This window comes from Nonlabens agnitus, from assembly GCF_002994045.1.
In the GTDB taxonomy this organism is placed as follows: domain Bacteria; phylum Bacteroidota; class Bacteroidia; order Flavobacteriales; family Flavobacteriaceae; genus Nonlabens; species Nonlabens agnitus.
In genome coordinates this window covers 2,087,302-2,144,972 of the sequence record NZ_MQUC01000003.1, presented here as the reverse complement: position 1 = coordinate 2,144,972, position 57,671 = coordinate 2,087,302, and the positions used below count along the sequence as shown (strand labels likewise).

Genomic DNA, 57,671 nt, shown 5'->3' with positions numbered 1-57,671 from the left:
TGAAAACAAAGCGCGATGAGGTTGTAAATCTGCTTATGTGGGAAATAGGTAAGAACCTTCCTGATTCTGAAAAGGAATTTGATCGTACCGTAGATTACATATATGATACCATTGAAGACTACAAACAAATGGATCGAGACAGTGCCAAGTTTCAAAAGCACGACGGTGTCAATGCCCACATAAGACGTGGACCACTAGGTGTTGTCTTGTGTTTGGGACCTTATAATTACCCATTAAATGAAACCTTCGCATTATTGATTCCTGCATTGATTATGGGAAACACGGCCATTTTTAAGCCTGCCAAGCATGGTGTGTTACTTATATCACCTTTGCTGGAAGCATTTAGATCCAGCTTTCCAGCGGGCGTGGTCAACATCATTTACGGGCGTGGTAGAGTAGTGGCATCGCCCATCATGCAATCAGGAAAAGTGGATGTGCTGGCATTGATTGGTAACAGCAAAAGCGCCAATGCACTACAAAACCAACATCCTAAGAGTAACCGACTTAGACTCGTATTAGGGTTGGAAGCCAAAAATCCCGCTATCGTTTTAAAGGATGCCAACTTAGATCTTGCTATTGAGGAATGTATCGCAGGTGCTACATCCTTTAATGGTCAACGTTGTACCGCACTCAAGATTCTTTATGTTCATGAAGATATTGTTGAGGAGTTTAACAAAAGGTTTGCGGCTAAAGTAGATGCCTTGAAGTTTGGGAATCCATGGGAAAGTGGCGTCAAATTAACTCCTTTGCCAGAACCAGACAAGCCAGCTTACATACAAGAATTGATCGATGATGCGACAAACAAAGGAGCCAAAATCATTAATAAAAAAGGTGGACAAACCACCGAGAACTACATTTTCCCTGCCGTGCTATATCCAGTAACTAAGGACATGCGCGTTTTTCAAGAAGAGCAATTTGGGCCAGTGATTCCAGTAGTTTCATTCAAGGACATTGATGAGCCGTTGGATGATATGGCAGCTTCCAATTACGGGCAACAGGTCAGTTTATTTGGTCAGGACATTAAGACGCTAGCGCCATTGATTGATACATTGGTGAACCTAGTTTGCCGTGTGAATCTAAATAGTTCCTGCCAGCGTGGTCCAGATGTGTATCCATTTACTGGTAGAAAGGACAGTGCTGTGGCTACCTTGAGTGTTCACGATGCATTACGCTCGTTCTCGATTCGAACTTTTGTAGCTTCAAAGGATAATGAGGCCAACAATGCGATTCTACAGGAACTGCTGCAATCCAGAAGTTCTAATTTTGTGAGTACGGATTATATACTTTAAATATAACTAAACGATTAGTTTAACTAATTTTTTAGTTATATTTGAATTCATTACTATAAACGCATGAACTTAAATATCTCAATAAAACTGGCTTACATTTTTTTCTTTTCAATATTAATCATTGGATGTGGGGAAAAAAAGGCAAAGAATACTATTGAAAATGCAAAGGCAAATAAGATATCTGTATACAATTTTGATGACGAGCAACAATTAAACCAATATAGAAAGTTGAAATTAGATGAGACGCATCCAAATCTTCTAAATCCTGAAATTTCTAACTCTGATTATGATGATGTAAAAGCCGCCTGGGTTGATCTACATCAAAATATTGGTGATTTTATGGATGAAAATGACTTTCAATGGCAAACCACAGATAGTACTATTACAGTGGTACATAAATTCTACTTTGATTCAGAGGGTAATATTGAAAACTATTTTTTTAACGTTATCAACGAAAGCATAAGCTTTGAAAATAAAGAACAGTTTTCAAATTTGATTTCAAATTTTGCGATAATTAATAGTATCTCTTACCAAAGTGATGGAAAGTTTGCACAATGCGGTAAAACTAGGTATTTAAATTATTGAGAATTTGATAATAGTTCGCTTTCGCGAAAGCGAACTTTCCCCAAACAAAAAAAAGCGCCCCAAAAGGCGCTTTTCTCAATCATAGATCTAGGGACCTTAAATTATAGTGGATTGACCCAAGTGAATGTTGTTGAAGTTTGCATTGGTATCGTAGGGATGTGCAATAAAATCTGCTATGAAGTCACCTACTTTACTGGTGGTAATGTTGTTGTAGTTATCATTTAAATCTGGTGTTGTTATACCAAGTTCTAAAGATCGATCAACAGCCATTTTAATCAATTCAGCTTCGTTATGAAGATCAAAGTGTTCCAGCAACATCGCAGCGCTCAATATGGAAGCAATAGGGTTCGCGATGTTTTTTCCAGCACCTTCTGGATAGGAACCGTGAATAGGTTCAAACATGGCATACTTATCACCAACGGATGCGCTGGCCAAAAGGCCAATGGAACCGCCTATGACGCTCGCCTCGTCGCTAATGACATCACCAAAAAGGTTTTCAGTCAAAATCACATCAAACTGCGATGGATTCAAGATCATTTGCATCGCAGCATTGTCCACAAAAAGGAAATCCAGTTGTACGTCAGGATATTGGGTGGCTAGTTCTGTAACGACACGTCTCCATAGTCTTGATGTTTCCAGTACATTGGCTTTGTCTACTAACGTCACTTTATTGCGTCTGGATTGGGCCGCTTTAAAAGCTTGATGGGCAATACGTTCAATTTCTTCGCGAGAATAAGCGCACAAATCAGAGGCGTGATTACCGTCCTCGCTCAAATGCTTTTCGCCAAAATAAATGCCACCCGTCAACTCGCGGTAGATAGAGATGTCCGTGCCCGCGATAATGTCGCGTTTCAACGGTGATTTTTCTAGCAAAGCTTCATAAGCCTTTACAGGTCGCACGTTGGCATATAGGCCTAGTTCCTTGCGCAATTTGAGTAGGCCTTGTTCAGGTCGTACTTTGGCAGTAGGGTCGTAATCATACTTGGGATGACCTATGGCTCCAAATAGAATGGCGTCTGTAGATTTACAAAGATCCAAAGTTTTTTCAGGCAACGGATCGTTAAATTGATCGATGGCTGTAGCGCCTACAGCCGCGTTCTTGAACACAAACCGGTGGTCAAACTCGACCGCTATCGCTTTCAACACTTTTACAGCTTGAGCTGTAACCTCGGGTCCTATGCCGTCTCCCGATAAAACTGCAATATTTAATTTCATATAATCTTGTTGATAATGTATAATAAGCGTTTGATGCTCGCTAGGGCAATGACTTCAAAAATTCATTCAATAGTTATTAATGACCAATGACTCTTTAAAATGGTCTCTCTTTTTCAAATTGTTCGATCACCTCTTTTTTACTCAGTAAATAATCAATATCGTCATACCCATTAATCATACAGGTTTTTTTATAGGGATCGATATCAAAAAATTCTTGAAAGGAAGTTCCTTCTACACTTATGGTTTGCTTCTCTAGGTTTACTTGTAATAATGTTTCTGGATTTGCGGTGATGGTATCTAGCAGGACTTTTAAGAATTCTGGTGTTACCTGAATAGGCAACAAACCGTTATTAAGGGCATTACCTTTAAAAATATCTGCAAAATAGCTGGATACGATCACCTTGAAACCATAGTCAGTCAATGCCCATGCGGCATGTTCCCTACTAGAGCCACAACCGAAGTTATCTCCAGCTACTAAGATTTTTCCTTCGTACCTGTCATCGTTCAAGGCAAAATTCTCATTAATAGATCCGTCCTTTTTGAAACGCCAGTCTCTAAAAGCATTCTCACCAAATCCTTCACGATGGGTCGCTTTCAAAAAACGAGCAGGAATGATCTGGTCAGTATCAATATTTTCAATCTTAAGGGGTATCGCTCGAGAGGTAAGTGTTGCAAATTTCTCCATTAGTTCATCATCTTTGTAAAGTCCACAATCTTTCCTTCTACAGCCGTAGCAGCAGCTAACAATGGGCTAGCTAGAATCGTTCTACTACCTTGGCCTTGTCTTCCCTCAAAATTTCTATTGGAAGTACTTACACAATATTCACCTTGAGGTATTTTGTCATCATTCATGGCAAGGCAAGCGCTACAACCTGGCTGGCGCAGTTCAAAGCCTGCAGCATCAAAAATATCTTTCAAGCCTTCTTCAATGATCTGGGATTCGACCTGTTTGCTTCCAGGAACCAACCAAGCTGTTACATTGCTGGCTTTTTGTTTTCCCTTGATAAAACTTGCAGCTACCCTAAAGTCTTCTATTCTTGAATTGGTACAGCTACCTATAAAAACATAGTTAATGGGCTTGTTTATCAAAGACTCTCCTTTTTTGAAATCCATATATTCAAGGGATTTTTCAAAAGAAGTATCATCCGTATCTGGAATAGTTTCAGTGACTTTGATTCCCATTCCTGGATTGGTACCATAGGTCAACATAGGTTCTATGTCTGCCGCATCAAAGAAATATTCTTTATGAAAAACAGCATCATCATCAGTGGGAAGTGTTTTCCAATAAGCTACCTTTTTTTCAAACTCTTCTCCTTGTGGTGCAAATTTTCTTCCTTTCACATACTCAAAAGTCGTTTGGTCTGGAGCAATCATGCCGCCACGAGCACCCATTTCTATACTCATATTACAAACGGTCATGCGACCTTCCATGGACATATTTTTAAACACATCACCAGCATATTCACAGAAGTATCCGGTTCCTGCATTGGTGCCCAATTTTGAGATGATATAGAGAATAACATCCTTAGGCAAAACTCCTTTTTTAAGCTCACCGTTCACCGTAACGCGCAGGCTTTTTGGCTTGGTCAACAACAAACATTGACTGGCAAAAACTTGAGCTACCTGACTGGTTCCAATCCCAAAAGCTATACTGCCGAAGGCACCATGCGTTGAGGTATGTGAATCACCGCAAACGATCGTCATTCCTGGCTGGGTGATTCCCAGTTCTGGAGCCATAATATGAACGATTCCATTGTATTTATGGCCTAGTTCGTAAAGAGTGATATTGTTCTTTGCACAATTCTCTGTCAATTGTCTCAATTGGTTTCTGGACAGTTCATCCTTAACAGGTAAATGTTGGTTTTGGGTTGGTGTATTATGATCTGCCGTGGCGACGATTTGATCAGGTCTCGCTACAGGAATATTACGGGCTTCTAATTCATTAAAAGCTTGCGGACTGGTCACCTCGTGAATCAAGTGTTTGTCAATGTATAAAATCTGTGGTCCATTCTCGATGGCGTCCACCACATGGGTGTCCCAGACTTTATCAAATAATGTTTTTTTCATGAATGGTTTTATTCGTTTTCTTCTTTCCTAGCTATTCGGCAGGCAAGCGGGAAATTGATCAATAGATCTATATCAATACTTAATAGAAATAATTAAGCAGAAATAATCTCTCTATACAAGTGACTCTTCTCAATAATTTGATGGATGTCATCATCCTTAATTTCTTTCTTGCGATCTGCAAACTCCAAAAACTTGGAATACACCACATCCAGCTGCAGTTTTGTAAGCTCATAACCCACAATCTTAGCGCGGTAGGCTAGGGCAGCTCGTCCGGAACGTGCGGTGAGTACTATGGCAGATTCAGTTACACCTACATCCTTAGGATCGATGATCTCATAGGTTGCGCGATTTTTAATCACACCATCCTGATGTATTCCTGAACTGTGTGCAAAAGCATTGGCACCTACGATGGCTTTATTGGGTTGTGTGTAAATGCCCATGCTATCACTGACTAACTGGCTAATTCCAAACAGTTGTCGTGTGTCGATATTCGTATCTAGGTCTAGGTATGGATGCTGTTTAAGCACCATGACGACTTCTTCCAGCGCGGTGTTTCCAGCACGTTCGCCTATACCATTTATGGTGCACTCAATTTGTCTGGCACCATTTATCACACCTTCAATAGAGTTTGCCGTGGCAAGTCCCAAGTCATTGTGACAGTGAACGGAAAGGATGGCTTTGTCAATACCTTTGACGTTTTCCTTTAGATATTTGATCTTCGCTCCATACTCGCTAGGCAAGCAATAACCAGTTGTGTCTGGAATGTTGAGCACCGTTGCACCAGCCTTAATGGCGGCCTCGCAAACTCTGGCTAGATAATCATTATCGGTTCTTCCGGCATCTTCTGCATAGAATTCCACGTCTTCCACAAATGATTTGGCATAGCTTACGGCCTTAAAGGCGCGTTCAATAATCTGCTCTCTGGAAGCCTTGAACTTGTGTTTGATATGGGAATCTGACGTTCCAATTCCTGTATGGACCCTGGGTTTTACGGCATGCTTCAAAGCATCTGCTGCGACTGTGATGTCGTTTTCCACCGCTCGGGTAAGGCCGCAAACGGTAGCATTTTGAACCATTTTTGAAATCTCAACGACAGACTGGAAATCACCAGGACTTGATACTGGGAAACCAGCCTCGATCACGTCAACACCTAGACCGTCCAGTCGTTGTGCGATGCGTACTTTCTGGTCAGTATTGAGCTTGCAACCGGGAACTTGCTCGCCGTCTCTTAAAGTCGTATCAAAGATTTGAACGTTGTTTTTTGACATTTGGGCTACTTAAATATTACTATTGTTACACTAATGTATCTTTAGTGTTTCGCTTTCGCGAAAGCGAAACAACCCAACCTACGATGTTCAAACCACATCTAGGATGTCTAATTATCTGAAATACTGTAAGTTGAAATAGTAATTAATTGATGACAAAGGACCAAAAAGACCCTTTATTTGTACTGATTAAGTCTTTGACTAAGTCTGAAAAACGCCAATTCAAACTCTATGTAGGTAGATTGGGTGTGAATGCAGATTCAAAATTTTTGAATCTTTTCAACGTTTTGGACAAGGCAAATACGTACACTGAAAAGCTGATCTTAAGCTCTACCGACATCAATAAGAGGCAACTGGCAAACGTAAAAGCACACCTTTACAAACAAGTATTGATAAGCCTCAAGCTCAATCCAGCGCACCAAAACATACGATCACAAATTAGGGAACAGCTTGATTTTGCCTCTATACTTTATCACAAAGGCTTGTATAATCAAGGATTGAAAATTCTGGATAAAGCCAAGGAACTTGCTCTTAACAACGAAGAAAAAAACCTGGCCTATGAGATCGTCGAGTTAGAAAAGGTGATTGAATCACAGTATATCACTAGAAGCATTAGCAACCGTGCAGACCAGCTTTCCATACAGGCCAAAGAGTTGAGCACTGCCAATGTCCTTACCAGTAAATTGTCCAATCTTTCACTACAGCTTTATGGACTATTACTCAAAACAGGTTATGTCAAGGACGAGGAAGAAAGCCAGCAAATCACAGAATACTTCAATGCAAGATTGCCCAAGTACGACATCGCAGATTTAGGTTTTAGAGAAAAACTGTGGTTGTACAAGGCCTATTTATGGTACGGTTTTCTGATGCAGGATTTTTTGAGTTGCTATAAGTATGCGACAAAATGGGTCGAGCTGTTCTATGAGCATCCTAATATGATCCAGCTGAATCCTGTGTTTTTTCTAAAGGGAAACAATTATTTACTGGAGGCACTTTTCTTTTTAAGAAGAAAGGAAAAATTTGATAAAAGGCTTGCCATACTTGAAGAAACCGTCAACGACGGCAATTTCCCAGACAATGAAAATGTGGCTGCGCTCTCGTTCTTATACCTCAACTTGAATAAGGTAAATGCCTATTTTATTGACGGTAGTTTTAGTGATGGGTTATTCTTGATTCCTAAGATTGAAAAGGAATTAAAATCTTTCAAAAGCAAGATTGATGAACACCATCAAATGGTTTTCTATTACAAGTTTGCTAGTATGCATTTTGGTGCTGGGAACAATCTTGAAACCATTTATTACCTGGAGAAAATCATCAATAACAAATCATTGACCATGCGAGAAGACTTGTTGTGTTTTTCCAGAATCTTGAGTGTCATTGCACATTATGAAGCTGGTAAAGACGAACACCTCGAGGCAGATTTGAGGGAAACCTACAAGTTCCTGATCAAGATGAACGACTTGCATGAGGTGCAAAATGAGCTTATTAGATTTATACGGGATTTAGGCAATATTTATCCTCAAGATTTGAAATCTGCGTTTAAAAAGCTGTTGGAAAAACTTAAAGTTTATGAAGATCACCCATTTGAGCGCCGTGCTTTTTTGTACCTCGACATTATTTCCTGGCTGGAAAGTAAAATTTCAAATATGACTGTAGGTCAAGTTATTAGGGGTAAATTTTCACAAGAAAAAGGATAGTATTTTTATTACCCTAGTAATTTAGTAGGTAAATAATCTGTTAAAAATTTGGATTAACCATTTTATTTATTGAATCTTTACATTCACGTTCATAACCATACTGAAATTATCAAGAAAGGACGAGGGAACAGACCCATCGACTCCTTAGCAACCCTTCATTTATGTGATCCATAAGTGATGAAGGTGCTAATTTCTGCTCGCATCTCGCGAGACAAGATGATACACATGTAAGTAGGTTACACTACCACAAGTTTCTTTTTTGATTTTTCCTTATTGCGCAAGCGATAGGGCAAATTCGTATTTCTATTGGTTCTGGGCATTAATCTAATTTCTAATTTAAAAAAGAAACAAAATGTCAGATCAAAAATTTTCAACCCAAGCATTACACACCGGTCACGATGTAACAAAGAATGGAGGTACACGAGCAGTGCCATTGTATCAATCCACTGCTTATGTATTCAATAACAGCGATCACGCTGCAAACCTTTTTTCATTGTCAGAACCAGGCTGGATCTACACCAGGCTCAATAACCCAACCGTTGATGTGCTGGAACAACGCCTCGCTGCACTTGAAGGTGGCATCGCCGCAGTTGCTACAGCTTCTGGAACGGCTGCGATCTCTACTACCTTATTGACACTGCTTAGAGCTGGTGATCATATCGTTGCGAGTAATTCGCTTTATGGCGGCACCTACAATTTGCTTTCGGTTACCTTACCACGCCTGGGAATCACAACCACATTTGTGAATCCTAATGATGACGATGCTTTCGCGAAAGCGAGACAAGAAAACACACGCGCCATTTTTGTAGAATCTCTAGGAAATCCTAAACTGGATGTACTCGATCTTAAAAAAATAAGCGCTCAGGCCAAAGATGCCAAAGTCCCATTAATCGTGGACAATACTGTCGCAACGCCTTACTTGTTAAATCCAATTGAGCATGGTGCCAATATCGTTATTCACTCCTTGACAAAGTACATCAATGGTAACGGTACGGCTCTAGGTGGTATCATCATTGACGCAGGAACCTTTGACTGGACTAACGGTAAATTCCCAGAATTTACAGAGCCGTCTGCAGGTTATCACGGACTCGTTTATAGCGAGGCTCTAGAAGCTGCGGCGTTTATCGCCAAGGTAAGAATAGAAGGCCTGCGCGATCTAGGTGGCGCTATTTCACCATTCAATGCATGGCAAATCATCCAAGGATTGGAAACCTTGCAACTGCGTATCAAGCAACATAGTCAAAACGCTCTTGAACTGGCTACCTGGCTTAAAGAGCAAGACGATGTGGCATGGGTAAATTATCCAGGACTCGAGTCCAGCGATTACTACGATCTTGCTCAAGAATACTTGCCAAAAGGTCAAAGTGGTATCGTTACATTTGGTGTTAAAGGTGGCTATGAAAATGCCAAGAAAGTGGTGGATAGCGCCAAGGTATTCTCGTTACTAGCCAACATAGGAGATACAAAATCTCTCATCATTCACCCGGCAAGTACTACTCACCAGCAACTTAAAGATGAAGATCAATTGAGCACTGGTGTGACTAAGGACTTGATCAGATTGTCTGTAGGACTTGAGGATCTTGAAGATTTGAAGTCTGATTTGCTTAACGCTTTCAAGAGCATCAAATCCACGGTGACGGCCTAGATGTCAAAAAAGCTTCAATACATATCTATTCCAGACCTAAAGCTTAGGTCAGGTAAAGTCCAGGATATTAGTGTTTCGTACCAGGTTTTTGGGCGTGAGTTGCATACCGCGCCCATTATTCTGGTCAATCACGCCTTGACGGGAAACTCCAGTATTGATCAATGGTGGGAACCTCTGGTGGGCGCTGGAAAGGTGCTGGACACAGACCGTTTCACATTGCTGGCTTTTGATATCCCTGGTAATGGTTATGATGGTGATGTGGATCGATTGATCTATAACTATCAAGAATGGTGTCTGGCAGATGTAGGTCTCGCTTTCGCGAAAGCGATACAAAGCTTAAAAATCCATACCATCGACATAGGTATAGGTGGCAGTATAGGCGGCGCCTTGTTGTGGGAAATGATCGCCATTGAACCAAAGTTATTTAGAACCATCATACCTATTGCCGCAGACTGGAAGGCAACTGATTGGCTCGTGGCTTGTTGCCACGTACAGGATTCCATTCTCAATACATCCAGTGCACCGCTGGAAGTCGCCAGACAGCATGCTATGACTTTTTATAGATCGCCGCAAGGATTGACCAGTAAATTTCACCGTGAAAAAGTGGCGGGCTCATTTGCAGTGAACAACTGGTTGGATTATCATGGAAAAGCCTTGGATCAAAGATTTAGCTTACCCGCATATCGATTATTGAATCACCTTCTAGCCAGCACAGATGCTGCTGCTTGTTACGATAATTCCATTGAAGAAATGGTAGGACGATCCACCACATCTATTGAATTGATTGCCGTAGACAGCGATGGGTTTTTTGTAGCACAGGAAGATCGCGATACGTATGCATTACTCAAGGAGTCTCACGAAATAAAATACCACGAGATTCAAAGCTTGCACGGTCACGATGCCTTTTTGATGGAACACGACCAGGTCAAATTTATAGTTTCCAAAATCCTGAGGCACCATTTAAAGGAAGTCGATGCCACCTAGGGCATGATTTTCATTGGGAAACCAATAAATAACATCAACATGAAAACAATACACCTCTATATTTTCGGCTTAGGAAATGTGGGCAGTAAGCTCATACAACAAGTTCTTGAAAGCCATGAATTTTTTAAAAAACAACAGCACCTAAACTTGCGCATTGTAGGTCTGGCCAATTCACGCAGGGTTTACACCACATCAAAAGGCATTACTGCAGATTGGAAAAATGAATTTTCAAAGCATTCTCAGGTTAGGGAAGAGAAAAGCTTCTACGAATTCTCTGAAGACTATCAGGTTCCTAAAATAGCTATAGACGCTACTGCCAGTAAAGAACTTTCTAAATTTTATCCAGAGATTGCAGGACAAGGGTTTCACATAGTCACCGCTAATAAGATTGCCAATACCTTATCACAGGAGTTTTATGACCAATTGCGTGCGATATTGAACAGTCAAAACCTAAAATTTGAATATGAAACCAATGTAGGTGCAGGGTTACCTATCGTTCAAACGGTCAGAGATTTGTATCACAGTGGTGAGCAGGTCTTTGCTATCAATGGTGTTTTTTCAGGTTCGTTGGGATATATATTCAATCGGTATTCACAAGAAGATGTACTATTTTCCCAAGTGGTAATGGATGCGCTCCAAAATGGCTTTACAGAACCTGATCCTAGAGAAGACCTATCTGGTAATGACGTGGCGCGTAAACTTTTGGTTCTCGCCCGTGAAGCTGGATTAAAACTGGAGTTTGAAGACATTGAAATAGAAAATCTAGTAGTACCGCAGCTACAGACCTATTCTCTAAATCAGTTTTTAACAGAGCTGTCCTCACTGGACGAACAGATGCAGCAGCGCAAAAATGACCTGAAACCTAATGAGGTGTTGCGACATTTAGGGCAGCTGGATGTGAGAAACCAGACCTTGACGGTTTCCCTTCAAGCCGTTTCCAAAGATTCACCTGCAGGTCAATTACAAGGTAGCGATGGTTTTTTTGAGATCTATTCTGAAAGCTACACCAAGGAGCCTCTAGTCATCAAAGGTGCTGGTGCTGGTCGCGAAGTGACCGCACGTGGTTTGTTGTCTGATATCGTTAAGATAGGTAGATCCTTGAAGCAACAGCCAGTTCCACAATTTTGTGTCAACTAGCTATTAGCGCTCGATGGTAAATGTAAATGTGGTCGAAACTCCTAATTCGGATTTTGCTGTTATGCTGCCACCTAGGCTTTCAACCAATTGCTTAACGGTCGATAATCCTATGCCGTGGCCTTGATTGCCATCGCGGTCATATTCTCCTACAGTATTGAATAGTTCAAAGATGTAGGATATTTTATCTTGTGGTATTCCTATACCGTTATCGATGATCCTAAACTCATAATGGCTCGAGTGAATATCAGCTTCTAGGTTTATGATAGTTTCTTCCTTATCGTTGTATTTGATACTATTGCTTATCAAATTGAGGAAGATTTGTTCCAGCGCCACTTGATTGCAGTAAATCGTGTGATTCACTTCAGGTAAGTTGATTTCACAGTGATGCTTGATGTTGATCAATTCCACGATGTCTTCCAGCACATCGTTTAAATTGAAGGTGGTACGATCTTCAATATCATGTGACGAGCTCTCGTAATGCGAAAGAATATTTGTGATGTAATCACTTAATGACAACGATGATTTTTTGAGGTATCCTAAATACTGTCTACCATCATCGTCAATTAAAGCACTGTATTTCTTATTTAATATGTCTGAAGTTACAATCAGATTAGCTAGCGGCATTTTCATATCATGAGAAACCGTAGCGGCAAAGTCCTTTAAAAGCGTGTTATGCTTTTGAAGATGCTTCTGTGAAATTTCCAGTGCTTGATTCGCTACGTGCAACTTAAAAAGCTGCTCTACCTGTCGGGCGAGGTTTTTCAAAGCTTTGCGCTGGCTGCTGGTAAGTTCTTTGGGTTCATCATGTAGAACACATAGGGTTCCTATGGCATAGCCATCAACACTTAATATGGGGACACCTGCATAAAAGATCGTTGGAGTTTCAGGATGAGTGACTAACGGATTTCCTATAAACCGTTCATCCTTTGTGGTATCTGGGATTTCCAGAATCTCATCTGGCTGATTGATTGCATGTGAACAAAAGCTAATATCTCTATCCGTTTCACATACATTGATGCCCACTTTGGACTTGAACCATTGTCGATCTTCATCAATAAGAGATATGATGGCATTCTTGGTACCGCAAACAAAAGCCGCTAACTCTGTAATGTTATCGTATTGATCCTCAGATATAGTATCTAGGATCTTAAGACGTCGCAACGAGTTGAGACGTTCCTTTTCATTAGCAGGTTTTGAGGCTATAATCATAAATAATCATTATCAAACGATGCTGATCATAATGACCATGTTATCTGAAATGCGCTACAAATTTAGATATTATTTCCAAGTAGGAAAATGCGGTAATTTCCTACAAATATACGATTCAAATATACAACCTATAATGAGTCGTAAATCCATTAGTTTTACGGGATGCTTTCCAGAAAGACAAAATATGGAATTAAGGCCTTATCGTTTTTGGCCAGGAATTCAAGTCAGACCACTTTTGCGATCGCTACTATCGCACAGGCAGAAAATATACCGCATAAATTTCTTGAGGCGATTCTCTTAGAACTGCGTAAAAATTCCATCCTGGGCAGTCGTAAGGGAAAAGGTGGTGGCTATTATTTGCTGCAGCCACCAGAACAGATCAGGATGTCCACGGTACACCGTATTCTTGAAGGACCCATTGCGATGTTACCTTGTGTAAGCCTTAATTATTATGAAAAATGTGAGGACTGTCCGGACGAGGATGCCTGTACCGTCAATCGATTAATGCTCAAGGTGCGTGATAACACGTTAGAAATACTAGAAAATCAAACTCTTGCCGACTTGATCGGTAATTAAACTGATTGCGCCACAATCTCAAACAGTGATTATTACCCTAGTAAATATATAGGGTTTAAAGATTATGTCGTTTATTTGTAGCTCAAATCGGTTTATGATCTTAGATCAGTTTTTATACACCTCGCGCAAGCAAGAGCAAATACAGGATGTGAGCGCAGCTATGTCGCAGGATTCTACGATGCGCAGCGTGATCAAATCCATCACCTGGCGCGTTGTAGGGACGATGGATACCATATTGATTTCATGGATCTTGACTGGTGAGGTGCGCACGGCTTTTGCCATCGGTGGTGTAGAATTGATCACTAAAATGGTGCTGTATGTCGCTCACGAGCGCGTATGGAACCGCATAAAATTCGGCAGACGACCATGATAGATCAAAACAATTATCAAGAATATAATTCCGCTTTCGCGAAAGCGGAACCCAGCAAAATCATTGCAACTATATTAAAACAAGCGCATAAACCGGTAGTGACTACCAACTTCAGACCCTACGAGGTCGCAATATTGCACGCTGTGGCAAACGTAGATGCTACTGTACCGGTCATCTGGTGCGATACAGGATATAATACGCCACAAACTTACAGACATGCTATTTATGTGATCGATACCTTAAAACTGGACGTGACCACCTTTGTACCACAACAGACCGTCGCATATAGAAATGAAGTGATGGGCTTGCCTACCGTAGATGATCCAATACATGCAGAGTTCACCCAGCAAGTAAAACTAGAACCATTCCAGCGAGCTATGGAGCAGTTTCGCCCAGATGTTTGGTTTACCAACTTGCGCGCGGGACAGACCAGTTTTAGGGACTCCATAGATGTACTGTCCTATAGCAAGGACGGCATATTGAAGGTAGCACCTTTTTATCACTACAGTGATGCGCAGCTGGACGATTACTTGCAACAACACCAATTACAAAATGAGCACAGATATTTTGACCCTACAAAAGTCGAATCGAACCGTGAATGCGGTCTCCATGCCTAAAGTTTTGCCACTTAATGCACTAGAGGCAGAGGCGATTTATATCATACGCGAGGTCCTCGCGCAGTTTGAGAAACCGGTGCTGTTGTTTTCTGGCGGTAAGGACAGTATCACGCTGTTGCATCTTGCCAGAAAGGCCTTTTTTCCAGCTAGGATTCCGTTTCCATTATTGCATGTAGATACCGGTCACAACTTTCCCGAAACCATTGACTTTAGAGATGAATTGGTAGCCAGATATGATCTTGATCTAATCGTGGCTCATGTGCAGGACAATATCGATGCAGGAATCGTTAAGGAAGAAACCGGTCGTTATTCAAGTCGCAATCAACTGCAGACACAAACATTGCTGGATGCGATAGAAGAACATGGCTTTGACGCCTGCATGGGCGGCGCCAGACGTGACGAGGAAAAGGCACGTGCCAAGGAGCGCATCTTTTCAGTACGCAACGATTTTGGTGAATGGGATGAAAAGAATCAACGACCTGAGCTTTTTGATTTGCTCAATGGTATGATCGAGCTAGGTCAGAATGTGCGTTGTTTTCCTATTTCTAACTGGACAGAGTTGGACGTTTGGAACTATATAAGAAGCGAAAAAATAGAAATACCATCTATTTATTATGCGCACGAGCGATCTGTTTTTGAGCGTGACGGTTTGATCTGGAGCGATTCACCTCATGTGTATCGCGACGATCATGAAGAGGTGGCAACTCGATGGGTGCGCTTTAGAACCGTAGGCGACATGTCGTGTACTGCAGCGGTCGCAAGTACGGCAATAGACATTGATACGGTTATTGAAGAGATAAGCGGCAGTACCATTTCAGAACGTGGCGCACGCATTGACGACAAGCGCAGCAAGGCTGCCATGGAAACACGTAAGCAACAAGGATATTTTTAATGGATGTATTGAAGATTGCTACCGCAGGTAGCGTGGATGACGGGAAAAGTACTTTGATAGGCCGTTTGTTGTATGACACGCAATCGCTGCCTACAGATAAGCTTGAGGCCATCAAAAAGAGCAGCGAGAAAAAGGGATATGATTACCTCGACCTATCGCTGGCTACTGATGGTCTTGTGGCAGAGCGTGAGCAGGGAATCACCATAGACGTGGCGCACATCTATTTCTCGACACCAGACCGCAGTTACATCATTGCAGACTCGCCTGGTCATGTGGAATACACGCGCAACATGATCACGGGCGCCAGCACCAGCAAGGCCAGCATCATCTTGATCGATGCTAGAAAAGGCGTTGTGGAGCAGACCTTCCGCCACTTTTATATCAACCATTTGTTGCAGACCAGCCATTTGATCATTGCGGTAAATAAAATGGATCTGGTGGATTATGAAGAGTCCGCTTTCGCGAAAGCGGAACAACAATTCAGATCACTGCTGGATCAACATCCCTTAGAAAAACGAACCGTGCATTTTGTGCCGGTCAGTGCGCTCAAAGGCGAAAATGTTGTAGATATATCAGGCGCAATGCCTTGGTACACCGGAAGTACCATACTTGAAATCCTTTCCAAGATCGATACAGTGGAAGAAAGCACGCAAGGATTTTTACAGGTTCAAAACGTGATACGTCCTAAAACCGAAGAATATCACGATTACCGTGGTTTTGCGGGTCGCATCAAAGGCGCGCACTTGTCCACTGGTGACGAGATTACCGTGTTGCCATCAATGAAAACAAGTATGATTGATGGTATTTATTTCAATGGCGACAGTTATGATGAGGCTCCAGTAGGCAGTTCAGTCAGTGTGACGTTGAAAGATGAAGTCAATGTGGATCGTGGTGATGTCTTAATGACGCAATTGCCAGCAGATTTTGAGCTGACCAAAACCATTCAAGCGACCATTTGCTGGATGGATAGCACACCATTACGTCCACGCACTAAATTCCATCTTCAATATGGAACGCAGCGCATGACTTGTCGTGTGGAACACATCCTTTCCAAAAAGTCTACCGATTTCCGCCAGGACATCACGGAAGTCGAGCTTCTGGAACTCAACGACATTGCAAGGATTCAGCTTAAATTGAGTAAACCCATTCCAGCAATAACCTACGATCAATCTAAAGAATTAGGTCGTTTTATTTTGATCGAACCACAAAGTAGAAATACCGCTGCGGTTGGGTTCATCGAATGATTTATTAGGTCTTAGTTAAGCAATTACTACAAACTCTTGTTTCCTGTTTCTTGATTCTTATCTCTGTCAAAACCATCATCATAAACACTTGTTTAGCTGCCGTTTGGTAACGACCTTTGCAATTCCTTAAAAAGGAAATTTATTGCTATGGAGAAAGAGATGATTACCACAGATATTTTAATCATAGGCGCTGGTCCTACAGGTCTTTTTGCGGTTTTTGAAGCAGGATTGTTAAAGCTGAAGTGTCATATCATAGACGCACTAGCCCAACCTGGTGGTCAGTGTACAGAATTGTACCCTAAAAAACCCATCTATGATATTCCTGGTTTTCCAGAAGTTCTAGCTGGTGATCTGGTAGATAATCTCATGAAGCAAATCGAACCGTTCCAGCCTGGTTTTACCTTAGGAGAGCGCGCCGAAACCATTGAAAAACAAGAAGATGGTAGCTTTATAGTGACGACCAGTAAAGGAACTAAGCACCATGCTAAAGTAGTCGCCATTGCTGGTGGTTTAGGATCGTTTGAACCTCGCAAACCAGCCATTGATGGAATCGAAAATTACGAGGACAACGGTCTAGCTTATATGATCAAAGATCCTGAGGTTTATCGCGACAAAAAAGTAGTCATTGCCGGTGGTGGCGATAGTGCTTTGGATTGGTCTATATTTTTGGCAGACGTCGCTAGCGAAGTAACTCTGGTTCATAGACGAGAGGAATTCCGCGGTGCGCTAGATAGTGTCGAGAAAGTAGAGGAATTGGTCCAACAAGATAAAATAAGATTGGTCACACCTGCGGAAATCTTAGATATCAACGGCGATGGAAAAGTGGAATCGGTGCTCCTACAACACAACGACGAGGCAAAACGAATGGAAGTAATCGAATGCGATGCTTTTATACCGTTATTTGGTTTGGCGCCTAAACTAGGCCCAATAGCAGATTGGGGTCTGGAAATAGAAAAGAATGCTATTAAAGTGGACAACACTTTAGATTACCAAACCAACATTCCAGGCATCTATGCCATAGGCGATGTGAACACCTATCCTGGTAAATTGAAATTGATCCTTTGTGGTTTTCACGAGGCCACTTTGATGTGTCAGAGTGCTTATCAACGCATCTTTCCAGACAAACGGTATGTGATGAAATACACAACCGTTGGTGGTATTGATGGATTCGATGGTTCACGTAAGGAAGCCGAAAAAGCAGTCGTTAAAAAAATAGGCAATAAGCAGAATGTCTGATATCAAAATGACCATCATCGATCGCGATGGCCAGCGCCACGAGGTCGATGCGCCTACAGACATGAACATGAACGTCATGGAAGTCTGCAAGGCTTATGATTTACCCGTGCAAGCCGTTTGCGGCGGTATGGCCATGTGCGCCACCTGTCAGTGCTACATCATCAGTGATCACGATTTAGGTGAGCGCAATGATGATGAAGAAGCCATGCTTTGGGAAGCCCAAAACGTCAAAGAGAATTCCCGACTAGGCTGCCAGATCCCGATTACGGAAAATTTAGAAGGATTGGTGATTGAATTGGCTCCTGAAGAATAGTGAATTTTACGTCAGGCTGAGCCTGTCGAAATCAATTCGTTTCAGAAAAGTTTAAAAAAGAGGCACTCTAGTTTAAAAAATGGCTGGTGCCACAAGGTCGAAGTCTAAACTATAGACAAAATCAATTTTATTTTTCACTTTAATTTTGTTTTTGATTTTCCAAAGCCCATATTTGTACTAGTTCATTGCATTTTGAGTTATAAAGAAAGGTTCAGGGATTAGACCCGTTGAGACCTTGGCAACCCTACGATTGTAGAAGGTGCCTCATTCTACCATGCGATTGCGTGGAAAGATAACGAGCAAATTATCCGCACATCTTTCTTTAATATTTGATTTGTTTTCGCTTTCGCGAAAGCGATATCCAACTCAAACATCAAGTTTATCTGTAGCTCATGCTATGGATCAAACTTAATGCAGGTGAGCATGATCACATAAACACAAAGATTGAAGAATACGACATTATATAAGGCATTGCAAGAACGCATCCTCGTACTGGATGGTGCCATGGGAACCATGTTGCAACGGCATAAATTCACAGAAGAAGACTTTAGAGGCGAGCGCTTTGCAGACTACGCATCTGATGTGAAAGGAAACAATGATTTGCTGTCCATCACTCAGCCAGAGGCCATTGCTGGTGTCCATGCCCAATACTTTGCGGCTGGAGCAGATATCGTAGAGACCAATACGTTTAGTGCAACTACGATCGCCATGGCAGATTATCACATGGAATTTTTGGTGGATGAATTAAACGTTGAAAGTGCTCGAATTGCCCGCAAAGTAGCCGACGATTTCACAGCAAAAGAACCACACAAACCTAGGTTTGTTGCAGGCGCTATAGGTCCGACCAACAAAACCGCCAGCATGTCGCCAGATGTGAGCGATCCTGGTTATCGCGCTATAACATTTGAAGAGTTACGAAAAGCTTACAAACAACAAGCAGCTGGATTGATCAAAGGTGGCGTGGATATTTTGTTGGTAGAAACTGTTTTTGACACACTCAATGCTAAAGCTGCTCTTTTTGCCATTGAAGAATTGAAAGAAGAACTTAATCTTGATATACCAGTCATGGTAAGCGGCACAATTACAGATGCCTCTGGAAGAACCTTAAGTGGTCAGACAGCCGAGGCTTTTATGATTTCGATTGAGCATATACCGCTGTTGTCTTTTGGTTTCAATTGCGCCTTAGGTGCCAAACAACTCACACCTTATTTAGAGACTGTAGCTAGTAAGTCCAATTATGGAATAAGTGCATATCCCAATGCGGGATTGCCTAACGCCTTTGGAGAATATGATGAGTCGCCAGAACAGATGGCTTCACAAATTAGAGAATATCTCGACAAATCTTTGGTCAATATCATAGGTGGTTGTTGTGGTACCACACCAGAACACATTGCCGCTATTGCAAAAATAGCTGCCGAATATCAGCCTAGAATTATTCCATCCCTACAAACTTTGGCGCATGGATAAGAAAGAATTTAGACCACTAAAACTAAGCGGCCTTGAGCCGTTAGTTATTACTCCAGAAAGCAACTTTGTCAATGTGGGTGAGCGCACCAATGTTGCTGGTTCCAAAAAATTCTTACGTCTTATTAAGGAAGAGAAGTTTGATGAAGCGCTGGATGTTGCTCGCGACCAGGTGGATAACGGTGCCCAGATCATTGACATCAATATGGACGACGGCCTGATCGATGGTAAAGCCGCCATGGTCAAGTTTCTCAACCTGATCGCTGCAGAACCTGATATTTCCAGAGTGCCTATCATGATCGATAGTTCCAAATGGGAAATTATTGAGGCTGGATTGCAAGTGGTACAAGGCAAATGCGTTGTCAATTCTATAAGCTTAAAAGAAGGCGAAGAAGAATTTATAAAACATGCCAAGGCTATCAAGCGTTATGGCGCTGCCGTGATTGTCATGGCCTTTGATGAAGTAGGTCAAGCAGACACCTATGAACGCCGCATCGAGATTGCCAAGCGCAGCTATGATATTTTGGTTAATGAAGTCAAGTTCGCTCCAGAAGACATCATCTTTGACCTTAATATTTTTCCGGTGGCTACGGGAATGGACGAGCATAAACTTAATGCCTTGGACTTTATTGAAGGGACCCGATGGGTGCGTGAAAACTTGCCATATGCTAGTGTTAGTGGTGGCGTGAGTAATGTGAGTTTTAGCTTTCGTGGGAATGATAAAGTGCGGGAAGCCATGCACAGCGCCTTTTTGTACCATGCGATCAAGGCTGGTATGAATATGGGAATCGTGAATCCTGCATTGCTAGAAGTCTATGATGATATTGATAAAGAGCTACTCGATCATGTAGAAGATGTATTGCTCAACCGCCGTGATGACGCTACAGAGCGTTTACTGGATTATGCAGAAAACGTTACGCAAACCACACGCACGAGTACCATTGACAATAGCTGGCGAGAGTTACCATTACAGGATAGAATCACAAGAGCTTTAGTAAAAGGAGTGGACGCTTTTATCATTGAAGATGTAGAAGAAGCGCGAAAAGCCTCAAGCGCGCCCATCGAGGTGATTGAAGGTCATTTAATGACAGGTATGAATGTCGTGGGTGATCTGTTTGGTTCGGGTAAAATGTTCTTGCCACAAGTGGTGAAAAGTGCTCGAGTCATGAAAAAGGCCGTGGCATATCTGTTACCCTATATTGAAGCAGAGAAAGAGAAACTCAGACTCCAAGCCCCTAAATCCCCAAAGGGGACTTTTACCAGTTGGCGTACTGCCAACCCAATCGCCTACGACTTGTTGCGAAAAAGGGTAAAAGAAAAGCGAAAAAATCCAACTCCTGCTGAAGCTAAAATGTGGGAAGCCTTGAGCAATAAAAAATTGGAGGGATACAAGTTCCGACGTGAGCATATTATAGGTATGTATATTGCCGATTTTGTTTGCTTAAAGAAAAATCTAATCATAGAAATTGATGGAGGCTACCACGAAAACTACGAACAACAAGAAAAAGATCAAGAAAGAACAGAATGGTTGGAAGATCATGGCTTCAAAGTGATCAGATTCAAAAACGAACAAGTACTCAACAACATTGAGTCCGTTTTGAACGAAGTTCAAAACGAACTCAAAAAAGTCCCCTTTGGGGATTTAGGGGCTAGCGCCCCAAAGGTATTAATGGCCACCGTAAAAGGCGACGTACACGACATAGGTAAGAACATTGTTTCGGTAGTTTTGGCCTGCAATAATTATGAGATTATTGATCTTGGTGTGATGGTGCCGCCAGAGAAAATTCTGGATGCTGCGATCGAGCATCAAGTCGATATCATCGGCCTGAGTGGTTTGATAACTCCATCACTGGACGAGATGGTCTATATCGCCAAAGAAATGAAGCGCCGCAACTTCAATGTGCCACTCATGATAGGTGGCGCGACTACTTCAAGAGCCCATACCGCTGTAAAAATTGCCCCAGAATATGATGGCACGATCGTTCACGTCAACGATGCCAGCCGCGCGGTAACGGTCGCTGGAGAATTGACAGGCGATAAGGACGAAGATTATTTCGCTTTCGCGAAAGCGAAAAAAGAGGAGTATTCAAAACTGCGTGATGAGTTTCTAGGTAGAGCCAAAAAGAAAGATTTTCTAACCATCGAACAAGCCAGAAAAAATAAATGGACCACAGATTGGGATACCTATCAGGCTGTAAAGCCTAACAAATTGGGTGTTCACGAATTGACAAACTTGGACCTCAAAGAAATTTCAGAATATATCGACTGGTCGCCCTTCTTCCGCAGTTGGGATTTGCACGGTCGTTATCCAGATATTTTGAAAGATGAAATCGTGGGCGAGCAGGCTACAGATTTGTTCGCAGATGCACAGGAAATGTTGAAGCAGATCATTGATGAGAAATGGCTGGATGCCAAAGCGCTCTACGGTTTGTTCCCAGCAAATTCCAACGATCAGGATGATATTGAGGTACATGGAACAGATGCTGAATATATTTTTAGAACCTTACGCCAGCAGTCCAAAAAAGCGGTTGGAAAGCCTCAAATAGCACTATCTGACTTTATCGCACCGGCAGCTTCTGGAACACAGGATTACATTGGGGCTTTTTGTGTGACAACAGGTTTTGGCGTTCCAGAACGAGCAAAACAATTTGAAAAAGATCATGACGACTATAATTCCATCATGCTCAAGGCCCTTGCTGACCGACTCGCCGAAGCGCTAGCCGAATATCTGCACCTAAAAATACGTAAGGAATTCTGGGGTTATGCCAGCGACGAGCAGTTGGAAAACAATGACTTGATCAAAGAAGCCTACAAAGGCATACGACCTGCGCCAGGTTATCCAGCTTGTCCAGACCACTTAGAAAAAGAAACGATCTGGGAATTATTGCAAGTGGAAGAAAAAATAGGAGTAACGCTTACAGAAAGTCTTGCCATGTGGCCGGCAGCAAGCGTTTCTGGATACTACATCGCGCATCCAGAATCACGCTATTTTGGATTAGGCAAGATCAAAGATGACCAAGTAAAGGATTATGCAGAGCGGAAAGGAATCTCTCTTGCCAAAGCAGAAAAATGGCTCAACCCAAATATTGCGGATTAATACACAAAGGACTACATGAAGATTACCGACCATATCAAGCAAGCAGATCAAGCGCTGTTTAGCTTTGAGATCATACCACCAGTAAAGGGCAAGTCGATACAAGAACTCTACAACAATATCGATCCCTTGATGGAATTCAAGCCGCCATTTATAGACGTGACAACCTCTCGAGAAGAGTTTATCTACATAGAGAAAAAAGGCGGTTTGCTGGAGAAAAAACTCACCAGAATGCGACCTGGAACGTTGGGAATTTGTGCTGCGATACAGAATAAATATGACGTGGATACCGTGCCACATTTGCTTTGTGGTGGTTTTACCCAGCAGGAAACAGAATATCTTCTAGTAGACTGTCAATATCTAGAGATTGATAATGTCATGGCGCTGCGCGGCGATGCCCGTAAGGAAGAAAAGCGCTTTGAGAGTACAGATGGTGGTCATAAATATGCCATCGATCTGGTGAAGCAAATCAATGATTTGAATAAAGGACACTACTTGCATGATGTTATTGAAATTTCCTGTGATGTGGATTTTTGCATAGGTGTGGCTGGTTATCCAGAAAAGCATGAGGAATCACCCAGCATGAAAACCGATTTAAAGCGCTTGAAGGATAAAGTGGAAGCCGGTGCACATTACGTAGTGACCCAGATGTTCTTTGACAACCAGAAATATTTTGATTTTGTCAAAGCGGCTCGCGACATAGGCATAACCATACCTATCATCCCAGGAATCAAGCCTATCGCGACTAAGGCACACTTACAATTGCTTCCTAAAACGTTCCATCTGGACATACCGCAAGATTTAGTAGATGCGGTAGAAAACTGTAAGACAAATAAAGACGTACGTCAGGTAGGCGTGGAGTTTTGCATCGAGCAGTGCCGCGAGTTAATGGCGCACGATGTACCGGTGCTGCATTTTTACAGCATGGGAAAAAGCGATAATATTTACGACATTGCCAAAGCTATTTTTTAATGTAGTTTCGCCCTAATGACGAACCGTTTTATAATTCTTGTGGTTTTTCTCGCTTTCGCGAAAGCGATAACAGCACAATCCCAAGAACAATTTCCTAAGATTGCGACCCTAGACGTATCCTTGATGCATGGGACCATCCTGCAGCACAATCCAGATATTTCCCACCTCATTACAGAGCATCCCAAAGGTGTTTTGCTTAGTTACAATCGCAAGACCTTTGGAGAAGAAGAATGGGAATCGCGCTACGGTTTTCCAGATTGGGGTTTCAGCGCTGCCTATCAGGACATGAAAAATTATAACCTGGGCGAGGCCTATAGCGCCTATGCGCATTACAATTTTCACTTCTTCAACAGGAATTTGCAGTTTAGGGTTGGTCAAGGACTGGCCTACATGACTAAACCATTTGATGTGGAGACAAATCCGCAGAACAATGCTTACGGAACGACCATCACCAGTTCTACTTATCTGGTGGCAAACTATAGAAAGGAGAACATCTACAAAGGTCTAGGTTTTCATGCTGGTGTGAGTATTATACATTATTCTAATGCTAATGTGCGTGCGCCCAACAATTCTACCAACACCTGGTTTTTTAACGCAGGTATCAATTACACCTTGAATCGTGACGAGATTCCAGAATATAAGATCTGGGAAAAACGTGGTTATACAGAGCCTATTGGCATCAACGCCATGGCTCGACTAGGTTTTAACGAGAGCGATTACCGCGGTAGTGGTCAGCATCCGTTTTATGATTTCTCGGTGTATGCTGATAAGCGCATCAATATCAAAAGCAGTTTGCATGCTGGTGTGGAATTATTTGTAGCCGAGTTTCTTAGAGAATTCCGAGATTATCAAGCCAATAGTTTTCCAGAAAACGGCATCACCGGAGATGAAGATCATAAACGAGTGGGACTTTTTATAGGTCACGAGTTGCATTTAGGAAAAACGAGTGTGTTATCGCAATTTGGGTATTATGTGTACCAGCCTATCGAGTTTGAATCCAAATTTTATAACCGATTGGGATTACAAAGAAGGTTGACAGACAACATATTTGCCAGCGTCACTGTAAAAGCACACGGCGCCAAAGCAGAAGGCGTGAGCCTAGGAATAGGCTATAGATTCAAAGAAGTCTTTAATTCTAAAGCAGAGTTATGAAGGAAGTTAGGAGTTCAGATTTAGGAGTTGGGAGTTCAAGCCGTCAAGAATCAAGAATCAAGAATTCAGAATTCCGTATTGATTTTTGGAATTTGGAATTTGGAATTTGGAATTTTATAAAGCCATTAGAAAAACTTTCTATTCTATCGCTACTTGCAGTATTAATCGTGACCACACTCTCTTGCGATTCAGAAGAAGGCCTTAATTGCACTCAAACCGCTGGCGACATTCAAAGTTTTGAAGTAGAAGTAGAGCCTTTTGACAAGGTGGTCATTTTTGAGCGCATGGGCGCCACCTTCAAACAAGGTCCTGTTCAAAGAGTAGTGGTGACTACCGGCGAAAACCTATTCAATGACATAGATGTCAAGGTGATTGACGGGCAGCTGCAAATTGTCAATAACAACGGTTGTAATGTGATCAGAGATTATGGGATCACTCAAATTGAAATAACATCACCTAATCTTACCGAAATCAGAACCAGTACCGGCGAGGACATTAAAAGTGAAGGCGTTCTCAATTATCCCAACCTAACATTGCTTTCTGAAGACGCCAGCGTTGAGGAAGATTTTTATAATACAGATGGCGACATGCGTCTGGAACTCGACACGCAAAATCTCACGATCGTTTCCAACAACTTGAGTTATTTCTATCTAAGCGGCACCGTTGAAAATGCAGATATCACCTTCCTAGAAGGCGATGGCAGAATCTATGCTGAAGACTTAGAAATTCAAAACGCCCGGATTTTCCATAGAGGAACTTCAGAATGGCGCATGGACGTAAAACAAAACATCGCCGGTACCATCAATGGCTACGGCGATGTGATATTAAAAACCAGACCTACAACGGTCAACGTTGATGTGACTTGGCGTGGAAGGATAATTTACTTGAATGAGTAAAGTATTAGGTACTTAAGTTACCATTGTTCGATCGTAATAGGCAACTCAGCTCTATAAGTTCCCCAACCCATTTTCATATGTACAACATTGTCGTTGTTAGGAGAATACAAGGCAATACTCAAATTCTCGAGACTTTCTGAATCTGTAGTTACGGGAATGGTTGTGGTCACGATATCCATATCGTTTTTATGGCTGAAGTTTCCCCAACCGTCATTCTCACTATTGATGTGTACGGTCCACTCATTTTCTTGAGGTACCACAACCACAGTGTAACGGCCTGCCATAAGGTTTTTTCCTCCGATTACGGCATTCTGCATCAGCATGATCTCAGTACTCTCGTTAGCGCCTAGTCTCCATTTGGATCCATATTTTGTTATACCAGAACCTTTCTCGTCAGTTGCCGTGAATACGTTACGACCGTTAAGACTAGGTCTGCTGTACAGCACTCTGATTTGTGGTTGCAGGGCTGCTTTTTGCTCGTCCGTTTTCGCGAAAGCGCGCTTTGTAGCTTGTGCTGGATAATAAGCGGCATCCATCGGGCTCTTGTCCAATTCAGCAAATTCCTGAGCGGTTGCTGTAAAAGTGATCGCCATGGCAGCTGCGGCTAAAAGTATGTTTTTCATGATGTTGTGATAAATTATTTGTTGGTACAATAATAAGCGGTAAGCGCTCTTACTGTGTTAATTCCGTTCTAAAAAGTATCAGCCCGCTGCTGGGAGCAATGTGCGATAAATGAATCTGATTGGAGCCATCGAGCGTTTGCTCAAATTCGGTCCAACTCATTTTTCCCATTCCCAGATCAAAAAGTGCTCCCATCATGAGTCGCACCTGGTGGCGTTTGAAACCTTTACCGCCTACGCGAAAGCAGAAACTCTCCTCAGGGAAAAAGTTTGCTGTAAAGAGATTGTTTTCTTCGATATAACAGCTTTCTACCACGCTGGTCGTAGTGGTTCCCGTAGTAGGTTTATAGGTATAGGACCAGAAATCCTTCTCGCCCACAAACAGTTGCGCTGCTTTTTTCATGAGCTCAATGTCAAGTTCTGTTTTCATGTACACCATAAGCGGCGCACAAAAAGGATGGAATTTCTCGCCATGCGAGAAAAGATAAATGTACTCCTTGAGCTTGGGCGCGTTGATGATATTAAAGTCTGCTGTGGTAGGCTCAATGCTCAATGCTCTAATGTCACTAGGCAGGTTGAGGTTGAATTCTTTTAGAAAGACATCAAGATCTACAATGGGATCGTCATCAAGAAACAATTCAATCGCCGTTTCATTGACGGACACTCGAGCATCTGTTCTACCTGCAGCAAGCACTTTAAAATTGGAATGATCAAGAACAAATCGCAACGTGCGCTGCACCATACGTTCTACGGTAGGAAGATCCGGCTGCTTTTGCCAACCATGAAACCGGAAGCCTAGGTACTGTAGCTTTATAATGTAAAAATGTCTTTCTTTTCTGAACATGCTGCAAAGATGTGGAATCCTTTTATATCAACAGGAATAATATTTTATACGTATATTTAAATAAAGTACACGTATCATGAAAAAGAAACTCACATTAAGTATCGACGAAGCTGTAATTCAAAAGGCAAAGGATTATGCTCAAGGAACGGATCGTAGCTTATCTGAATTGATAGAAAGTACCCTTCAAAGGATATTGAATGGCTCAACTATAAACGAACCTGATACATCATACAGAACTCAAAACCGAAAATCGAAAAATAAAAGTGGTGAATGGAAATTACCAGAGTTTCTCCGTGGAATTGCTGGTGTCGCTCCTTTGGATATTGATTATGTGAAAGATCGTGATATGATTAGAGAAGAGCGTTATTCAAAGCAATAGGATGAAATATTTCCTTGACACCAACATACTAATCGATCTTGTGACTATGAGAGCGCCATTTGGAAAGGTTGCTGCTCAATTATTTGAAACCGCAAAAAAGGAAAAGTGGGAGCTATTTTCCTCTGCGATTAGTATCACGACAACACACTATATCTTGTCTAGATCATTGGACAATAGATCTGCTACAGAGGTTATTGGAAAAATTCTAGATCTGTTGACCATTGTTCCCGCAGATTCTTCCATGTTACGTAGAGCGGTTTCTCATCCAATTAGCGATTACGAAGACGCTGTACAATTTGAATGCGCCGCATCCATAAAAGGCGTCGATGGCTTCATTACCAGAAACAAAAAGGATTTTAAACACGCCAGCATTCCAGTCTTTGCGCCAGAAGAGGTTTTGTTTTAGGTTTTTTGTTATTTAGTAAGAAGTACAAAGGACAAAGTTAGATTTTTATTCACCCGTCAACTCCTGAAACATCGCCTCGAGATTCTTATTCTTTTTATTTAAAGACAAAATCTTTAACTCATTGTCATGGGCAAAGTCAAAAACGCCGCTGCGCTGGTCTTTTTTGGTTTCAAAACGCAACCGGTAATTGAAGCCGTGAAGTTCTTTGACTTCGCGTACGAGAGGAATACGCTGTAACAATTCAGGCTCGACGCGATAGTCAAACTCAACATCGATTACCTGGATCTCATCGCTTTTGAGATTCTTTAGATAATCATCGGCGACGATTTGTCCTTTATTGATGATGATCACTCGATCACACATAGCCTCAACTTCTTGCATAATATGCGTGGAAAGTAGGATGGTCGTGTTTTGGGATACCTTGCGTATCAGACTGCGTATCTCTACCAGTTGATTTGGATCCAGACCTGTGGTAGGTTCATCAAGGATCAAGACCTTGGGCTCGTGCAGCAAGGCATTGGCCAGACCAACACGTTGTTTGTAACCTTTGGAAAGCTCTTGGATCTTTTTGTTCTTATGGGATTCCAGACCCGTTTCCAGAATCACGGCTTCAATGCGCTGGGAAGCGTTTGAAACCTTATAAATACTAGCGCTAAATGCGAGGTATTCCTTCACATACATATCTGGATATAGCGGGTTGTTCTCTGGCAGGTAGCCTATGGAACTTTGTACCGCTCTGGATTCAGTCGTTACATTTTTTCCATTGACTGTCGCGGTGCCTTCATCGGCATTAAGATAAGTCGTTAGAATACGCATCATGGTAGATTTTCCAGCACCATTGGGCCCCAAAAAGCCAACGATCTCTCCAGATTTAATGGAGAATGAAACGTCATCCAGCGCCTTTTGGCTGCCGTATGTTTTTGTGATGTTGGAAACTTCAATAGACATAAGGTAAAGATAGGAATTGTGAAGAGTTCGCTTTCGCGAAAGCGATAACATTATCCACAACAATAACGTTATCGTAATCTTTTTATTTAAATATTAAGTTTTTTCTATGTGTTTTAAATAAAGTATTTTACATTAGCCGCTTATTATGAATTCAACAACTTACTTCTGGTCACGTTACTACTTCTATTTTATGGAAGAACGGACTCTATTGAAGTAATTTAAAATATATCACTCACAATAAAGTCCTGAATCATTCAGGACTTTTTTTATAGGATCAAATGAAGGTTGCAATACAAGGTGTAAAGGGATCGTACCACCATCAAGTGGCAGATCTATTGTATGGAGAGGTTGAGCTGCTGGAGTGCAGCACCTTTGACCAATTGAGTCGTGCCGTGGCTCAAGGCGATGTGGATAAAGGCGTCATGGCCATAGGCAATTCCATCGCTGGTAGCATCTTGCCTAATTATACACTAATTAGTGAAAATGGGCTGAACATTACTGCAGAGTGCTATCTGGATATTGACCACCAACTCATGGCTCTCAAGGGTCAATCACTGGATGACATTGTCGAGGTGCAATCGCATCCCATGGCCTTGTTGCAATGCAAGCCATTTTTCAGAGACTATCCTGAAATAAAACTCGTAGAAACTGATGATACCGCGGCAGCGGCCTACCGTATACAGCGTGATGGTAAAAAAGGTATTGCAGCCATAGCGTCCAGCATCGCAGCGACCATCTATGATTTGGACATTATTGCCAGTGACATTCAAGAAATCAAAAACAACGCTACCAGATTTGTAGTGGTAGAAAAGGAACAAGAGGATCAACAGGAACCCAACAAGGCGACCATCAACTTTGTGAGCAGTCACGAGGCTGGATCGCTGGCGCGTATATTGACGATTTTTGGCGCACAGCGCATCAACCTTACTAAAATTCAATCCATTCCAATTGTGGATAAGCCTTTCCTATTCTCTTTTGTGGCAGACCTAGAATTTGAGGCATTAGATCAATTTACTAAAGCAAGACAGCAAATCCAGCCCTACATAAAAGAGTTGACGGTCTTAGGAATCTATAAAAGCGCTACATTATGATAGCAACAGCAAAAAGACTTGATAGCGTTCAAGAATATTACTTCGCCACAAAATTACGCGAGGTACGCGCATTGATGAATGAAGGCAAACCTATTATCAATGCAGGTATAGGCAGCCCAGACTTGCTGCCTCCAGATCATGTGATCCCAGCATTAATAGAAGCATTGCAGGATGACAAGGCGCATGGATACCAAAGTTACCTCGGCTTGCCAGAATTGCGCCAGTCGATGGCAGATTTTTATCAGTCGTACTACCATGTTCAGCTTAACCCAGAGACAGAGATCATACCCTTGATGGGAAGTAAAGAAGGTATTTTGCATATATCACTAGCATTTTTAAATCCAGGCGATCAGGTCTTGATTCCAGATCCTGGTTACCCAACCTACGCCAGTGCAACAAAGTTGTGCGAGGCGCAAGCGGTCACCTACAATTTAACGGCAGCAAACCACTGGATGCCAGATTTTGAAGCACTTGAAAAACTTGACCTTTCCAGAGTCAAACTCATGTGGACCAATTATCCCAACATGCCTACTGGAGCCGCAGGAAATCTTGACGTATTTGAGCGATTAGTGGCTTTTGCGCGTAAGCATAACATTTTATTGGTGAATGACAATCCGTACAGTTGTGTAGGTTATGAAAAAAAGATCAGCATCCATCAAGTAGAAGGATCACTGGATTGTGCGCTGGAGCTTAATTCCATCAGTAAAACCTTCAACATGGCTGGCTGGCGTGTTGGGATGTTGACAGGAAATGCAGAAGTATTGAAAGAAGTTCTTAAAGTCAAGACCAATATGGACAGCGGTATGTTCTACGGTGTGCAAAAGGGCGCCATCGCAGCCTTAAAAACAGATGCACAGTGGCTGGCGCATCAAGATGAAATCTATACCCAAAGAAGAGAATTGACACTACAAGTTGCACATGCTCTCAAACTAAAACCAGAACCGCAAACTGGTGGTTTATTTGTATGGTGCAAGTTACCAGACGGCATGCATGACGATAAGGAGTTTGTGGATGATGTGTTACATAACAAGCACATCTTCATTACACCAGGAAGCATTTTTGGTAAGAATGGTGCTGGCTACGTTCGGTTTTCTCTTTGTGTTAAAGAAGAGGAAATAGCTACGATGCTTGAAAGGGTATCTAAAAAAGAGAATGCATGAAAAACGTATTTCTCATAGGTACCGGTCTTATAGGTGGATCCATGTTGCTAGACTTGCGGGAGCATTTCAAGGATGCTGTTTTTTACGGCGTTGACCAGAATGAATCGCATGCAAAACGTGCGGTAGAAAACGGTATCGTGGATCAGGTAGCTAGTATAAAAGACGTGGTTAATGCAGACCTTGTCTTGATTTCGGTTCCTGTAGATGCAGCTCTTGAAGTATTGCCGCAGGTGCTGGATCTTGTGCCAGAACAGGCGCTGGTCATGGATGTGGGCTCTACTAAAGAAGCGATTTGCAAAACGGTAGAAAACCACAAGAATAGAAGACAGTTTCTTGCGGCACATCCCATTGCGGGAACAGAGTTTTCTGGGCCAGACGCCGCGATAAAATCCCTGTTTAATGATAAAACCATGATTGTTTGCGAGGTAGAAAAGACCGCATTCAAATTGCAGGAAACCGCGAAGCAGCTTTTTGATCTCTTGGGCATGCGGGTGCGTTATATGACGCCGGCAGCCCACGACCGTCACATTGCCTTTGTCTCGCACCTGTCACACATTTCAAGCTTTATGCTGGGAAAAACCGTGATTCAGGAAGAAGAAAGTGAGCGCGACATCTTTGATCTCGCCGGCAGCGGTTTTGAAAGTACTGTACGCCTGGCTAAAAGTTCGCCAGCGATGTGGACGCCCATTTTTGCGCAGAATAAGAAACACGTACTGGACAGTCTGGACGGATATATTGAAAATTTAGTTCGCTTTCGCGAAAGCGTAAACACCAATAACTACAAAGCCATATACGACGATATGGAACAAACCAACCGAATTAAAACGATTTTAAAAGGAATACAAAATGGAAAATAAGATAGAGTACAGAAACTGGCTGGACGCCCATCAATTGAACCATCCGCTAGTGATCGCGGGACCTTGTAGTGCAGAAACTGAAGAACAAGTCCTTAAGATCGCCCATGAATTGAAGGAAAGCGATACTACATATTTACGTGCAGGAATCTGGAAACCTAGAACACGACCAGGAAACTTTGAAGGAGTAGGCGCCATAGGATTGAAGTGGCTTCAAAAAGCCAAAAAGGAAACCGGACTGCTTACTGCAACCGAGGTAGCCAACAAAGCCCACGTGGATCTTGCTCTAGAACACGATATCGATCTTCTATGGATAGGTGCACGATCTACCGTGAGTCCCTTTATTGTTCAGGAAATTGCAGATGCATTGGAAGGAACTGATAAAGTGGTTTTAGTAAAGAATCCAGTGAATCCAGATCTAGCTTTATGGATTGGAGCTTTGGAGCGATTATATACTGCAAACATCAAAAATCTAGGTGTGATACATAGAGGTTTCTCCACCTATGATAAATCAAAGTACCGTAACAATCCAGAATGGCAAATTGCTGTGGATTTCCAAACGAAATACCCAGACATACCGCTTATCTGTGACCCATCACACATTACGGGAAAACGTGATATGATCCTGGAAGTATCCCAAACCGCACTTGACCTTAACTATGACGGTTTGATGATCGAGACGCACATCGATCCAGACAATGCATGGAGTGATGCCGCACAGCAAGTAACACCATCGAGTTTGATCCAGATCACCAAGGATTTGAAAATACGTAAAGAGATGGACGATGAGGCTGGATATCAAGCAAAATTGGGTCAGTTGCGCGCACAGATTGATGTAATTGACAATGCCCTAATCGAGACGTTGGGCAAGCGTATGAAAACGGCAGACTCTATAGGTGAATTAAAAAAATCCAGAAACGTAGCCGTTTTACAATCCAAAAGATGGAACGAGATTCTAGGAAAAATGATCCTGGAAGGTGAAGGTCATGGTTTAAGTGAGGAATTCATTCTTAAGGTTTTCAAAGCGATACACCAGGAATCCATCAATCACCAAGAGAAGATTGTAAACATTTCAAAATAAGAAGCAATGAAGCAAAGGTGTTTGAGAAGAGTTTACTTTCTCTTTTCAAATACCTTAATTTTGAATATGAAAAACTTACTCAAAAACTAAATGACGGGAATCGTTTACAGGTCGACCGGTAGTTGGTACGAGGTAAAAGGAACTGATGGCGCTTTTTATTCTTGTAGAATCAAGGGTAAATTCCGCTTAAAGGGAATCAAGAGTACCAATCCTGTTGCTGTAGGTGATCAAGTTGATTTTGAGATCGAAAAAAAAGGTGATGAAGAAATAGGCATCATCAACGTGATTCATGAGCGCGAGAATTACATCGTCCGTAAATCAGTAAACCTTTCTAAGCAAACGCACATCATCGCGGCAAATGTCGATCAGGTTTTTCTTTTGGTGACCTTAAATAATCCGCCAACATTTACCTCGTTCATTGATCGATTTTTAGTCACGGCAGAGGCGTATCATATTCCGGCAGTGTTGGTATTCAACAAGATTGATACCTATAATGACGATCAGGATCAAGTTGCCATCGATCCAGAAACGGGTGAAGAGATGCTCACGATGACAGAGCTTGATGAGGTACGCTACCTCATGCATCTCTATAAATCCATAGGATACGATTGCATCGCCATAAGTGCAGAAACCGGTAAGAACATAGATCAGGTCAAAGATAAAATGCAGGAAAAAACCAGCATGTTTGCCGGCCATAGTGGTGCTGGAAAAAGTACGTTAGCAAACGCAGTCGAACCTGGACTGGACTTAAAAACCAAAAAGATTTCTGACCAGCACCAGCAAGGACAACATACGACGACATTTGCCGAGATGTTTGACCTAAGTTTTGGCGCTCGTCTGATCGACACGCCTGGAATCAAAGGTTTTGGGGTTGTGGATATGGAAAAAGAAGAAATAGGTGGCTATTTTCCAGAGATCGCATCGCGTCAACAAGACTGTAAGTTTCATAACTGCCTGCATATAGAAGAGCCTAAATGCGCCGTCAAAGAAGCTGTCGAGAATGATGAAATCCACCTAAGTCGCTATGAAAGTTATGTCCAGATCGTCAATGGCGATGAGGATAATTACCGCACTGATAAACACGCCGTTCAATGAGAGTAGTCGTACAGAGAGTTTCTAATGCCAGTGTACATAGTGGTGGACAAAGCCTAGGTTCCATTAACCGTGGATTGCTGGTTTTGATTGGCATCACGGCCACAGACACCAGTGAGGACATCGATTACCTGGTGCGCAAGATTTGTGGCTTACGTGTATTTGCCGACAATACTGGAAAGATGAATTTAAGTATTGATGAGATCGATGGCGATATTTTGGTCGTATCCCAATTCACTTTGTATGCACAAACTAAAAAAGGGAATCGTCCCAGTTATATCAATGCGGCAAAACCAGAGGTTGCCATACCGTTGTATGAGGCTTTTGTAAGTTCGCTTTCGCGAAAGCGAAATAAATCCATTCCCACAGGTTCCTTTGGGGCAGATATGCAAGTGAGACTGGTCAATGATGGTCCTGTCACGATAATTATTGATAGTCAGATTTGATATTAATCTTCTATCAAATTATTTGTTTTCAATTTTCTATTTAAAAACTTGTTTACTTTACTTTACTTCCTTTATGGCTAACTATAATCAATTTATTATGAAAAGAGTTTTATTTGTAGGCTTTGTTGCCTTAGGAAGTATGAGTTTTATCGGAACAGAAAATATTCAGATAGAAGAAGGAGATGTCGATTGTTTTGCTAAAGCAGATGGTGTTATTGAGGATTTGAGAGAAGATACTTATTTTCTTCATCCAGATGTTGTTGATGCTGTTTGGGATGATGTTTTTTATAACTGTAGCGCTCTAAATGGTCAATTGCTAGAACTAGCAATAATTGAATAAAAAAGTTAAAATAAAATGAGATTTACCATTTCAATTATTTTTGTTTTTTCTTTCAATTTACTTTGTTATAGTCAATTACAAATAGAGTACTCTGTAAAATATTTTACAAAGAAAAGGGTAGATTCTGAAAAGAATGAAAATTACCGAAACTTGTTAGAACCATCAGTTAAAGTTCTAAATAGCAGTTCTGGAATTTTAAACGTTTGTGATAACCAATCCTACTTTTCTATAATACCAGAAAACGGAGCTGATTTGGCCAATGTAGTCCTAGCTAAGGTGCTTATAGAAAATAGTAGTTGGCTATCATCTGCAGACGAATCAGGTAATGTAGATCGAAGATTCAAGCGTCTAGTTGTAGCAGACTATAATACGAATAAATGGAAAATAGGCAACGAAGCTAAAATAATTGCGGGTTACAGTTGCTTGAAGGCAACTAAAAAGTTAAGCTTTACGGAATATCCAAATTTAGATAGGGATCTTGAAGTTTGGTTTACGCCAGATATCGCCGTGGATTCGGGATTAAGAGATGCTATTGGACTTCCGGGTTTAATATTATATTATAATGATCAGCAATGGGAATTTGTCGCTTCCGAAATTATTGAAAAGGATAATTGTAATATTACTCTACCAATAAATGAGAAAATCTCTTTTACAGAATCAAATAAAGAAGCAAGCAAAAGATTAAAGGATAAACGGAGCAGATCTCGAAATAATAATTAATTGTTAATAAAAAGAACTTATTTATTATCTATTATACCAGCATTATTGCTGGTATTTTTTTGTCATGGACAAAATATCGTTGTGCAGTCTGGCGTAATCATTTCCATTGAAAATGAAATTGTTCCTTCAGCAACGGTTATTGCCAAAGGAATAAATACTAACGATTTCAAGTTTGCCAGTGCAGACCTTGATGGAAAGTATCAATTGCAACTTACGCCATCGATAGATTATGTAGTAACCGTAAGGTCTATTGGTTATATAACAATTAGCGACACGGTAAATCTGTTACAGGACAGAAGAAAAAATTACATCTTAGAAAAAAGTACTGAATCCCTTGATAGCATTCTAGTAAAAGCGCGTGCGCCAATTCTTCAAAGAGGCGATACAACTGCTTATCGCGTTGAATATTTCTTAACTGGAAATGAACGCAAAGCAAGAGATATTCTAGAAAAGATTCCTGGCGTTGAGGTTGATGGTCGTGGCAATGTAAAAGTAAATGGTGAAGATGTGACTACATTGATGGTGGATGGAAAGGTGTTTTTCTCTGGTGATGAAAAACTGGGCGTTAACAATATTCCCAGCGATGTTATTGATGAGATAGAGATTGTCCAAAACTATGACCCTATTCCTTTCATGAAAAATTTGCGAGATAGCGAGCAGATCGCGCTTAATATCAAATTGAAGGAAGATAAGCGCAACTTCTTTTTTGGTGAGATAGGTGTTGGCGGTGGTTACGAGAATATTTATAGGTCGCATGCAAACCTGTTTTACTATTCTAAAAAGCTAGGCCTCAATTTTATTTCAGGTGTCAGCAATGATGGGCAGCGTGTCTTTACCTTACAGGATTATATTGATTTTGAGGGTGGCCAATCACTGCTATTGAATGATGCAAAAGCCTATTTTGCGCTTCAAAATTCAAGTTTTGGTCGGTACCTTAATCGAGAGGATTTCACTCAAAACAGAAATATAGTCGGCGCATTTAACGCGGTTAGTGAAGTGAATCCGCGATCTACATTTACTGCCTACTCCGTTTGGTTGGATGATCAATCACAATTCAAATCAGTTGCGAATAGATTTTATCCACAGCAACAGTTGGATGAAGTTTTGATAGATAATAGTGAAGTAGATGCTTTATTGGGATTGACAAAATTAAAATGGCAGTACCGCAAGACCATCAAGAATTATTGGGATTTTACGGGCCTGCTGCGTACCGCATTTTCTAACTCAAACGATGGTATACTTTCCCAGATATCCAATCGCGAGGATCGATTTACAAATAGTAATAGCGACTTGTCAGATTACTCCATTGACCTCAAAGCGACACACAATGCGCAATGGTCTGATAAATCTTTTATTAAATGGGAAAGTGAGGTAAAGGCAGGTAAAAATGATGACGCTACACTTTACAATTTCAATCAGCCTGTCTTCTCTAGCTTACTAGATTTCTCGGGAGATCCAAATGACCTATTGCTGGATCAGAATAGGAATTCAGAGAATTTTAAGATAGGCTCAAGCTTTGATTATTTCTGGAATTATGGTCGTAGGAGCCAGATTAATGCACGCGTTAATATAGATCATACACTTGAAGATTATAACACCTTGGATCAAGAACTCTTAAGCGATGGCACGCAAGTTTCCTTTCAAAATAGCGGTTTTAATAATGACCTTGAGTACAAACTAACTGCTTATGGTGCTGGACTGAACCATACGTTTAAGAATGAGATGCATAATTTGACTTTTGGGTTTATGCTTAATCGCTATGATTATTCGTCACAAAATCTAGATCAACCATTACAACAGACGACTGCAACAAAATTACTGCCTGCAATTGATTATGAAGTATCACTACTGGGTGGTAAAAAAATAAGCTTTAATTATGAAACATCCGTTTCCTTACCCAACAGTACAGCTTTGGCGAATAGATTCAGGTTGACTGGCTATAATAGAATTTTTCGAGGTAATCCAGAACTAGACGAACGGTATAATCACAATACTAGATTATTCTACAGTGCTGGTGGCCGCAATAAAGGATATCTATTTACAGGTTCAGCATCTATTAATGCTAGCAATGGATCTATACAGGCATCAAGAGATTTCGACAGCATTGATCAAATTACAACCTATATATTTTTGCGAGAGCCTAACTCCGCCGTGAGTTTGAATGTATCTTATCTTCACTTAGAGCCTAACTGGCGTTTTGGGTTGAATCCGAACTTTAGAATCTCATCGAGCAGCGACTTGATCAACGATGACATAGTAAGCTTAGATGTTCTTAATTATGGATATAAACTTAGTGCGGTTTCTTCCTATAAAAAGTTTGTAAATCTCAACGCCTCGTTTCGGCAGCAGTTTAATTCATACGACGGATTTAATACTAATAGATTTTTAAATACAAGTTTTGATATAAACCTAAGTCATGACATTGGAGATAACTGGATCGTTGAATCAGATTTTTCGCAAACCTATTTTAAGAATCTCACTACAGGTGTTAGTCGTCAATTCGGATTAATGGATATATCTGGTCAATACAAACCACCTAGCAGTTCTTGGATTTTTAATTTGAACCTCAAGAATGTCTTTAATGTTGATTCAAGAAGTAATTCAAGTGTTTCGGATTTTATCATAAGTCAGACAGATACTTTTATCTTGCCTTTCCGTGCATCTTTTGAAGTTAGCTATACTCTTTAAGTTTGTATTTTTGTCTATGTAGAAAAAAACACTACTCGTAAAAAAAAAGGCATAAATGAGCCTCAAACAATCACAAGAACAAGTAGACGCCTGGATAAAGAATCACGGCGTGCGATACTTCAATGAATTGACAAACATGGCGCAACTCACTGAAGAGGTTGGTGAAGTAGCCCGCATTATAGCGCGACGATACGGCGAGCAAAGCGAGAAGGAAAGCGATAAAAACAAAGATCTGGGAGAAGAGCTGGCAGATGTGATGTTTGTTGTCCTTTGCCTAGCTAACCAGACAGGAACAGATCTGGAAGCCGCTTTCGCGAAAAAGCTACAAATCAAAACAGATCGCGATCACGACCGTCATCATAACAATGACAAGCTCAAGTAAACCATATGAATCTAAAACTTAGAGCTTCTCAATCCAAAGTTCAGGAACCTGTAGAGATCAAGATTACAGGCTCTAAAAGCGAAAGCAACCGCTTGCTCATACTCCAGCAGCAATACCCTAACCTAAGTGTAGCAAACCTTTCTAATAGCGACGATACCGTCCATTTAAAGCACGCGCTGGAAAGCGACGCCCAGACGCTGGATATAGGACACGCGGGAACTGCAATGCGTTTTTTGACCGCTTACCTGGCAAATCAACCGGGAAAAAAAGTCATTCTTACCGGTAGCCAGCGCATGAAGGAGCGTCCCATCGGTATCCTGGTAGATGCTTTAAGATACCTAGGAGCCCAGATCGATTATGTTGAAGAAGAAGGTTATCCACCATTGCAAATTGAAGGTAAATCGCTCAAAGGTGGTGAAGTGACTATGGATGCTGGCGTTTCCAGCCAGTATTTGAGTGCATTGTTGCTCATAGGTGCACAAATGGAGAATGGTCTGCATTTGCGACTTTCAGGAAAACTCACCTCGAGACCTTATCTTGAAATGACCACCACCATGTTGACCGACATAGGTTTGCAGGTAACCTTTGAAGACAATCACATAAGCATACAGCCGCAGAAAAACATTGATCAAGTAGAAGTGACCGTAGAGTCAGACTGGAGCAGTGCTGGCTACTGGTATGGTTGGGTAGCGCTACAGCCTGCGGGATATACGGTTAAACTGAGTGCCTACAAACAGATAAGTCTTCAAGGCGATGCCCAGCTGGCCAGGATTTATGAAAAAATGGGCGTGAAGACGCGATACGGTACCAACGAGATCACGCTAACAAAGTCTCAAGAGTTTGAGCAACCTGACGGCCTGGAGTTTGATTTGACAGAGCAGCCAGATCAAGCGCAAACTATTTTTGCTACCTGTTTGGGTTTGGGTATCGACTTAAAAATGACCGGTTTGCACACCTTACGTATCAAGGAAACAGATCGTATCGCTGCAATGGAGGTTGAAGGGGCACGCTTTCGCGAAAGCGAAATAACTTCTACCTCTAATTCTATCCATCTTCATTTTCCCAGCGACAGTCCGTTTAACAAGACCGTACGAATCGACACCTACAATGATCATCGCATGGCACTGGCTTTTGCGCCTTTGTGTCTCAAAACAGATCTGATAATCAATGATGCAGGTGTGGTTTCTAAAAGCTATGGCGACTACTGGGATGATTTGAAGCTTGTAAACGTCGATATTACAGAAATTTAAGTCCTCATTTACTTGACAACGCCTGTTTCAGGATCGTATATTTGCAAATTATAATTAAATCAATTTAATGAAGTTATCACAATTTGGTTATAAGCTGCCAGAGGAGCTTATAGCGCAACATCCCGTAGAGAATAGAGACGAGTCGCGCCTAATGGTACTGCACAAGAAAACAGGCGAGATAGAGCACAAGATGTTCAAGGATGTCATCGATTACTTTGATGAGAAAGATGTATTTGTGATGAATGACACTAAGGTTTTTCCCGCCAGATTGTATGGTAACAAGGAAAAAACAGGAGCACGCATCGAGGTATTTCTTTTAAGAGAATTGAACCCAACGACTAAGTTGTGGGACGTTCTTGTAGATCCAGCTCGTAAGATCAGGATTGGTAACAAACTATATTTTGGCGAGGACGAGAGTCTTGTGGCTGAGGTTATCGATAACACGACCTCACGTGGGCGTACCTTGCGCTTTTTGTACGATGGGACTTATGAGGAGTTCCGCAAGAAATTGCGTGAGTTGGGTGAGACACCACTTCCTAAAGAATTGGGTCGTGAAGTAGAACCAGAAGATGAGGAACGCTATCAGACGATCTATGCCTCTAATGAAGGTGCCGTAGCTGCGCCAGTGGCTGGATTGCACTTTTCTAAGCACTTGCTCAAGCGCATGGAGATCAAAGGCATTGATGTAACCAGTGTGACTATGCACATAGGTTTGGGAACCTTTTCACCGGTTGAGGTGGAAGATCTTTCAAAACATAAAATGGATAGCGAGCAAGCTTTCATCTCTCAGGAAACTTGCAACATCGTGAACAAAGCGATTGACGAGAAAAGAAATATTTGCGCGGTAGGAACAACGACGATGCGATCTTTGGAAAGTGCTGTTAGTAGCGATGGTCACTTAAATACTTTTGATGGCTGGACTAATAAGTTCATATTCCCAGAATATGAGTTTTCTATCGCAAACGCGATGATTACCAACTTTCATAATCCTAAATCAACACTTATGATGCAGGCCGCAGCATTTGCAGGTTATGATTTCCTCAAAAAGGCCTATGATGTGGCTATGAAGGAGAAATATAGATTCAGCACCTATGGTGACGCCATGTTGATCATCGATTAATTGAACCTAAAATTTCAAGGAAAAGCCCTTTGTTCATTTTGAATAAAGGGCTTTTTAATTTCAAATCGTATATTTCCATCACCCCAAAATAATTACCATGAAACATATTTTGTTTTTATTTCTATTCTGCATAGCCTTCTGTACTACAGCGCAGGTGACTAATGAGGTTGCTCCAAGAAGCTGGTCGATGATTCAAAAATCAACTGAACAACCTGCCCCAGTTATTTTACCAGCTATTGATATCCAAGGATTGATTAATGAAAATGTTCAAAAGCCTAATGGATTGTCAGATAAAGTTCTAAAAGTTGGGCAAGATATTTCAGTAGCCTTTGATTTATACAATTCAGGCACATGGACCAATTTAGAAAACGGAGATCGCATTTGGAGATTGAATGTCAAATCAGTCGGGTCTTATTTTACAAGAGCAAATTTTGATCTTTTTAACGTTCCTGAAGGTGCTGAGCTTTATCTATATAATGATGATAAAACTGATCATATAGGTCCATATACAAGTAGTGAAAACCAAGATGATGGTATACTTGGGAGTTGGGTGATTGAAGGAGATAATCTTTGGATTGAATATTTTGAGCCTGCTCGCGTTAGAGGTCTAGGTCGAATTAGTATTGATTCAATTACCCATGGTTTCTTTGACTTGTTTGAAAGTTCTAATGGCTTTAATTCAAAGCTCAATGAATCTGGAGCATGCAATGTGGATGTCCTTTGTAACCCTAATTTTAATTCAAATGGTAGCAAAGATTGGTCAGAAACTAGAACGGATCATTTAAATGCTGTGGCAAGAATATTAATTCCTCGTAATGGCAATTTGTTCGTATGTACCGGTTCCATGATCGCTAATACAGCAAATAACAACACACCTTATTTCTTGACTGCAAACCATTGTCTAGATACAACAAATGGAGCTGGTTCAAATTTTAATTCTAGCAATTGGTCTTTTGGTTTTCAATGGTTTACTCCTACACCAGACTGCGCTACTTTTTCGCCAACTCTAGGACCCAATCAGCCGACAAGAATAATCTCTGGAGCTCGTTTATTAGCGAATAATGACGATAGTGACTTTGCTCTTTTTCTTTTAAATCAAACTCCACCATCCACTTGGAATCTTTACTATGCTGGTTGGGATTGGTCTGGTTCAATACCAGCAGAACAATTAGGAATGCATCATCCTAATGGAGATATCATGAAACTATGCCGTAACGATCAGGCACCTACGTCTCAAAAATTGCCACCGAGCGCAGCTTTTTTATTTAGAGACGGCATTAATCTTGAAATATGGCGAATAGCAGATTGGGATTATGGAGTGACAGAAGGTGGGTCTTCGGGTAGTTTTTTATTAAGTGAGGAAAATTTGATAATTGGGCAATTAGCTGGTGGAGGAGCACAATGTAGTGGTCGGTTTGACAACAATGCTGAAGATTGGTATGGTCGATTTGATGTAAGTTGGGATAGCGGAGGAACTGCTTCTACTCGACTAAGAGATTGGTTGGATCCATTGAATACTGGTAGTCAAAAATTTGAAGGGTCTTTTGCATCAAACTTACTATCGAATCAAGAAGTTTTAATTCAACCAAGCATCAGAATTTACCCCAATCCATCCAGCGGCATATTCAACATAGACAGCGATCAACAGGTAGCCTATCAAGTATTCAACTTGAATGGTCAATTGATTGTGGAGTCTGCTGCAGGACTTTCTAACAACACATTGGATTTATCTAGCGCGGCAAATGGTTTATATTTCATCAAGCTTACCGCAAACGGTCAAACCGTCACTAAAAAGATTATCAAGCAATAAGCTCTTTAAAACCTTAAGTGCGTCGCGAGATTTCTTAATTTTGCGACGCGTTTTTTATGGAACAAACTCAAACAAATAAAATCGATATCAGGTCTCTGGACCTAGAACAATTGCGCCAATATTTTGTGGATCGTGGTGAGAAAGCTTTTAGAGGTAATCAGATCTATGAGTGGTTATGGAAAAAAGGCGCACATGATTTTGATGACATGACCAATATCTCAAAATCTACCAGAGCGTTCCTTGATCAACATTTTGTGATCAACCATATTAGGGTTGACGACATGCAGCGCAGTAGCGATGGTACTATAAAAAATGCCGTAAAACTGCACGATGGTTTAACGGTGGAATCTGTTATGATCCCAACGCCTACGAGAACCACGGCTTGTGTTTCCTCGCAGGTAGGATGCAGTTTGAATTGCGAGTTTTGTGCCACGGCACGTTTAAAACGCATGCGCAACCTCAATCCAGACGAGATTTATGACCAGGTAGTGGCAATCGACCAGCAGAGCCGTGCCTATTATAATCGTCCCTTGTCTAACATTGTATTCATGGGAATGGGCGAGCCGCTCATGAATTATAAGAATGTCATTAGGTCCATTGATAAGATCACAGGTGATGACGGGCTAGGTATGTCGCCTAAACGTATCACACTTTCTACCAGTGGTGTTCCTAAAATGATTAAGAAACTGGCAGACGATCGTCCCAAGTTCAACCTCGCTCTTTCACTGCACAGCGCCATTGATGAGAAACGTGTTAAGATCATGCCCTTCAATGAGCAATTCCCACTAGATGATATCAAAGAAGCCCTCAAATACTGGTATGAGAAAACCGGCACCAGAGTCACCTATGAATACGTCGTATGGAAAGGGATCAATGATCAAATGGAAGATGTCCAGGCGCTTGTAGAATTTTGTAAAGTCATTCCCTGCAAGGTCAATATTATAGAATACAACAGTATAGACGACGCGCGATTTGAGCAGGCCGCTACCAAGGCTATTGATATGTATGAGCACGAGTTAGAGAAGAATCGCATCGTGGTCAACATACGCCGCAGTCGTGGTAAGGATATCGATGCAGCTTGCGGTCAATTGGCTAACAAATCTTCCTAGAAAATTTATTTCGCTTTCGCGAAAGCGAATACCTTTTACATTCAAAAGCATCTTTCTAAACGGGTCGTCAGGCAATATCACGGTTAACAATTGCCAGTGTATTTCTACAATTTCTAAGTGTGCAAAAATAGCTAAGCATTCGATTTCTAAATCAATGACGCCTATCTTTGAAACATGAAGATCGTAGAACAGATCAAGCAGCCTATCGCCTATGAGATGGAACTCTTTGAAGAGAAATTCCGCTTATCGATGGCGTCACGCATACCGTTGCTCAATCGTATTACCTACTTTATCGTTAACCGCAAGGGCAAGCAAATGCGTCCTATGTTTGTGTTCCTAACGGCCAAAATGGTAGGCAACGGTCAGGTCAACGACCGCACCTATCGTGGTGCCGCGGTAATCGAGTTGATTCACACGGCAACCCTAGTACATGATGATGTGGTGGATGACAGCCTCAAGAGACGCGGATTCTTCTCAGTCAACTCTTTGTGGAAGAATAAAATAGCCGTTCTAGTGGGTGATTATCTGCTATCTAAAGGCTTGCTTCTAAGTATTGATAACAAGGATTTTGATTTGTTGCAAATCATTAGCGTCGCAGTGCGTGAGATGAGTGAAGGTGAATTGTTGCAAATAGAAAAAGCCCGAAGACTGGACATTACGGAAGAGGTTTACTACGACATCATCACTAAAAAGACAGCCACGCTCATTGCCGCCTGTTGTAGCTTAGGCGCCTGCGCAGTATCGCCTGATAGCCCTAGTGTTGAGAAGATGCGCAAATTTGGTGAACTTATAGGTGTGGCCTTTCAAATCAAAGACGACCTCTTTGATTATGGCAACCAGCGCATAGGGAAACCTACTGGGATTGATATCAAGGAGCAAAAAATGACCTTGCCGCTCATCTATACGCTCAACAATGCTTCCAAAAAGGATAAAAAGTGGCTCATAAACTCTGTAAAGCGACATAATCGTGATAAAAAACGGGTTAAAGAAGTGATCCAGTTTGTGAAGGATGCCGGTGGTTTGGATTATGCCGTCAAAGCAATGTACGACTACAAACAGCGCGCTTTGGACATACTCAATACCTATCCAGAATCAGAATACAAGCAATCCTTGCTCACGATGGTGGATTATGTAATCGACCGTGAGAAGTAGCAGTGGTGTTAGATAAGTTTCGCTTTCGCGAAAGCGAACTCAAAAACAATCTTGATCCTGAATAAATAGGCTGTAAGAGTCCACGCATTCTATCGTTAATTGCAGCCGTTGCGCACTTTAAAAAAATTACCTTTGCAGCTGCAAAAGCAGGATTATGAGTATTGTAGCAATTGTTGGTAGGCCCAACACTGGTAAAAGCACCCTTTTTAATAGATTGATCAAGCGTCGTGAGGCTATCACAGATGCGGTTAGTGGTGTCACAAGGGATCGTCATTATGGGAAAAGCGACTGGAACGGTCGTGATTTTTCGGTTATTGATACCGGTGGTTATGCCATAGGTAGCGAGGATGTTTTTGAAGAGGAAATCGACAAGCAGGTAGAACTTGCTATTGATGAGGCAGATGTTATTCTATTCATGGTGGATGCCGCAGATGGTATCACACGCGAGGATGAAGATGTGGCGCAGTTACTACGTAAAGTCAAAAAACCTGTGCTGCTGGTCGTCAATAAAGTGGACAACCCTTCTAGGGAACAAGAGGCTTATGAATTTTATAATTTGGGATTGGGTGATTATTATTCGATCTCAAGTATAAGTGGTAGCGGTACTGGTGATTTGCTGGATGCTGTTGTAGAAAACCTGCCAGAGCCTAGAGAAGAAGTAGAAGAGAACCTGCCACGATTTGCCGTTGTAGGACGTCCTAATGCAGGTAAATCTTCCTTTATCAATGCTCTAATAGGCGAGAATAGATATATCGTCACTGACATTGCCGGTACGACAAGAGACTCTATTGATACAAAGTACAACAGATTTGGTTTTGAATTCAACCTGGTAGATACGGCTGGAATACGTCGTAAGAAAAAAGTCAAGGAAGACCTAGAATTCTATAGCGTGATGCGCAGCGTGCGTGCCATTGAACACTGTGATGTTTGTATGGTGGTACTAGATGCTACAAGAGGTTTTGACGGACAGGTACAGAATATCTTTTGGTTGGCAGAGCGCAACCGAAAAGGTATCGTCATCCTGGTCAACAAATGGGACCTTGTAGAAAAGGAAACGAATAGCGTGCGTGATTATGAAAAACGCATACGTCAAGAGATGGAACCTTTTACAGATGTGCCTATCGTTTTCATATCGGTATTGAACAAGCAACGTATTTTTAAGGCTATTGAAACAGCTGTTGAGGTATACAAAAACCGAAGCAAGAAGATCAAAACCAGTAAGCTTAATGAGGTGTTGTTGCCTATTATAGAAAATACGCCACCACCATCACTTAAAGGGAAGTTTGTAAAGATCAAATTCATAACACAGCTGCCTACACCACAGCCACAGTTTGCCTTCTTCTGTAATTTACCGCAGTACGTACGCGAACCTTATAAGCGTTTCCTAGAAAACAAATTGCGTGAAAACTTTGATTTTCATGGTGTTCCCGTAAGTGTGTATATGAGGAAGAAGTAATAATTGCATTTCCTACACGTTGAAGGAATGAACTATACAGACTAATGAAAAGAATTTTATCTACCACAGCGTTTTTGCTTTTAAGCGCATTAACGTTCGCACAGCAATTTGAAATAACAGGATCTATTGCCGATTCACTTACGAGACAAAAACTATTAAGCGCCACCGTTTTCCTAGAATCAGTTGAGGACTCTACTTTAATCACGTATTCCATCACAGATATTGATGGGAAGTTCAACCTGACAGGGAACACTAATTACGAACTTTTAAACTTTTACACCTCTTTCCAAGGCTATCAGGAGATCGCTAAGGTTATCGATTTGAGTAAAGGTAGACAGATCGATATGGGAACTATTTTGCTTAGCAACGACATAGAATCGCTGGGCGACGTTGTCGTTACTGCTAGAAAGGCACCGATTACACTTAAGAAGGATACTCTTGAATTTAATGCAAAGTCCTTTAATACAAGAGCAGATGCAACGCTTGAAGATGTCATTAAGGAGTTACCAGGAGTTGAATTAGATAAGGACGGTAATATTACCGTTAATGGTAAATCGGTTACTAAGATTCTTGTCAATGGTAAAGAGTTTTTTGGAGATGACCCGCAAGTTGCCCTTAAAAATTTACCGAAGGAAATTATTGATAAAATTCAGGTAACAGAGTCAAAGACAGATGCTCAAAGACAGTCAGGCGATGATGGAGATGATAATGCCAGCGAGATCAACATCACGATTGATGAAGATAAAAACAAGGGTTGGTTTTCTAGGTTGACCGTAGGTGGTGGTACAGATGACCGTTACTCGATGAGTGGAATAGCTAACTATTTCAAAGACGATTTGCGAGTAAGTGTTTTAGGTAGTAGCAATAATATCAATTCACCTGGATTTTCATTTGACGAGATTTATGATGCTATAGGAAATGCTGCATATTCTGTAAGTACAAATTCTAATGGAAGCTTTGGGATTAATGGTTTGAACTTTGGTAGCAACTCTGGAATTACAAGCAGTCGTTCCGCTGGATTAAATGTGAGCGATGAATTTGGTGAAACGGTCGAGGCAGATATTAATTATTTTTATGGAAATTCGGATAACAGGTCAGCAACTGAAACTAGAAGAACTACATTTCTTCCAGACAGAACATTTTCAACAAACTCCAGCAACTCTAGCAACACGGTAGGAGAGAATCACAGATATGGCGGGCGTGTGCAGATCAAACCAGACACTTTAACCTCAATCACCTTCAGGCCAAGTGGTAACACCTCAACTAATTCTAGTTTTTCAGATAGGTTTTCTGAGTCTATTGATGATAGTGGTAACTTGATTAACAACTTAAATAGCACCAGTCGTTCTGAATCAGATAGTCAGAATATAGAAGCTAATATCTACGCAAGCCGTAGATTAAAAACCAAAGGTAGTTTCATAAGTTTCTTTGCAACTGTATCTGATGATAAAGATGAGTCAAATGATAGATTTAATTCAGTGCGTAACACCTTTAACAACAATACCACAACAACTGAAGTCCAGAACCAATTAATTAATCAGAACAATCGCAATACAGAATTTAGGTTTAGTCCTAGATATAGACAGGCACTAGATAGTAATTGGCGAGCTTCAGTAGAATACAATTATCAGTATCGAAGCCAGAAAAGCGAACGTAGTGTTTTTGACATTGATGAAGCGACTGATAACCGAAACTTCAATGCTACCTTAAGTAATGATTTTGATGTGAACAGCATCCAGCAAAGACCAGAGGTAGGAGTTCAATATGAAAAGGGCGACTACAGGATAGAGTTACAAACAGGTTATATTTTTCAGACTCTTAAGAGTGAAGATGTTTTACAAGCCGTAAGCTTTGATAAAGACTTTGGCAATGTTTTTCTACGAGCCGAGTTACGTAAGAAACTTGGAAAGTTCGGTCGAATCAATATGAATTATAATAATAGCGTAAACGTCCCTAGCGTGCGCCAGTTACAACCAGTAGTCAATCGAACCAATCCACTTAATCTTGTGGTTGGTAATCCAGATTTAGATGCCTCGGTTCGACACTCGATCCGGTTGAATGCTAGTAATTATAATTGGGAAATAGGAGAAGGATTTTATGGTGGTGGAAACCTTGATTTCAATCAAGATGCTGTAACTGCTATAACAACAACGGACGAAGACCTCATCCGTACTACAACTTACGTTAATGTAAATGGTAATCGTAATGGTTATCTCTACGGGAATTATAGTAAAACTTGGCGTAAGGACAAGCGTGAAATAGGAGGTAGTGTAGGTCTTAATGGAAACTATGATAGAAACGTCTCTTTTACTAACGGTCAGCGATTCACAAGTGAGACCTTTGGTTTTTCACCTAGAGTTTCTTTCGAATATTCCATACGAGATATTTTTGAGATTGAGCTTGACTACAATTTAAGTGCAAACTCAACATCTTTTGATATTGGAAGTATTGAAGATCAAGAATTTACTAATCATAATGTCAATATTGATTTATTGACGCTATGGCCAGAAAATGTAACGTTAGGCCTTCGTGGTGAGTACAATAGGTTTGGAAATGTTTCTGATGAATTTGATAACGATAGCTTCGTCCTTATAGGCAGTTTAGGTTACAAATTTGCAAAAGATAGAGCCATTGTTAAGTTGAAGGCTTATGATATTTTAGATCAGGTCATTGCAACTCGCCGTGTCGCGACTCAAGATTTTGTACAAGATACTAGTAGTTTGGTTTTGGAACAATATTTCATGCTCAGCTTCACTTATAAATTCTCTAAGTTTGGTGGGTCAGATCCTAATGATAGAAGGACTCGTTTCAATTAAGGATTTTTTTAGTTCGCTTTCGCGAAAGCGAACTCATTCATAGGCTATCCAACATTCGCCTAACTATTTTAAAATAGTTCCCAGTTAGCAGGACATTCTTCCTATTAGCCGGTTATCAAAGCCTGTTTTCTATAGGTTTGCCATAGATTTGCAACAGCAAGTGAGACCTACTTTTTCGATTTCCTGTTTGAATTTGGACTGTTCTTATTTGTAATTTAAAAAACAGCTATTGCCGCATCCCAATACGATAATCAATGTTATCATTCCTGCCTTTAACGAGGCAGACTCCATCGGTCTTGTCCTTGCAGATATTCCTGCAATGGTAGATGAGGTCATCGTCGTGAGCAATAATTCTACTGATGCCACAGAGGCCAATGCATCCCAAGCTGGTGCCACCGTTTTAAAAGAATCCAGACGTGGCTACGGTTTTGCCTGTCTCAAGGGTCTGGAGTACGTGGCCCAGAAGAAAAATAAGCCAGACATCATCGTATTTTTAGATGGTGACTACAGCGATTATCCAGAACAACTTACAGAACTGGTAGCGCCTATCATAGAATCCAATATGGACTTGGTCATCGGTGCCCGTAATAAAAAACTTAGAGAAGCCGGATCGATGACGTTCCCACAAATTTTTGGAAACTGGCTCGCCACCACATTGATGAAGCTGTTTTTTAATTCAAGATTTACAGACTTGGGTCCTTTTAGGGCGATTAAATATGACAAGTTGGTAGCCTTAAACATGGAAGATGAAACCTATGGATGGACGGTAGAGATGCAATTGAAAGCGCTGAAAAAAAACTATTCTTATGTAGAGATTCCCGTGCGGTATCGCAATAGAATAGGCGTTTCCAAGGTGTCTGGAACGGTCAAAGGTGCTATCTTTGCAGGTGTTAAAATTTTAACATGGATCTTCAAATACGGCCTTAAGAAATGATCTTGGAGTGGATTTGCATCGTGATATATTCGGCATCATTGCTCATGATCTTGTTCTATTCTTTTTCGCAGCTCAATTTGTTGATCAACTATCTCAAGGCGCAAAAGAAAAACAAACAAGCCACCGTTTCTGTTCAACAGACAGACGATCTTCCATACGTCACTATCCAGCTACCCGTTTTTAATGAATTATACGTCATGGAACGCTTACTGGATAACATGGCTTTTCTAGAGTATCCCAAAGACAAATTAGAGATTCAGGTACTGGATGATAGTACAGATGAATCGGTTGAGATTACGGCCTTAAAAGTCAAAAAGCTTCAAGAGCTAGGTTTTGATGTTAGTCACATACAACGTGAGAATCGTACCAGTTACAAAGCAGGCGCACTCAAAGAAGGACTCAAAATCGCCAAAGGTGATTTTATCGCCATCTTTGATGCCGATTTTTTACCAGAGGCAGACTGGCTACTCAAAACCATTGGCCATTTCAAGAATCCTAAAGTTGGTGTTGTACAAACGCGATGGTCGCACCTCAATAGAGATTACAGCATCTTGACCCAAGTCCAGGCGTTTGCCCTGGACGCTCACTTTACTCTAGAACAGGTAGGTCGCAATTCTAAAGGTCATTTTATCAACTTTAATGGTACGGCTGGCATATGGCGCAAACAAACCATTTTTGATGCAGGAAACTGGCAAGGCGACACGCTTACCGAAGATCTGGATTTAAGTTACCGTGCGCAACTCAAGAACTGGAAATTCGTTTATCTAGAAGACGTCACCACTCCAGCCGAATTGCCCATGGTGATAAGTGCAGCGCGTTCACAGCAATTTAGATGGAATAAAGGCGGCGCAGAGAATTTTCAAAAAATGTTCAGGAAAGTGCTGTCCAGTAAAAACCTTTCCTTCAAGACTAAATTTCACGGGATCCTGCACCTGCTCAACAGCACGATGTTCTTGAATGTTCTCATAGTTGCCATTTTAAGCATTCCAATGTTGTACATCAAGAACGAGTATGAACATTTGAGGATCTACTTTATCGTGATGAGCTTTTTTGTGATTAGTACCATCATCTTTTTCATTTGCTACTGGTTCATGTACCGCAATATCTATGGCGGCGGTTTCAAGAATTTTGTCACGTACATCGGTATGTTTTTCACGTTTTTCAGCATTGCGATGGGCTTCTCGTTACACAATTCCATTGCCGTGATAGAAGGCCATCTGGGCAAGCGCAGTGAATTTGTACGCACCCCTAAATTCAATCTGGCCGCGGTAGGCAGCAACTGGAAGACCAACAAATACCTGCGTAAAAAAGTAAGTCCCAACGTGATCATAGAAGGCCTACTCATGCTGTATTTCATGTTTGGGCTGTACTCTGCATTTATTGTGGGCGATCAAGGTGGCGATTTCGGGCTGTTTCCATTTCATCTCATGCTCGTCATTGGGTTTGGGTTCGTGTTTTTCTCCAGTTTAACAGACAAGCAGTAAATGAAGACGCGGCTGCAAAATGGCTTTGGGATCCTACTCATCCTCAGCTTTTTTGGCTATGCTATTTTTAGTTCGCTTTCGCGAAAGCAGTTTCTCGACAATCTTCTCCTTTATTCAGGACTGTTTGTTTTATTCCTAGGCTTTTACTGGATCGCTGACTATTCCCGTAAAAAGGAGTTACAGTTATTTCCAGAATGGCTTTCTTTCAAAACACAAGCTAAGCCACATATTCTAGCCTGGTTGTTGGTAGGTGTGGCCTTGCGATTGGTTTTCTTATGGGATACACCCAATTTGTCGCAGGATTTTTTCAGATTCATTTGGGATGGGCACATGCTACTTAATGGCTATAATCCATACCTATATCTGCCCGATGAGCTCCTCGCAACTGGTGTAGACTTCATACCCAATGCAGATTTGCTGCATGCCTCCATGGGCGAACTGTCCAGTGGACACTATACCAATTATCCACCATTCAACCAGCTATTTTTTGCTTCAGCCGCTTTCTTAGGAGGCAACAGCATTGTTATGACGGTGGTCTGGATGCGAGTTTTTATTATTATTGCAGAGGTTTTGATCTTTTTATACGGTGTCAAATTACTTCGTATTCTAGGCAAACCAGAACAGCTGATCTTACTCTATTACCTCAATCCATTTATTCTGATTGAATTGACGGGCAACCTTCATTGGGAAGGCGTCATGGCCTGTTTAATGCTCATTGGAGTCTATCATTTCATCTGTTACGATAGAATCAAGAGTCCTATTTATTTGGGTTTAGGAGTACTTTTAAAACTATTGCCGGTTATCATTTTCCCGTTGCTGCTGAAGTCCTTGAAGTGGCGTAAGCTTTTTTTATTTTTCGGTATCCTGGCGATCGTTGTTATTGCTGGCTTTGCACCATTTCTATCTGCAGAATTGTTTGAAAAATATGGATCTAGTGTAGGGTTATGGTTCAATAGCTTTGAATTTAATGCTAGTATTTACTACGTTATTCGAGCCATAGGCTATGAAGTCACCGGTTATAACATTATAGGAACGGTCGGGAAGATTTTACCGTTAATTACGTTGGCTACTGTTATTTTGATGGCCGCATTGAGGAAGAATCAGTTTCCAGAAATCTTGCTGGGTAGTATTCTTTTCTCGTTCACGATTTATCTGCTGCTGTCCACGACGGTTCATCCATGGTATTTGACGATACCACTTTTGTTTTCGGTTTTTACGAGATATAGGTACATGATTGTCTGGAGTTTTATGGTTTTCGTCAGTTATTCGGCCTATTCAAACGCAACCTATCAGGAAAATTTGTGGTGGATTGCGGTGGAATATTTATGTGTTGTTGGGATGTTGGTGTTTGAGTTGCTTTCGCGAAAGCGAAATAAAGAGCTAATGCTTAACTAGCCTAAATCTCTCTAGTAACAGCCTTGATTATATTTGTAAATGAACTGATCAACGTCACCTTCTTCAAATCGTTTTTTTTCGCGAATGGATTTTACCAAATCCATACAGTCAGACATCAAAACATCTGCATTTTTGCTTAAAAATGAGGCTTTGGAACCTTTTTCTCTGTAAATGGTGCCATCATAAGTTTTATAGAAATATCTACCGATATCAAAAGTATATCTCGATCCGATTGGAACTGGGTATGACCCAGCGCCCATTCCACCAACAGAATTAATATATTCGGACTTTTCTTTAGCGGTAATGTGATAGCCATAATAGGACAGATCGCCAGAAATAATTTCCTGAACATACACCCATTCTGGCCTCTCTTCTGTTCCCAAATTATAACTTACTAAATAAAGTCTCTCCTCTTCATCTTTTGGATTTTCTGGAAAGAAAAAATTACTTTTTGCAGTGACTAAAATATCAAGGATAATATATTCAATTTCATGCGGTTGCAAGACCAGTGGTGAATCAAAATCTGATTGTTTTAAGATTATGGGTTGATTCGTTTTTTTAGGTATTTCAGCCCTTCCATAAAGCTCATCGCCATTTACCAAGCCGATAACAAGATCTGTTTCATAAACTTGTGCTGTTGAAACAAAACAGGTCACAACCAAAAATAGACACCAATTTTTCACGAAAATCAATTTAAAATTCACTCTAAGGTTTGGCAATATTATTCATTCTAAATTTTCTAAACCTATCTCTGGTCAGATTAATCGCCAAAACAAATAACTCCTTCCAGACACCGTCTAGAAGGAGTTGTTTGTTAGCAAATGAACTATAGTAGGATTCTAGATTAATGAAAATTGACTTTTAAAAACCATTCATTTAGAAGTAAAGCTTCCGAACCCAATCAAGGCGGTACCTAAGCAAATAGCAATGAATATTCCACCTACCAGTTCCCAGCCGTTATATTTTATCGCAGCGGTGGCCATCATCAGTAATGTAATGAGTATCGCACCCGTATTTTCAATTTTCTTTCTCATATTTAAATATACTGAAAATCTTTAACTTCCTTCGAAATCTACTTCTTTACTACCTCATATAGATCCTTACGTCTATCCTTGAGGTTTTTCACTGCGCCGTTGTGGTGCAGTTCTTTAAGTAAATCCATGTCTACATCTGCAACTAGGATCATCTCTGTATTAGGAGTGGTTTCTGCTTTGACACCATTGGATGGGAACGCAAAATCACATGGTGTGAATACCGCGCTTTGGGCATAAGAAATATCCATATTCTCTACCGCAGGTAAATTACCAACGCTTCCAGCAATCGCCACATAACACTCATTCTCTACCGCTCGAGCCTGGCAACACAATCGCACGCGTGCATAAGCATTTTGGGTATCTGTCAAGAAAGGAACAAAGAGAATTTGCATGCCATCTTGCGCCATGATGCGACTTAGTTCTGGGAACTCACTGTCATAACAAATAAGAATTCCTATTTTACCGCAGTCTGTATCAAAGGTTTGGATCTTGCTACCGTTGCTCAATCCCCAAACTTTTTGCTCGTCCGGAGTGACATGGATCTTTTCATATTGTTCCACTCGACCATCACGATGGCACAAATTCCCAATATTATATAGGTGCCCATCGATAATTTCAGGCATGGAGCCTGTGATGATATTGATGTTGTATTTAATGGCTAGGTCAGAGAATTTATCTCTAATCATAGCTGTGTATTTTGCCAGTTCACGTATAGCATCGCTCACGCTATGATCATTATAGGCAGCCATAAGCGGAGCATTAAAATACTCTGGGAACAACGCAAAATCAGATCTATAGGCAGCAAGGCTATCCACAAAATATTCTACCTGTTGCATCAATTCCTCAATACCAGAATAGGGTCGCATTTGCCACTGTATCAAACCGAGACGCACGGTACTTTTAACGGTTTTAGTATCGTCGGCCTTAAGTGGTGCGGTATAATAAATATTATCCCATTCTAGTAAAACAGCGTATTGTTTTGAAGCGGCGTCCTCATCCAGATAGTTTTTTAAAACTCTGGAAACGTGAAAGTCATTACTCAGCTGAAAGTTCAATACAGGATCATTGATCTCCTTCATGCGCACCTTCTCAATGTATTGTTTAGGTGTCAACTCCTTGGCATAATTGTGATAGCCTGGAATCCTACCGCCAAAAGCGATTCCTCGCAAGTTCATATTCTCACACAATTCCTTGCGATAATCATACAATCGACGACCCAATCGCATCCCACGGAACTGCGGTTTGATGAACACCTCAATACCATAAAGCACATCACCTTCATCATCATGCGTGGTAAACTTGTAGTTGCCCGTTACTTGTTCATAGGTGTAATTGCCTTTAAAATCCTCGTACTTCACGACAATGGACAAGGCACAAGCCACGATTTCTTCATTGACTTTTAAGACGACCTGGCCTTCGGGAAACTTGTTGGTCAAGGCCTTTATTTGTTCTCTACTCCAGATGGAATCTGGCAGATTGGTATAAGAGTCAATCATCGCGTGCCTCAATTGCTCATAGTCTTCCAACTTGAGAAATTCAAGGGTTAAATTGTCAATTTTATCAATATTTACGGTGCTCATTGTCATATGAATTAATGGTTGTAAAGGTACTGTAGATGCCGTTTTTAGGATACCTAGAAGCTGTTAATTAATAGGCACAAAAAAACCTGTAGGATTTGAAACATACAGGTTGTTTTAGTTCTAGTTGCTGCTTGAGCGATGTGCATCAGTCTTCAGTACCTTCATAGTTGATTCTTTTATTGCACTCGCGGTAGCAGGCAAACGATAGTTTGTTCCAGCCTGTATCACGTATACGTTCAAGAGTTAGGCCATTGTCCGTTTTGACCATGGTGAATTTAAAATCGGGTAGGTCGTCGCTTAGATCTGCTAGCGTGTTGATGGGATCTGTGATACCGTACGCGTCAATTCCTAGAGACTCATTATTATTTAATTCAAACGCTAATTCTGTCCATTTACAGCCTTGGGTACATTTCAATTTGACCTCGTTGTTGTAAATTGATAGGATCTCAATGTTGAAATCTCTGCTTACCTTATTAGTGTCTTTTTTGGAACCACAACTGGTAAGTACGAGTGCGATAGCAAAAAGTGTCAGTATATTTTTCATGATGTTTTTTAATTGATGATAGATGGTTTTGTTTTCGCTTTCGCGAAAGCGAACTTATACTACCATCTACATTTCCAATAAATAGGCAAAGATCAATGGTGCCACGATGGTGGCATCACTCTCCACGATAAATTTAGGAGTATCGATGTCCAATTTTCCCCATGTGATTTTTTCATTGGGAACGGCACCAGAATAACTTCCATAACTGGTCGTAGAGTCAGAAATTTGACAGAAATAGCTCCAGAATGGCGTGTCCGTGCGCTCCATGTCCTGATACAACATAGGCACCACACAAATAGGGAAGTCACCTGCGATACCACCACCTATTTGGAAAAATCCTATACCGTTCTCGCTATTGTCCGTGTACCAGTCTGCGAGATAGGTCATGTATTCAATACCGCTTTTCACCGTACTTGCCTTGAGCTCGCCTTTAAGAACATAGCTAGCAAAAATGTTTCCCATAGTACTGTCTTCCCAACCTGGTACGACAATAGGTAAATTGGCCTTGGCGGCCGCATACATCCATGAATTTTCGATTGGGATTTCATAGTATTCTTCCAGCACGCCGCTCAACAACAACTTGTACATGTACTCGTGTGGGAAATAGCGCTCGCCTTTGGCTTCGGCATCTTTCCAGATCTTGACGATATGTTCTTGCAGTCTTCTAAAGGCTTCTTCTTCTGGAATACAGGTGTCTGTTACTCGATTCAATCCTTTTTCCAATAAATCCCATTCATCTTGAGGGGTCAAATCACGATAGTTAGGCACGCGTTTGTAGTGCGAGTGCGCTACAAGATTCATCAAATCTTCCTCAAGGTTGGCACCAGTACAGGATACAATGTGTACTTTTTCTTGGCGAATGATTTCGGCAAAAATCTTCCCTATTTCGGCAGTACTCATGGCACCAGCTAGTGATACCAGCATTTTTGAGCCATTGTTGAGTTGGTCCTCATATCCTTTTGCAGCATCTACTAACGCAGCGCCATTAAAGTGTAGGAAATATTTTTCTATGAAATC

The 57,671-nt window shown here is 41.2% G+C and carries 53 protein-coding genes and 2 riboswitches (2 of these 55 only partly in view); of the genes, 40 read left to right on the top strand and 13 right to left on the bottom strand.

Annotated elements, in window-relative coordinates:
- Positions 1–1,289, top strand: partial view of an NADP-dependent glyceraldehyde-3-phosphate dehydrogenase gene (locus tag BST86_RS09885; protein ID WP_105983112.1) — the 3' portion only. It extends 298 nt beyond the left edge of the window; the window shows 1,289 of its 1,587 coding nt (coding positions 299–1,587); its start codon lies off the left edge, out of view; the stop codon is at positions 1,287–1,289.
- Between the two features lie 63 nt (positions 1,290–1,352).
- A complete protein-coding gene (locus BST86_RS09880; protein WP_105983111.1) occupies positions 1,353–1,874 on the top strand; it encodes a hypothetical protein in 522 nt (173 codons plus the stop codon).
- Between the two features lie 96 nt (positions 1,875–1,970).
- Here BST86_RS09880 and leuB read toward each other — a convergent pair whose 3' ends face one another.
- From leuB to BST86_RS09860, 4 genes are all read right to left on the bottom strand, one after another.
- On the bottom strand, positions 1,971–3,089 hold the full coding sequence (gene leuB, locus BST86_RS09875) for a 3-isopropylmalate dehydrogenase (protein ID WP_105983110.1): 1,119 nt from the start codon (positions 3,087–3,089) through the stop codon (positions 1,971–1,973).
- 94 nt (positions 3,090–3,183) lie between these two features.
- A complete protein-coding gene (gene leuD / locus BST86_RS09870) occupies positions 3,184–3,774 on the bottom strand; it encodes a 3-isopropylmalate dehydratase small subunit (RefSeq protein WP_105983109.1) in 591 nt (196 codons plus the stop codon).
- Positions 3,774–5,156, bottom strand: a complete 1,383-nt coding sequence (gene leuC / locus BST86_RS09865; RefSeq protein ID WP_105983108.1) for a 3-isopropylmalate dehydratase large subunit — start codon at positions 5,154–5,156, stop codon at positions 3,774–3,776. The genes leuD and leuC overlap by 1 nt, the downstream gene beginning before the upstream one ends.
- Positions 5,157–5,248: 92 nt before the next feature.
- Entirely contained in the window at positions 5,249–6,424 is a 1,176-nt protein-coding gene (locus tag BST86_RS09860; protein ID WP_105983107.1) for a 2-isopropylmalate synthase, read from the bottom strand.
- Between the two features lie 149 nt (positions 6,425–6,573).
- Between BST86_RS09860 and BST86_RS09855 the strand changes: the two genes are divergently transcribed.
- The 4 genes from BST86_RS09855 (at position 6,574) to BST86_RS09840 (ending at position 11,884) form a co-directional block, all read left to right on the top strand.
- Positions 6,574–8,118: a hypothetical protein gene (locus BST86_RS09855; RefSeq protein ID WP_105983106.1), complete on the top strand. Its 1,545-nt coding sequence runs from the start codon at positions 6,574–6,576 to the stop codon at positions 8,116–8,118.
- Positions 8,119–8,221: 103 nt separating this feature from the next.
- Positions 8,222–8,341, top strand: a riboswitch (SAM riboswitch).
- A 129-nt stretch (positions 8,342–8,470) separates the two neighbouring features.
- On the top strand, positions 8,471–9,763 hold the full coding sequence (locus BST86_RS09850) for an O-acetylhomoserine aminocarboxypropyltransferase/cysteine synthase family protein (RefSeq protein ID WP_105983105.1): 1,293 nt from the start codon (positions 8,471–8,473) through the stop codon (positions 9,761–9,763).
- The gene (locus BST86_RS09845; RefSeq protein ID WP_105983104.1) at positions 9,764–10,747 is read left to right on the top strand and encodes an alpha/beta fold hydrolase; all 984 of its coding nucleotides are present in this window, start codon (positions 9,764–9,766) and stop codon (positions 10,745–10,747) included. It abuts the gene before it with no gap.
- 39 nt (positions 10,748–10,786) lie between these two features.
- On the top strand, positions 10,787–11,884 hold the full coding sequence (locus tag BST86_RS09840) for a homoserine dehydrogenase family protein (protein WP_242446507.1): 1,098 nt from the start codon (positions 10,787–10,789) through the stop codon (positions 11,882–11,884).
- Positions 11,885–11,887: 3 nt separating this feature from the next.
- On the opposite strand, the gene BST86_RS09835 is transcribed toward BST86_RS09840, so the two are convergent.
- Positions 11,888–13,093, bottom strand: a complete 1,206-nt coding sequence (locus BST86_RS09835; RefSeq protein ID WP_105983102.1) for a sensor histidine kinase — start codon at positions 13,091–13,093, stop codon at positions 11,888–11,890.
- 162 nt (positions 13,094–13,255) lie between these two features.
- Here BST86_RS09835 and BST86_RS09830 point away from each other — a divergent pair, with 162 nt between their 5' ends.
- The 12 genes from BST86_RS09830 to BST86_RS09775 all read left to right on the top strand — a co-directional run bounded on the left by BST86_RS09830 (position 13,256) and on the right by BST86_RS09775 (position 25,919).
- Positions 13,256–13,669, top strand: a complete 414-nt coding sequence (locus BST86_RS09830; protein ID WP_105983101.1) for an RrF2 family transcriptional regulator — start codon at positions 13,256–13,258, stop codon at positions 13,667–13,669.
- A 94-nt stretch (positions 13,670–13,763) separates the two neighbouring features.
- Positions 13,764–14,039, top strand: coding sequence for a DUF2061 domain-containing protein (locus BST86_RS09825; RefSeq protein ID WP_105983100.1), 276 nt, complete (start codon positions 13,764–13,766; stop codon positions 14,037–14,039).
- Positions 14,036–14,656, top strand: a complete 621-nt coding sequence (locus BST86_RS09820) for a phosphoadenosine phosphosulfate reductase domain-containing protein (protein ID WP_105983099.1) — start codon at positions 14,036–14,038, stop codon at positions 14,654–14,656. Before BST86_RS09825 ends, BST86_RS09820 begins: the two co-directional genes overlap by 4 nt.
- Positions 14,649–15,548 (top strand): sulfate adenylyltransferase subunit CysD, encoded by a 900-nt coding sequence (cysD, locus tag BST86_RS09815; RefSeq protein ID WP_242446561.1) that lies wholly within the window; start codon positions 14,649–14,651, stop codon positions 15,546–15,548. Before BST86_RS09820 ends, cysD begins: the two co-directional genes overlap by 8 nt.
- A complete protein-coding gene (locus BST86_RS09810) occupies positions 15,548–16,792 on the top strand; it encodes a sulfate adenylyltransferase subunit 1 (protein ID WP_105983097.1) in 1,245 nt (414 codons plus the stop codon). The genes cysD and BST86_RS09810 overlap by 1 nt, the downstream gene beginning before the upstream one ends.
- 159 nt (positions 16,793–16,951) lie before the next feature.
- Positions 16,952–18,028, top strand: a complete 1,077-nt coding sequence (locus BST86_RS09805; protein WP_105983997.1) for an NAD(P)/FAD-dependent oxidoreductase — start codon at positions 16,952–16,954, stop codon at positions 18,026–18,028.
- Positions 18,021–18,341 carry a 2Fe-2S iron-sulfur cluster-binding protein gene (locus tag BST86_RS09800; protein WP_105983096.1) on the top strand — a complete coding sequence of 107 codons (321 nt, stop codon included), beginning with the start codon at positions 18,021–18,023 and terminating at the stop codon, positions 18,339–18,341. The genes BST86_RS09805 and BST86_RS09800 overlap by 8 nt, the downstream gene beginning before the upstream one ends.
- Before the next feature lie 194 nt (positions 18,342–18,535).
- Positions 18,536–18,640, top strand: a riboswitch (SAM riboswitch).
- A 145-nt stretch (positions 18,641–18,785) separates the two neighbouring features.
- On the top strand, positions 18,786–19,808 hold the full coding sequence (locus BST86_RS09795) for a homocysteine S-methyltransferase family protein (RefSeq protein WP_172443344.1): 1,023 nt from the start codon (positions 18,786–18,788) through the stop codon (positions 19,806–19,808).
- The gene (locus tag BST86_RS09790) at positions 19,801–22,902 is read left to right on the top strand and encodes a vitamin B12 dependent-methionine synthase activation domain-containing protein (RefSeq protein WP_105983095.1); all 3,102 of its coding nucleotides are present in this window, start codon (positions 19,801–19,803) and stop codon (positions 22,900–22,902) included. The genes BST86_RS09795 and BST86_RS09790 overlap by 8 nt, the downstream gene beginning before the upstream one ends.
- A 15-nt stretch (positions 22,903–22,917) precedes the next feature.
- Positions 22,918–23,871 (top strand): methylenetetrahydrofolate reductase [NAD(P)H], encoded by a 954-nt coding sequence (metF, locus tag BST86_RS09785; protein ID WP_105983094.1) that lies wholly within the window; start codon positions 22,918–22,920, stop codon positions 23,869–23,871.
- A 15-nt stretch (positions 23,872–23,886) separates the two neighbouring features.
- On the top strand, positions 23,887–25,023 hold the full coding sequence (locus tag BST86_RS09780) for an acyloxyacyl hydrolase (RefSeq protein ID WP_105983093.1): 1,137 nt from the start codon (positions 23,887–23,889) through the stop codon (positions 25,021–25,023).
- Positions 25,020–25,919, top strand: a complete 900-nt coding sequence (locus BST86_RS09775) for a head GIN domain-containing protein (RefSeq protein ID WP_105983092.1) — start codon at positions 25,020–25,022, stop codon at positions 25,917–25,919. Before BST86_RS09780 ends, BST86_RS09775 begins: the two co-directional genes overlap by 4 nt.
- A 17-nt stretch (positions 25,920–25,936) precedes the next feature.
- On the opposite strand, the gene BST86_RS09770 is transcribed toward BST86_RS09775, so the two are convergent.
- Together BST86_RS09770 and BST86_RS09765 are read right to left on the bottom strand one after the other, a co-directional pair.
- Entirely contained in the window at positions 25,937–26,542 is a 606-nt protein-coding gene (locus tag BST86_RS09770) for a DUF2911 domain-containing protein (protein WP_105983091.1), read from the bottom strand.
- A gap of 49 nt (positions 26,543–26,591) precedes the next feature.
- Positions 26,592–27,383, bottom strand: a complete 792-nt coding sequence (locus tag BST86_RS09765) for a tRNA pseudouridine synthase A (protein ID WP_105983090.1) — start codon at positions 27,381–27,383, stop codon at positions 26,592–26,594.
- 76 nt (positions 27,384–27,459) lie between these two features.
- Between BST86_RS09765 and BST86_RS09760 the strand changes: the two genes are divergently transcribed.
- Together BST86_RS09760 and BST86_RS09755 are read left to right on the top strand one after the other, a co-directional pair.
- Positions 27,460–27,762, top strand: coding sequence for a DUF6364 family protein (locus BST86_RS09760; protein WP_105983089.1), 303 nt, complete (start codon positions 27,460–27,462; stop codon positions 27,760–27,762).
- A 1-nt stretch (position 27,763) separates the two neighbouring features.
- Positions 27,764–28,168 carry a type II toxin-antitoxin system VapC family toxin gene (locus BST86_RS09755; RefSeq protein WP_105983088.1) on the top strand — a complete coding sequence of 135 codons (405 nt, stop codon included), beginning with the start codon at positions 27,764–27,766 and terminating at the stop codon, positions 28,166–28,168.
- A 45-nt stretch (positions 28,169–28,213) separates the two neighbouring features.
- On the opposite strand, the gene gldA is transcribed toward BST86_RS09755, so the two are convergent.
- Complete coding sequence (gene gldA / locus BST86_RS09750; RefSeq protein WP_105983087.1) at positions 28,214–29,116, bottom strand: gliding motility-associated ABC transporter ATP-binding subunit GldA; 903 nt, start codon at positions 29,114–29,116, stop codon at positions 28,214–28,216.
- 278 nt (positions 29,117–29,394) lie between these two features.
- Here gldA and BST86_RS09745 point away from each other — a divergent pair, with 278 nt between their 5' ends.
- From BST86_RS09745 to BST86_RS09650, 20 genes are all read left to right on the top strand, one after another.
- Positions 29,395–30,207, top strand: a complete 813-nt coding sequence (locus tag BST86_RS09745; RefSeq protein WP_055411038.1) for a prephenate dehydratase — start codon at positions 29,395–29,397, stop codon at positions 30,205–30,207.
- Complete coding sequence (locus BST86_RS09740) at positions 30,204–31,367, top strand: pyridoxal phosphate-dependent aminotransferase (protein WP_105983086.1); 1,164 nt, start codon at positions 30,204–30,206, stop codon at positions 31,365–31,367. The genes BST86_RS09745 and BST86_RS09740 overlap by 4 nt, the downstream gene beginning before the upstream one ends.
- Positions 31,364–32,224 carry a prephenate dehydrogenase gene (locus BST86_RS09735; protein ID WP_105983085.1) on the top strand — a complete coding sequence of 287 codons (861 nt, stop codon included), beginning with the start codon at positions 31,364–31,366 and terminating at the stop codon, positions 32,222–32,224. The genes BST86_RS09740 and BST86_RS09735 overlap by 4 nt, the downstream gene beginning before the upstream one ends.
- A complete protein-coding gene (locus BST86_RS09730; protein WP_105983084.1) occupies positions 32,214–33,302 on the top strand; it encodes a bifunctional 3-deoxy-7-phosphoheptulonate synthase/chorismate mutase type II in 1,089 nt (362 codons plus the stop codon). The genes BST86_RS09735 and BST86_RS09730 overlap by 11 nt, the downstream gene beginning before the upstream one ends.
- A gap of 90 nt (positions 33,303–33,392) precedes the next feature.
- Positions 33,393–34,397 carry a ribosome small subunit-dependent GTPase A gene (gene rsgA / locus BST86_RS09725; protein ID WP_105983083.1) on the top strand — a complete coding sequence of 335 codons (1,005 nt, stop codon included), beginning with the start codon at positions 33,393–33,395 and terminating at the stop codon, positions 34,395–34,397.
- Positions 34,394–34,840 (top strand): D-aminoacyl-tRNA deacylase, encoded by a 447-nt coding sequence (gene dtd / locus BST86_RS09720; RefSeq protein WP_105983082.1) that lies wholly within the window; start codon positions 34,394–34,396, stop codon positions 34,838–34,840. Before rsgA ends, dtd begins: the two co-directional genes overlap by 4 nt.
- Positions 34,841–34,937: 97 nt before the next feature.
- Positions 34,938–35,180 (top strand): hypothetical protein, encoded by a 243-nt coding sequence (locus tag BST86_RS09715; protein WP_146126753.1) that lies wholly within the window; start codon positions 34,938–34,940, stop codon positions 35,178–35,180.
- A gap of 15 nt (positions 35,181–35,195) precedes the next feature.
- Positions 35,196–35,900, top strand: coding sequence for a GLPGLI family protein (locus BST86_RS09710; protein ID WP_105983080.1), 705 nt, complete (start codon positions 35,196–35,198; stop codon positions 35,898–35,900).
- An 81-nt stretch (positions 35,901–35,981) separates the two neighbouring features.
- Positions 35,982–38,588 (top strand): TonB-dependent receptor, encoded by a 2,607-nt coding sequence (locus BST86_RS09705; protein WP_105983079.1) that lies wholly within the window; start codon positions 35,982–35,984, stop codon positions 38,586–38,588.
- 55 nt (positions 38,589–38,643) lie between these two features.
- Positions 38,644–38,970, top strand: coding sequence for a nucleotide pyrophosphohydrolase (locus BST86_RS09700; RefSeq protein WP_105983078.1), 327 nt, complete (start codon positions 38,644–38,646; stop codon positions 38,968–38,970).
- Positions 38,971–38,975: 5 nt separating this feature from the next.
- Positions 38,976–40,220, top strand: a complete 1,245-nt coding sequence (locus tag BST86_RS09695; protein ID WP_105983077.1) for a 3-phosphoshikimate 1-carboxyvinyltransferase — start codon at positions 38,976–38,978, stop codon at positions 40,218–40,220.
- Positions 40,221–40,287: 67 nt separating this feature from the next.
- A complete protein-coding gene (queA, locus tag BST86_RS09690; RefSeq protein ID WP_105983076.1) occupies positions 40,288–41,340 on the top strand; it encodes a tRNA preQ1(34) S-adenosylmethionine ribosyltransferase-isomerase QueA in 1,053 nt (350 codons plus the stop codon).
- A gap of 97 nt (positions 41,341–41,437) precedes the next feature.
- Positions 41,438–43,150 (top strand): T9SS type A sorting domain-containing protein, encoded by a 1,713-nt coding sequence (locus BST86_RS09685; protein ID WP_105983075.1) that lies wholly within the window; start codon positions 41,438–41,440, stop codon positions 43,148–43,150.
- 56 nt (positions 43,151–43,206) lie between these two features.
- Complete coding sequence (rlmN, locus tag BST86_RS09680) at positions 43,207–44,259, top strand: dual-specificity RNA methyltransferase RlmN (protein ID WP_105983074.1); 1,053 nt, start codon at positions 43,207–43,209, stop codon at positions 44,257–44,259.
- 174 nt (positions 44,260–44,433) lie between these two features.
- A complete protein-coding gene (locus tag BST86_RS09675; RefSeq protein WP_105983073.1) occupies positions 44,434–45,411 on the top strand; it encodes a polyprenyl synthetase family protein in 978 nt (325 codons plus the stop codon).
- A gap of 151 nt (positions 45,412–45,562) precedes the next feature.
- Positions 45,563–46,867 (top strand): ribosome biogenesis GTPase Der, encoded by a 1,305-nt coding sequence (gene der, locus BST86_RS09670; RefSeq protein WP_055411024.1) that lies wholly within the window; start codon positions 45,563–45,565, stop codon positions 46,865–46,867.
- Positions 46,868–46,911: 44 nt separating this feature from the next.
- Positions 46,912–49,683, top strand: coding sequence for an outer membrane beta-barrel protein (locus tag BST86_RS09665; protein WP_105983072.1), 2,772 nt, complete (start codon positions 46,912–46,914; stop codon positions 49,681–49,683).
- A 229-nt stretch (positions 49,684–49,912) separates the two neighbouring features.
- A complete protein-coding gene (locus BST86_RS09660; RefSeq protein ID WP_105983071.1) occupies positions 49,913–50,617 on the top strand; it encodes a glycosyltransferase family 2 protein in 705 nt (234 codons plus the stop codon).
- On the top strand, positions 50,614–52,101 hold the full coding sequence (locus BST86_RS09655; RefSeq protein ID WP_105983070.1) for a cellulose synthase family protein: 1,488 nt from the start codon (positions 50,614–50,616) through the stop codon (positions 52,099–52,101). Before BST86_RS09660 ends, BST86_RS09655 begins: the two co-directional genes overlap by 4 nt.
- The gene (locus tag BST86_RS09650) at positions 52,102–53,496 is read left to right on the top strand and encodes an MptA/MptB family glycosyltransferase (RefSeq protein ID WP_105983069.1); all 1,395 of its coding nucleotides are present in this window, start codon (positions 52,102–52,104) and stop codon (positions 53,494–53,496) included. It abuts the gene before it with no gap.
- Positions 53,497–53,507: 11 nt separating this feature from the next.
- Here BST86_RS09650 and BST86_RS09645 read toward each other — a convergent pair whose 3' ends face one another.
- From BST86_RS09645 to BST86_RS09630, 5 genes are all read right to left on the bottom strand, one after another.
- Positions 53,508–54,179 carry a hypothetical protein gene (locus tag BST86_RS09645; RefSeq protein WP_146126751.1) on the bottom strand — a complete coding sequence of 224 codons (672 nt, stop codon included), beginning with the start codon at positions 54,177–54,179 and terminating at the stop codon, positions 53,508–53,510.
- A gap of 189 nt (positions 54,180–54,368) precedes the next feature.
- On the bottom strand, positions 54,369–54,530 hold the full coding sequence (locus BST86_RS14905; RefSeq protein ID WP_172443343.1) for a hypothetical protein: 162 nt from the start codon (positions 54,528–54,530) through the stop codon (positions 54,369–54,371).
- Positions 54,531–54,568: 38 nt separating this feature from the next.
- Positions 54,569–56,110, bottom strand: coding sequence for a bifunctional GNAT family N-acetyltransferase/carbon-nitrogen hydrolase family protein (locus BST86_RS09640; protein ID WP_105983067.1), 1,542 nt, complete (start codon positions 56,108–56,110; stop codon positions 54,569–54,571).
- A 145-nt stretch (positions 56,111–56,255) separates the two neighbouring features.
- Positions 56,256–56,654, bottom strand: coding sequence for a hypothetical protein (locus tag BST86_RS09635; RefSeq protein ID WP_105983066.1), 399 nt, complete (start codon positions 56,652–56,654; stop codon positions 56,256–56,258).
- 66 nt (positions 56,655–56,720) lie between these two features.
- A protein-coding gene (locus tag BST86_RS09630) for a deoxyhypusine synthase family protein (RefSeq protein ID WP_105983065.1) crosses the window boundary here: on the bottom strand, positions 56,721–57,671 show its 3' portion. 18 nt of this gene lie beyond the right edge of the window; 951 of the gene's 969 nt are visible here — the last part of the coding sequence; its start codon lies off the right edge, out of view — the gene reads right to left on this strand; the stop codon is at positions 56,721–56,723.

Bases quoted from the DNA above. Each gene is read 5' to 3' on its own strand.
- BST86_RS09640 (WP_105983067.1), bottom strand. From the start codon at position 56,110: ATGAGCACCGTAAATATTGATAAAATTGACAATTTAACCCTTGAATTT.
- BST86_RS09635 (WP_105983066.1), bottom strand. From the start codon at position 56,654: ATGAAAAATATACTGACACTTTTTGCTATCGCACTCGTACTTACCAGT.
- BST86_RS09845 (WP_105983104.1), top strand. From the start codon at position 9,764: ATGTCAAAAAAGCTTCAATACATATCTATTCCAGACCTAAAGCTTAGG.
- BST86_RS09810 (WP_105983097.1), top strand. From the start codon at position 15,548: ATGGATGTATTGAAGATTGCTACCGCAGGTAGCGTGGATGACGGGAAA.
- BST86_RS09835 (WP_105983102.1), bottom strand. From the start codon at position 13,093: ATGATTATAGCCTCAAAACCTGCTAATGAAAAGGAACGTCTCAACTCG.
- BST86_RS09735 (WP_105983085.1), top strand. From the start codon at position 31,364: ATGAAAAACGTATTTCTCATAGGTACCGGTCTTATAGGTGGATCCATG.
- rsgA (WP_105983083.1), top strand. From the start codon at position 33,393: ATGACGGGAATCGTTTACAGGTCGACCGGTAGTTGGTACGAGGTAAAA.
- BST86_RS09745 (WP_055411038.1), top strand. From the start codon at position 29,395: ATGAAGGTTGCAATACAAGGTGTAAAGGGATCGTACCACCATCAAGTG.
- BST86_RS09740 (WP_105983086.1), top strand. From the start codon at position 30,204: ATGATAGCAACAGCAAAAAGACTTGATAGCGTTCAAGAATATTACTTC.
- leuB (WP_105983110.1), bottom strand. From the start codon at position 3,089: ATGAAATTAAATATTGCAGTTTTATCGGGAGACGGCATAGGACCCGAG.
- cysD (WP_242446561.1), top strand. From the start codon at position 14,649: ATGCCTAAAGTTTTGCCACTTAATGCACTAGAGGCAGAGGCGATTTAT.
- leuD (WP_105983109.1), bottom strand. From the start codon at position 3,774: ATGGAGAAATTTGCAACACTTACCTCTCGAGCGATACCCCTTAAGATT.
- BST86_RS09695 (WP_105983077.1), top strand. From the start codon at position 38,976: ATGAATCTAAAACTTAGAGCTTCTCAATCCAAAGTTCAGGAACCTGTA.
- BST86_RS09825 (WP_105983100.1), top strand. From the start codon at position 13,764: ATGATCTTAGATCAGTTTTTATACACCTCGCGCAAGCAAGAGCAAATA.
- BST86_RS09770 (WP_105983091.1), bottom strand. From the start codon at position 26,542: ATGAAAAACATACTTTTAGCCGCAGCTGCCATGGCGATCACTTTTACA.
- BST86_RS09685 (WP_105983075.1), top strand. From the start codon at position 41,438: ATGAAACATATTTTGTTTTTATTTCTATTCTGCATAGCCTTCTGTACT.
- BST86_RS09790 (WP_105983095.1), top strand. From the start codon at position 19,801: ATGGATAAGAAAGAATTTAGACCACTAAAACTAAGCGGCCTTGAGCCG.
- dtd (WP_105983082.1), top strand. From the start codon at position 34,394: ATGAGAGTAGTCGTACAGAGAGTTTCTAATGCCAGTGTACATAGTGGT.
- BST86_RS09760 (WP_105983089.1), top strand. From the start codon at position 27,460: ATGAAAAAGAAACTCACATTAAGTATCGACGAAGCTGTAATTCAAAAG.
- gldA (WP_105983087.1), bottom strand. From the start codon at position 29,116: ATGTCTATTGAAGTTTCCAACATCACAAAAACATACGGCAGCCAAAAG.
- BST86_RS09800 (WP_105983096.1), top strand. From the start codon at position 18,021: ATGTCTGATATCAAAATGACCATCATCGATCGCGATGGCCAGCGCCAC.
- BST86_RS09805 (WP_105983997.1), top strand. From the start codon at position 16,952: ATGATTACCACAGATATTTTAATCATAGGCGCTGGTCCTACAGGTCTT.
- BST86_RS09880 (WP_105983111.1), top strand. From the start codon at position 1,353: ATGAACTTAAATATCTCAATAAAACTGGCTTACATTTTTTTCTTTTCA.
- BST86_RS09860 (WP_105983107.1), bottom strand. From the start codon at position 6,424: ATGTCAAAAAACAACGTTCAAATCTTTGATACGACTTTAAGAGACGGC.
- BST86_RS09655 (WP_105983070.1), top strand. From the start codon at position 50,614: ATGATCTTGGAGTGGATTTGCATCGTGATATATTCGGCATCATTGCTC.
- BST86_RS09775 (WP_105983092.1), top strand. From the start codon at position 25,020: ATGAAGGAAGTTAGGAGTTCAGATTTAGGAGTTGGGAGTTCAAGCCGT.
- BST86_RS09665 (WP_105983072.1), top strand. From the start codon at position 46,912: ATGAAAAGAATTTTATCTACCACAGCGTTTTTGCTTTTAAGCGCATTA.
- BST86_RS09855 (WP_105983106.1), top strand. From the start codon at position 6,574: ATGACAAAGGACCAAAAAGACCCTTTATTTGTACTGATTAAGTCTTTG.
- BST86_RS09765 (WP_105983090.1), bottom strand. From the start codon at position 27,383: ATGTTCAGAAAAGAAAGACATTTTTACATTATAAAGCTACAGTACCTA.
- BST86_RS09710 (WP_105983080.1), top strand. From the start codon at position 35,196: ATGAGATTTACCATTTCAATTATTTTTGTTTTTTCTTTCAATTTACTT.
- BST86_RS09700 (WP_105983078.1), top strand. From the start codon at position 38,644: ATGAGCCTCAAACAATCACAAGAACAAGTAGACGCCTGGATAAAGAAT.
- queA (WP_105983076.1), top strand. From the start codon at position 40,288: ATGAAGTTATCACAATTTGGTTATAAGCTGCCAGAGGAGCTTATAGCG.
- BST86_RS09780 (WP_105983093.1), top strand. From the start codon at position 23,887: ATGACGAACCGTTTTATAATTCTTGTGGTTTTTCTCGCTTTCGCGAAA.
- BST86_RS09840 (WP_242446507.1), top strand. From the start codon at position 10,787: ATGAAAACAATACACCTCTATATTTTCGGCTTAGGAAATGTGGGCAGT.
- BST86_RS09820 (WP_105983099.1), top strand. From the start codon at position 14,036: ATGATAGATCAAAACAATTATCAAGAATATAATTCCGCTTTCGCGAAA.
- BST86_RS09850 (WP_105983105.1), top strand. From the start codon at position 8,471: ATGTCAGATCAAAAATTTTCAACCCAAGCATTACACACCGGTCACGAT.
- BST86_RS09830 (WP_105983101.1), top strand. From the start codon at position 13,256: ATGCTTTCCAGAAAGACAAAATATGGAATTAAGGCCTTATCGTTTTTG.
- BST86_RS14905 (WP_172443343.1), bottom strand. From the start codon at position 54,530: ATGAGAAAGAAAATTGAAAATACGGGTGCGATACTCATTACATTACTG.
- rlmN (WP_105983074.1), top strand. From the start codon at position 43,207: ATGGAACAAACTCAAACAAATAAAATCGATATCAGGTCTCTGGACCTA.
- BST86_RS09755 (WP_105983088.1), top strand. From the start codon at position 27,764: ATGAAATATTTCCTTGACACCAACATACTAATCGATCTTGTGACTATG.
- BST86_RS09730 (WP_105983084.1), top strand. From the start codon at position 32,214: ATGGAAAATAAGATAGAGTACAGAAACTGGCTGGACGCCCATCAATTG.
- BST86_RS09715 (WP_146126753.1), top strand. From the start codon at position 34,938: ATGAAAAGAGTTTTATTTGTAGGCTTTGTTGCCTTAGGAAGTATGAGT.
- BST86_RS09650 (WP_105983069.1), top strand. From the start codon at position 52,102: ATGAAGACGCGGCTGCAAAATGGCTTTGGGATCCTACTCATCCTCAGC.
- metF (WP_105983094.1), top strand. From the start codon at position 22,918: ATGAAGATTACCGACCATATCAAGCAAGCAGATCAAGCGCTGTTTAGC.
- leuC (WP_105983108.1), bottom strand. From the start codon at position 5,156: ATGAAAAAAACATTATTTGATAAAGTCTGGGACACCCATGTGGTGGAC.
- BST86_RS09675 (WP_105983073.1), top strand. From the start codon at position 44,434: ATGAAGATCGTAGAACAGATCAAGCAGCCTATCGCCTATGAGATGGAA.